This is a genomic window from Pseudomonas sp. Yb2C2, from assembly GCF_052112325.1.
GTDB classification, from domain to species: domain Bacteria; phylum Pseudomonadota; class Gammaproteobacteria; order Pseudomonadales; family Pseudomonadaceae; genus Aquipseudomonas; species Aquipseudomonas marginalis.
The window spans coordinates 56,945-113,026 of the sequence record NZ_JAVAJK010000023.1 but is presented as its reverse complement, the minus strand read 5'-3'; the positions used below and the strand labels follow the sequence as shown (position 1 = coordinate 113,026).

General features: G+C 60.9%; 57 protein-coding genes (2 of these 57 only partly in view). 28 read left to right on the top strand and 29 right to left on the bottom strand.

The window, feature by feature from the left end:
* A protein-coding gene (locus Q8X51_RS26445) for an EndoU domain-containing protein (RefSeq protein ID WP_407694739.1) crosses the window boundary here: on the bottom strand, positions 1–14 show its 5' end (the start). It extends 679 nt beyond the left edge of the window; the window shows 14 of its 693 coding nt (coding positions 1–14); its start codon is at positions 12–14; its stop codon lies off the left edge, out of view.
* A 213-nt stretch (positions 15–227) separates the two neighbouring features.
* Between Q8X51_RS26445 and Q8X51_RS26440 the strand changes: the two genes are divergently transcribed.
* From Q8X51_RS26440 to Q8X51_RS26430, 3 genes are all read left to right on the top strand, one after another.
* On the top strand, positions 228–851 hold the full coding sequence (locus Q8X51_RS26440; RefSeq protein WP_407694738.1) for a hypothetical protein: 624 nt from the start codon (positions 228–230) through the stop codon (positions 849–851).
* Positions 852–1,152: 301 nt separating this feature from the next.
* Complete coding sequence (locus Q8X51_RS26435) at positions 1,153–2,307, top strand: S-type pyocin domain-containing protein (RefSeq protein ID WP_065947191.1); 1,155 nt, start codon at positions 1,153–1,155, stop codon at positions 2,305–2,307.
* A gap of 7 nt (positions 2,308–2,314) precedes the next feature.
* Positions 2,315–2,572 (top strand): colicin E3-like toxin immunity protein, encoded by a 258-nt coding sequence (locus Q8X51_RS26430; protein ID WP_065947192.1) that lies wholly within the window; start codon positions 2,315–2,317, stop codon positions 2,570–2,572.
* Positions 2,573–2,800: 228 nt separating this feature from the next.
* Here Q8X51_RS26430 and Q8X51_RS26425 read toward each other — a convergent pair whose 3' ends face one another.
* From Q8X51_RS26425 to Q8X51_RS26415, 3 genes are all read right to left on the bottom strand, one after another.
* On the bottom strand, positions 2,801–3,367 hold the full coding sequence (locus tag Q8X51_RS26425) for a hypothetical protein (RefSeq protein WP_065926017.1): 567 nt from the start codon (positions 3,365–3,367) through the stop codon (positions 2,801–2,803).
* Positions 3,368–3,491: 124 nt separating this feature from the next.
* Positions 3,492–4,844: a sensor histidine kinase gene (locus Q8X51_RS26420; RefSeq protein ID WP_407694737.1), complete on the bottom strand. Its 1,353-nt coding sequence runs from the start codon at positions 4,842–4,844 to the stop codon at positions 3,492–3,494.
* Complete coding sequence (locus Q8X51_RS26415) at positions 4,841–5,503, bottom strand: response regulator (RefSeq protein ID WP_065926015.1); 663 nt, start codon at positions 5,501–5,503, stop codon at positions 4,841–4,843. Before Q8X51_RS26415 ends, Q8X51_RS26420 begins: the two co-directional genes overlap by 4 nt.
* 147 nt (positions 5,504–5,650) lie before the next feature.
* Between Q8X51_RS26415 and Q8X51_RS26410 the strand changes: the two genes are divergently transcribed.
* Genes Q8X51_RS26410 through Q8X51_RS26390 form a run of 5 tightly spaced genes read left to right on the top strand, consistent with a single transcriptional unit; the run spans position 5,651 to position 10,373 of the window.
* On the top strand, positions 5,651–5,917 hold the full coding sequence (locus Q8X51_RS26410; RefSeq protein ID WP_065926014.1) for a PepSY domain-containing protein: 267 nt from the start codon (positions 5,651–5,653) through the stop codon (positions 5,915–5,917).
* Positions 5,917–6,462, top strand: a complete 546-nt coding sequence (locus tag Q8X51_RS26405) for a cytochrome b/b6 domain-containing protein (protein ID WP_065947195.1) — start codon at positions 5,917–5,919, stop codon at positions 6,460–6,462. The genes Q8X51_RS26410 and Q8X51_RS26405 overlap by 1 nt, the downstream gene beginning before the upstream one ends.
* 22 nt (positions 6,463–6,484) lie before the next feature.
* Positions 6,485–7,753, top strand: coding sequence for a sialidase family protein (locus Q8X51_RS26400; RefSeq protein ID WP_065926012.1), 1,269 nt, complete (start codon positions 6,485–6,487; stop codon positions 7,751–7,753).
* Entirely contained in the window at positions 7,753–8,352 is a 600-nt protein-coding gene (locus Q8X51_RS26395) for a hypothetical protein (protein WP_065926011.1), read from the top strand. Before Q8X51_RS26400 ends, Q8X51_RS26395 begins: the two co-directional genes overlap by 1 nt.
* Positions 8,352–10,373 (top strand): LTA synthase family protein, encoded by a 2,022-nt coding sequence (locus tag Q8X51_RS26390; RefSeq protein WP_407694736.1) that lies wholly within the window; start codon positions 8,352–8,354, stop codon positions 10,371–10,373. Before Q8X51_RS26395 ends, Q8X51_RS26390 begins: the two co-directional genes overlap by 1 nt.
* On the opposite strand, the gene Q8X51_RS26385 is transcribed toward Q8X51_RS26390, so the two are convergent.
* The gene (locus tag Q8X51_RS26385) at positions 10,374–10,748 is read right to left on the bottom strand and encodes a c-type cytochrome (protein ID WP_065926010.1); all 375 of its coding nucleotides are present in this window, start codon (positions 10,746–10,748) and stop codon (positions 10,374–10,376) included.
* 42 nt (positions 10,749–10,790) lie between these two features.
* The gene (locus Q8X51_RS26380) at positions 10,791–11,333 is read right to left on the bottom strand and encodes a demethoxyubiquinone hydroxylase family protein (RefSeq protein WP_323147325.1); all 543 of its coding nucleotides are present in this window, start codon (positions 11,331–11,333) and stop codon (positions 10,791–10,793) included.
* 198 nt (positions 11,334–11,531) lie between these two features.
* On the opposite strand from Q8X51_RS26380, the gene Q8X51_RS26375 reads away from it, so the two are divergent.
* The 3 genes from Q8X51_RS26375 (at position 11,532) to Q8X51_RS26365 (ending at position 14,963) form a co-directional block, all read left to right on the top strand.
* On the top strand, positions 11,532–11,912 hold the full coding sequence (locus Q8X51_RS26375) for a response regulator (protein ID WP_065926009.1): 381 nt from the start codon (positions 11,532–11,534) through the stop codon (positions 11,910–11,912).
* A gap of 196 nt (positions 11,913–12,108) precedes the next feature.
* The gene (locus Q8X51_RS26370) at positions 12,109–12,723 is read left to right on the top strand and encodes a biliverdin-producing heme oxygenase (RefSeq protein ID WP_065926008.1); all 615 of its coding nucleotides are present in this window, start codon (positions 12,109–12,111) and stop codon (positions 12,721–12,723) included.
* A complete protein-coding gene (locus Q8X51_RS26365) occupies positions 12,720–14,963 on the top strand; it encodes an ATP-binding protein (RefSeq protein WP_065947197.1) in 2,244 nt (747 codons plus the stop codon). The genes Q8X51_RS26370 and Q8X51_RS26365 overlap by 4 nt, the downstream gene beginning before the upstream one ends.
* A gap of 22 nt (positions 14,964–14,985) precedes the next feature.
* Here the strand turns inward: Q8X51_RS26365 and Q8X51_RS26360 are convergent, their stop codons facing one another.
* Both Q8X51_RS26360 and Q8X51_RS26355 read right to left on the bottom strand, forming a co-directional pair.
* Positions 14,986–16,305, bottom strand: a complete 1,320-nt coding sequence (locus Q8X51_RS26360) for an ATP-binding protein (protein WP_137212828.1) — start codon at positions 16,303–16,305, stop codon at positions 14,986–14,988.
* Positions 16,302–17,012, bottom strand: a complete 711-nt coding sequence (locus Q8X51_RS26355; RefSeq protein WP_065926005.1) for a response regulator — start codon at positions 17,010–17,012, stop codon at positions 16,302–16,304. Before Q8X51_RS26355 ends, Q8X51_RS26360 begins: the two co-directional genes overlap by 4 nt.
* Before the next feature lie 164 nt (positions 17,013–17,176).
* Here Q8X51_RS26355 and Q8X51_RS26350 point away from each other — a divergent pair, with 164 nt between their 5' ends.
* From Q8X51_RS26350 to Q8X51_RS26330, 5 genes are all read left to right on the top strand, one after another.
* Positions 17,177–17,965: an MlaA family lipoprotein gene (locus tag Q8X51_RS26350; RefSeq protein WP_323147323.1), complete on the top strand. Its 789-nt coding sequence runs from the start codon at positions 17,177–17,179 to the stop codon at positions 17,963–17,965.
* 454 nt (positions 17,966–18,419) lie between these two features.
* Positions 18,420–20,318, top strand: a complete 1,899-nt coding sequence (locus tag Q8X51_RS26345) for an alkaline phosphatase D family protein (RefSeq protein ID WP_407694735.1) — start codon at positions 18,420–18,422, stop codon at positions 20,316–20,318.
* 135 nt (positions 20,319–20,453) lie between these two features.
* On the top strand, positions 20,454–21,455 hold the full coding sequence (locus tag Q8X51_RS26340) for a diguanylate cyclase domain-containing protein (RefSeq protein ID WP_407694734.1): 1,002 nt from the start codon (positions 20,454–20,456) through the stop codon (positions 21,453–21,455).
* Between the two features lie 148 nt (positions 21,456–21,603).
* A complete protein-coding gene (locus Q8X51_RS26335; RefSeq protein ID WP_065947202.1) occupies positions 21,604–22,854 on the top strand; it encodes a 2-aminoadipate transaminase in 1,251 nt (416 codons plus the stop codon).
* Between the two features lie 101 nt (positions 22,855–22,955).
* Positions 22,956–23,672 (top strand): hypothetical protein, encoded by a 717-nt coding sequence (locus Q8X51_RS26330; protein WP_065925999.1) that lies wholly within the window; start codon positions 22,956–22,958, stop codon positions 23,670–23,672.
* Positions 23,673–23,722: 50 nt separating this feature from the next.
* Here the strand turns inward: Q8X51_RS26330 and ptaA are convergent, their stop codons facing one another.
* From ptaA to hmpA, 9 genes are all read right to left on the bottom strand, one after another.
* On the bottom strand, positions 23,723–24,805 hold the full coding sequence (gene ptaA, locus Q8X51_RS26325) for a pyoverdine biosynthesis transaminase PtaA (protein WP_074847593.1): 1,083 nt from the start codon (positions 24,803–24,805) through the stop codon (positions 23,723–23,725).
* A gap of 159 nt (positions 24,806–24,964) precedes the next feature.
* On the bottom strand, positions 24,965–25,663 hold the full coding sequence (gene queC, locus Q8X51_RS26320; protein ID WP_065925997.1) for a 7-cyano-7-deazaguanine synthase QueC: 699 nt from the start codon (positions 25,661–25,663) through the stop codon (positions 24,965–24,967).
* 104 nt (positions 25,664–25,767) lie between these two features.
* Positions 25,768–26,655: a heme o synthase gene (cyoE, locus tag Q8X51_RS26315; protein ID WP_027607620.1), complete on the bottom strand. Its 888-nt coding sequence runs from the start codon at positions 26,653–26,655 to the stop codon at positions 25,768–25,770.
* Between the two features lie 11 nt (positions 26,656–26,666).
* Positions 26,667–27,008: a cytochrome o ubiquinol oxidase subunit IV gene (cyoD, locus tag Q8X51_RS26310; RefSeq protein ID WP_010206434.1), complete on the bottom strand. Its 342-nt coding sequence runs from the start codon at positions 27,006–27,008 to the stop codon at positions 26,667–26,669.
* Positions 27,008–27,634, bottom strand: coding sequence for a cytochrome o ubiquinol oxidase subunit III (locus Q8X51_RS26305; protein WP_010206435.1), 627 nt, complete (start codon positions 27,632–27,634; stop codon positions 27,008–27,010). The genes cyoD and Q8X51_RS26305 overlap by 1 nt, the downstream gene beginning before the upstream one ends.
* Positions 27,635–27,637: 3 nt before the next feature.
* Complete coding sequence (gene cyoB, locus Q8X51_RS26300; RefSeq protein ID WP_407694733.1) at positions 27,638–29,656, bottom strand: cytochrome o ubiquinol oxidase subunit I; 2,019 nt, start codon at positions 29,654–29,656, stop codon at positions 27,638–27,640.
* Positions 29,657–29,659: 3 nt separating this feature from the next.
* Positions 29,660–30,601: a ubiquinol oxidase subunit II gene (gene cyoA, locus Q8X51_RS26295; RefSeq protein WP_027607622.1), complete on the bottom strand. Its 942-nt coding sequence runs from the start codon at positions 30,599–30,601 to the stop codon at positions 29,660–29,662.
* Positions 30,602–31,393: 792 nt separating this feature from the next.
* Positions 31,394–31,900, bottom strand: a complete 507-nt coding sequence (locus Q8X51_RS26290; RefSeq protein WP_027607623.1) for a disulfide bond formation protein B — start codon at positions 31,898–31,900, stop codon at positions 31,394–31,396.
* Between the two features lie 198 nt (positions 31,901–32,098).
* Positions 32,099–33,280, bottom strand: a complete 1,182-nt coding sequence (hmpA, locus tag Q8X51_RS26285; RefSeq protein ID WP_065925993.1) for an NO-inducible flavohemoprotein — start codon at positions 33,278–33,280, stop codon at positions 32,099–32,101.
* A gap of 147 nt (positions 33,281–33,427) precedes the next feature.
* Between hmpA and norR the strand changes: the two genes are divergently transcribed.
* Positions 33,428–34,972 (top strand): nitric oxide reductase transcriptional regulator NorR, encoded by a 1,545-nt coding sequence (norR, locus tag Q8X51_RS26280; RefSeq protein ID WP_065925992.1) that lies wholly within the window; start codon positions 33,428–33,430, stop codon positions 34,970–34,972.
* A gap of 66 nt (positions 34,973–35,038) precedes the next feature.
* Here the strand turns inward: norR and Q8X51_RS26275 are convergent, their stop codons facing one another.
* On the bottom strand, positions 35,039–35,950 hold the full coding sequence (locus Q8X51_RS26275; RefSeq protein ID WP_065925991.1) for a DMT family transporter: 912 nt from the start codon (positions 35,948–35,950) through the stop codon (positions 35,039–35,041).
* A 138-nt stretch (positions 35,951–36,088) separates the two neighbouring features.
* On the opposite strand from Q8X51_RS26275, the gene Q8X51_RS26270 reads away from it, so the two are divergent.
* A complete protein-coding gene (locus Q8X51_RS26270) occupies positions 36,089–36,961 on the top strand; it encodes a helix-turn-helix domain-containing protein (RefSeq protein ID WP_407694732.1) in 873 nt (290 codons plus the stop codon).
* Here the strand turns inward: Q8X51_RS26270 and Q8X51_RS26265 are convergent.
* The 8 genes from Q8X51_RS26265 to Q8X51_RS26230 all read right to left on the bottom strand — a co-directional run bounded on the left by Q8X51_RS26265 (position 36,958) and on the right by Q8X51_RS26230 (position 47,315).
* Positions 36,958–39,459 carry a LuxR C-terminal-related transcriptional regulator gene (locus Q8X51_RS26265; RefSeq protein WP_407694731.1) on the bottom strand — a complete coding sequence of 834 codons (2,502 nt, stop codon included), beginning with the start codon at positions 39,457–39,459 and terminating at the stop codon, positions 36,958–36,960. The genes Q8X51_RS26270 and Q8X51_RS26265 overlap by 4 nt on opposite strands.
* A 160-nt stretch (positions 39,460–39,619) precedes the next feature.
* Positions 39,620–40,978, bottom strand: a complete 1,359-nt coding sequence (locus tag Q8X51_RS26260) for a DUF1329 domain-containing protein (protein ID WP_027607629.1) — start codon at positions 40,976–40,978, stop codon at positions 39,620–39,622.
* 26 nt (positions 40,979–41,004) lie between these two features.
* A complete protein-coding gene (locus tag Q8X51_RS26255) occupies positions 41,005–42,783 on the bottom strand; it encodes a DUF1302 domain-containing protein (protein ID WP_407694730.1) in 1,779 nt (592 codons plus the stop codon).
* A 482-nt stretch (positions 42,784–43,265) separates the two neighbouring features.
* Positions 43,266–44,177 (bottom strand): SDR family oxidoreductase, encoded by a 912-nt coding sequence (locus Q8X51_RS26250; RefSeq protein WP_407694729.1) that lies wholly within the window; start codon positions 44,175–44,177, stop codon positions 43,266–43,268.
* 237 nt (positions 44,178–44,414) lie between these two features.
* Positions 44,415–45,317, bottom strand: coding sequence for an alpha/beta fold hydrolase (locus Q8X51_RS26245; protein ID WP_407694728.1), 903 nt, complete (start codon positions 45,315–45,317; stop codon positions 44,415–44,417).
* Positions 45,317–46,099 (bottom strand): class II aldolase/adducin family protein, encoded by a 783-nt coding sequence (locus Q8X51_RS26240; RefSeq protein WP_407694727.1) that lies wholly within the window; start codon positions 46,097–46,099, stop codon positions 45,317–45,319. The genes Q8X51_RS26245 and Q8X51_RS26240 overlap by 1 nt, the downstream gene beginning before the upstream one ends.
* A 153-nt stretch (positions 46,100–46,252) precedes the next feature.
* The gene (locus Q8X51_RS26235; protein WP_065947207.1) at positions 46,253–46,939 is read right to left on the bottom strand and encodes an LrgB family protein; all 687 of its coding nucleotides are present in this window, start codon (positions 46,937–46,939) and stop codon (positions 46,253–46,255) included.
* Positions 46,929–47,315, bottom strand: a complete 387-nt coding sequence (locus Q8X51_RS26230) for a CidA/LrgA family protein (protein WP_407694726.1) — start codon at positions 47,313–47,315, stop codon at positions 46,929–46,931. Before Q8X51_RS26230 ends, Q8X51_RS26235 begins: the two co-directional genes overlap by 11 nt.
* 98 nt (positions 47,316–47,413) lie before the next feature.
* On the opposite strand from Q8X51_RS26230, the gene Q8X51_RS26225 reads away from it, so the two are divergent.
* On the top strand, positions 47,414–48,310 hold the full coding sequence (locus Q8X51_RS26225; RefSeq protein WP_065925983.1) for a LysR family transcriptional regulator: 897 nt from the start codon (positions 47,414–47,416) through the stop codon (positions 48,308–48,310).
* Here the strand turns inward: Q8X51_RS26225 and Q8X51_RS26220 are convergent.
* Positions 48,291–48,746: a flavodoxin gene (locus tag Q8X51_RS26220; RefSeq protein ID WP_407694725.1), complete on the bottom strand. Its 456-nt coding sequence runs from the start codon at positions 48,744–48,746 to the stop codon at positions 48,291–48,293. The genes Q8X51_RS26225 and Q8X51_RS26220 overlap by 20 nt on opposite strands.
* 129 nt (positions 48,747–48,875) lie before the next feature.
* Between Q8X51_RS26220 and Q8X51_RS26215 the strand changes: the two genes are divergently transcribed.
* Together Q8X51_RS26215 and Q8X51_RS26210 are read left to right on the top strand one after the other, a co-directional pair.
* Positions 48,876–49,343: a PAS domain-containing protein gene (locus Q8X51_RS26215; protein ID WP_065925981.1), complete on the top strand. Its 468-nt coding sequence runs from the start codon at positions 48,876–48,878 to the stop codon at positions 49,341–49,343.
* A gap of 59 nt (positions 49,344–49,402) precedes the next feature.
* Positions 49,403–50,008: a hypothetical protein gene (locus Q8X51_RS26210; RefSeq protein ID WP_065925980.1), complete on the top strand. Its 606-nt coding sequence runs from the start codon at positions 49,403–49,405 to the stop codon at positions 50,006–50,008.
* Positions 50,009–50,010: 2 nt separating this feature from the next.
* On the opposite strand, the gene Q8X51_RS26205 is transcribed toward Q8X51_RS26210, so the two are convergent.
* Positions 50,011–50,970, bottom strand: coding sequence for a MerR family transcriptional regulator (locus tag Q8X51_RS26205; RefSeq protein ID WP_407694724.1), 960 nt, complete (start codon positions 50,968–50,970; stop codon positions 50,011–50,013).
* Between the two features lie 214 nt (positions 50,971–51,184).
* Here Q8X51_RS26205 and Q8X51_RS26200 point away from each other — a divergent pair, with 214 nt between their 5' ends.
* From Q8X51_RS26200 to Q8X51_RS26175, 6 genes are read left to right on the top strand one after another with little or no spacing between them, the layout of a single operon-like run.
* A complete protein-coding gene (locus tag Q8X51_RS26200) occupies positions 51,185–51,745 on the top strand; it encodes an antibiotic biosynthesis monooxygenase (protein ID WP_407694723.1) in 561 nt (186 codons plus the stop codon).
* 57 nt (positions 51,746–51,802) lie between these two features.
* A complete protein-coding gene (gene folM / locus Q8X51_RS26195) occupies positions 51,803–52,513 on the top strand; it encodes a dihydromonapterin reductase (protein WP_065925977.1) in 711 nt (236 codons plus the stop codon).
* Positions 52,514–52,533: 20 nt separating this feature from the next.
* Positions 52,534–53,094 carry a GTP cyclohydrolase I FolE gene (gene folE / locus Q8X51_RS26190; RefSeq protein ID WP_025858052.1) on the top strand — a complete coding sequence of 187 codons (561 nt, stop codon included), beginning with the start codon at positions 52,534–52,536 and terminating at the stop codon, positions 53,092–53,094.
* Between the two features lie 2 nt (positions 53,095–53,096).
* Positions 53,097–53,468: a dihydroneopterin triphosphate 2'-epimerase gene (gene folX / locus Q8X51_RS26185; protein WP_003194073.1), complete on the top strand. Its 372-nt coding sequence runs from the start codon at positions 53,097–53,099 to the stop codon at positions 53,466–53,468.
* 23 nt (positions 53,469–53,491) lie between these two features.
* Positions 53,492–53,788 carry a DUF1244 domain-containing protein gene (locus Q8X51_RS26180; protein WP_027607644.1) on the top strand — a complete coding sequence of 99 codons (297 nt, stop codon included), beginning with the start codon at positions 53,492–53,494 and terminating at the stop codon, positions 53,786–53,788.
* Entirely contained in the window at positions 53,781–54,122 is a 342-nt protein-coding gene (locus tag Q8X51_RS26175) for a HopJ type III effector protein (protein WP_065925976.1), read from the top strand. The genes Q8X51_RS26180 and Q8X51_RS26175 overlap by 8 nt, the downstream gene beginning before the upstream one ends.
* Positions 54,123–54,218: 96 nt before the next feature.
* On the opposite strand, the gene trxB is transcribed toward Q8X51_RS26175, so the two are convergent.
* A complete protein-coding gene (trxB, locus tag Q8X51_RS26170) occupies positions 54,219–55,181 on the bottom strand; it encodes a thioredoxin-disulfide reductase (protein ID WP_025858049.1) in 963 nt (320 codons plus the stop codon).
* A 294-nt stretch (positions 55,182–55,475) separates the two neighbouring features.
* On the opposite strand from trxB, the gene cysZ reads away from it, so the two are divergent.
* On the top strand, positions 55,476–56,082 hold the 5' portion of the coding sequence (cysZ, locus tag Q8X51_RS26165; protein ID WP_027607646.1) for a sulfate transporter CysZ. 158 nt of this gene lie beyond the right edge of the window; the window shows 607 of its 765 coding nt (coding positions 1–607); its start codon is at positions 55,476–55,478; its stop codon lies beyond the right edge, outside the window.

Here is a 56,082-nt window from a genome sequence, read left to right as displayed (position 1 = left end):
GTAAGTGCGTGCATGACAATACTCCTTTCTGACAATCGGGACGGAATGTCCCTTCGTCAGGACGCAACGCGACTACAGTTGTGAAGCGTACATGACCGCGTCTGCACGGCTTTCTTGCACCGCGAGGAAGAAGTTGAAACAGATCTTCACAAGCGGTGACTCGGTACGTCAGGAGGGATAAGCCAGGCATGTTGCTCCGGCTTGAACAGGGAACAAGGAGAAGGACAATGACCACATTCAATGTGAACTTTGCTGTCGATGATATGGAAGGCAAGACCGTTCTGGTATTTCTCAAACCCCAACAGCCTCAGCGCGATTATCGGATTCACGCCTGGCAGATCCTGACCGGCTCTGCCGGTGCCACGGAGTCGTTCGACTACGAGGCCATTATTGAAACCGATGTCACCACCCTTGGTGAAAAAGACAGCAATACCATCATCTCGGGCCGTCGCACGCTTAACCCTGGTACCTTGCTTCAGGCGGTCAGCCCTAACGGATTGTCGCCGTACCTTGAGCCGGCGGCGCTTTCACTGGCCAAGGAGAAACTCACACCGCAGCAGTGCGGCATCATCAACAAAACCAACCCGTACCTGCAGTTCGACAGCAACTGGTACGTCAACGGTCGGCCTGTAGTGACCATGCCAAAAGTGGACTCGAGCATGACCGTAAGCTTTGAATACGAGCCCAACTTTTACTTCATGGTGGCAACGCCTCCGATGGTCGGGCAAACCTATATCGTGCAGAACTTCTCGGACATGACCCAGTTCATCGCCCCCATCACCGCCACTGAGGTGAACGTGACGGTAAGCCGTGCCAGCGGCCTGTGGTCGTTCGATTTCGCAACGATGTAACGTTGAACCACGCGGCGAGCAAATCGCCGCGTGCCTTACCTGACCACACCCGTCCCCTCGCTGCGTGGCGTCTCGCCGGGTTGGATACGGAGAGTGTCATGCCAGTTGAAAACCCGGCCTTCACCGACAATTCCCACATTTGAGTCACTGAACGAAACAAACGAAAATCGAAATAATCGAAGCAGCGCGACTGACTCAAACATCAGTCTACTTTTCCGACACTAGCCAACGAATTAAGCCGATATCAGCTTCTGATCCCCCCTCGTAGCCTCACTCCCTAGCACAAGGAAGTGAGCCATCCATGTCAGAACGCTTTTACCCCCCCACCGAAGAAGAGTTACTCAAACAGCGAATCCTGACCCCACAGCCGTCGCGGGCGCCGTATTCGCCATCTGTTGATTTTTACGAGCCATCCCCTGCTCCGGCACCCACGCCAGCCAAACCTCCCGGCTGCGTCTTCATCAAGCCCTGCCAACTGCCTGACGGCATCACCCATTACTTCAACCCCGCCGATTATGTCCCGTTGGAGCTGATCAAAGAGTACGGCAATTTAAGCCTGCTGGGTGGGCGTGAGGTAGACGGTCGGCGCGCAGTTGCCTTGCGCAAGATCGGTGGCAGTGCACTACCGGCGGGTCTAGGACAGTTGGCGTTGCGTTCGGCGTTTTTTGAGTCGGCAGCCACTGCAGTCGGATCCGTCGCCGGTGGCCTGTTGACGGGTTTGGTGGCGTTGGCCTGGCCATCAGAGTTGGGAGATAGCGCGCTCTACAGCGAGGCGCAATTGCGTTCGATGCAAAGGGCGCGTTCGCAGATGCGTTTGCATATCGAGCAACGCGAGGACGGCACGCTCAAGGGGTATGGGTTTTACACCGGCAATAATCCTGATTGGCAAATGATTGATGTGGTGCAGTTCCAAAGCCGTGGCGATCAATTTGTGGCGGATTTGGGTGAGGGTGTCGAGCTGATCTGGACGCCCGCCGTTGATCCAAGTGACACGCTGGGTATTCCGACCCTGGAGGCTGCGCCGCAAGCACCGGTGATCTGGATTTACCCACCGACGGAGAAAGCGGCGCAGATTCTGGTAAACCCGATTTATCCGCCGGAGTATCGGGATTTTATCCTGGTGTTCCCGGTGGAGTCGGGGGTTCGACCACTGTATGTGGTGGTTAGTGTTAAGGCTGGGGATCACAAGTACCACAGGGCTCCAAATACTGAACAAATAACTGGCTTTGGAAACCTGATAAAAGCAAAACCCATGACTCCCAGACAGGGCGGTGCCGGGCTGAGAGAGCGTTGGATTGAGGAAAAAGGCAGGAGAGTTTATGAATGGGATTCCCAACATGGAGAGTTGGAAGTTTATCTTGCAAGTGATGGGAGCCATTTAGGTGCGTTCAGTCACATAACCGGCGAGCAGCTAAAAGAGCCGAAGAAAAAACGAAACATCAAAAAATATCTATGAGGGACACATGGGACTAAAAATGAGATTGGAATGGTTCGACAGAACCACAGAGCGGCTACGCGGAACGGAGGACTCAGCGGACCTAGGAAACGACTACTCCGTGATTTCTAAACTTGGACTGTCGATAGACGAGGACGTCAATAACGGTATGTTTGAACTGCGGCGAGAATGGCTATCACAGATACAGACACACTTCTCTCATGAAATTGCTCTTTCAGAAAGCGACTACTTCATCGCGTTTGATTACGAAGGTGCAAACGAATAACACAGACTTAGAGAATTCATCTTCATGCGCAGACTGTCGTTCAGGCAGGCCTCCACGAAGTTGGCTTTCACTTCATCCACGAGGACGAAAAAGGAAACGTTTTCGAATCAGAGCATTGGTACTTCGGCGAAGTCAGCACGACCGATGAAGACCCTGGCGGAGAGCGCTGGAAGTATCAAACCTTCAGGTCCTTCCAAGCGCAGCATCCGCATTTGTTCGGCCGTCCAACTAACCCTCTTTCGCCTCACTCCCCTCCCCCCCAATCAGAACCCGTTTCCCCGGATCCGTAATATCAAACACCTGCTGCGCACACGCCGAAGGTTTGAACTGGAACTCCACCAGATACACCTTGCCCTTTTCAGGCTGGAAGCTACTTAGCAGAGGCCCGCAAATGGCGTAGATGCCAGGGCGTGAGTCGGTGGACGAACTGGCAACGGTCAACTTCTTGCCAGGATCTGCCTGGATCTCCAACTGCGGGAAGCGCTTAAACCCAGCGCTGGCCACCGTCTGGTTGAGCTTTGCAATCCAGTTGAAGACGCGGCCTTCACCTGTATCCATCACCGTGCCCAGGGTTTCCATGCGTTGATCGGGGTCGCCTTCGCGACGTATCGAGAACTCGACGGGAGCGGTGCCGCCGTAGGCTTTCATGATGACTTTGGCGTGCTCAGCATCGACAGCCACGGTTTTCTGGCGCAGCTGGATGCCGTCCTTGAGCAGGCTGGGCGATGAGTCACGTGGGTTGGATTGGCAGGCACACAGCGCCAGGGCCAGGGAGAGCAGTGCGATTCGCTTCACGGGAGGATGTCCTTATCAGGGTGACAGATGATGATGACTGGACCAGTGATTAAACAGAATGTTCCGCAGTGGAGCGACCGCGATGCAGGGGCTCGACAGCGCCCACATTTGAGCCGTGATCGCTTCAGGCCTCGCTGAACACCAACCGCGCGCACAACCCGCCCTGCTCACGGTTATGCAACGCCAACCGGCTGCCGATCTTGCCCACGATCATCTTCACAATCGCCAGCCCCAGCCCTGCGCCATTGGCATTGCCACGACTGTAGAACCGCTCGAACAAACGCCCCATTTCCGCCTCATCAATGCCCGGCCCCTGGTCCTCCACGCTAATGCAATGGGCACCAATCACCACTTTCACTTCGCTGCCCGGCGGGGAGAAGTTGAGGGCGTTGGTCACCAGGTTTTGCAGGGCGATGGCCAGCGCCACCGGTTCGGTTTCGATCCAGCAGTCTTCATCCCCTTCCAGCACCAACTCCACGCCTTTCTCCATGGCCAGCGGTGTCAGTTCGGCGAGTTCTTCGCGCACCAGCTCGGTGAGTTGTACGCGGCTGCGCTTGGGATTGTTCAACTGCGGTTCGATACGCGCCATGGTCAGCAGTTGGCTGCCAATGCGGGTGGCGCGGTCGACGCCGTTGACCAGGAAGTCCAACGCTTCGCGCCGTTGCTCGACCGTTGCGGCACTTTGGGCGTTTTGGGCGTGGATGCGCAGGATCGCCAGGGGGGTGCGCAGTTCGTGGGCGGCGTCGGCGATAAAACGGCGTTCGCGTTCCAATAGATCATCCACCTGGACCAGTAGCCGGTTGAGCGCGGTTTGCATCGGTTCCAGGTCGCTGGGCAGCGGCTTGAGGTGCAGCGGTTGCAGGGTATCGGCGGTTCGCCCGCGAATCTTGCGGGCCATGGCGCGCAGGGGTTTGAGGCCCCAGCCGATCACCAGCCAGATCAACACCGTGAGCAACGGCACGCCGATCAAGGTGGGCCAGAGGGTGTGGCGCATGATGCGCTGGATCACGTCCTGACGAATATCGTCGCGCTCGCCCACCCATATCAGCAGGCCTTGCTGCGGGTCGGCAAGGAGAAAGGCGCACCAGTCGTTGCCGTTGTCCATGATGTCGTGGGAGCCCAGGGTAGCCGGCGGTGCGGCCAACACTGGCGCTTCGGCGGAGCGTACGAGTAATTGGCCGTCGCTGCGCCACACCTGGAAGGTCAACCGGGTTTCATAAGGGTGGGCAACGCCGTCTTCGCCGACACGGCTCATGGCCTGATCGAAGGCCTGGTACAGGCGGTCCCAGTCGGCTTCGCCAGGGTCGCGCTGGCGCAATACGCCTTGCAACAGGCGTGCGCTTTGGGCGAGTTGAGCGTCGTAGACTTCTTCGATTTCATGGTGGCTGTCGCGCAGCACCAGCCAACTGATCAGGGCGTCGCCCAACAGGATCAGCACCAGGACAGGGATGAGGATGCGCGCGCGAACCGAGGTCATGGTTTAAGCGCCAGTACATAGCCAACGCCGCGCACGGTGCGGATCAGCTCGGTGGATAACTTTTTACGCAGGTTGTGGATCAACACTTCCAAGGTGTTGCTCTCGACCCGGTCCTGCCAGCCATACAACGCGCGGGACAGGCGCTCGCGGGTCACCACTTTGCCGGGGCGTACCATCAGTTGGTGCAGCAATTGGTATTCCATCGGGGTGACGATGATGTCCGCGTCCAGGTACCGCACTTGCTGGGTAGCTGGATCGAGGCTGACGCCGGCATGTTCCAGCATCGGTTGCGCGCGGCCCTGACTGCGGCGCAACAAGGCGCGCACGCGGGCCTTGAGTTCTTCCACATCGAAGGGTTTGACCAGGTAGTCGTCGGCACCGGCGTCCAGGCCGGCGATGCGCTCGGCGGTGCCGTCGCGGGCAGTGAGGATCAGCACCGGCAGGTCGTGCTGCTCGGCGCGCAGTTGCTGCAACAGGTCCAGGCCATCGAGGCGCGGCAGGCCGAGGTCGAGCAGCAACAGGTCGAAGCTTTCCATGCGCAGGGCATGCAGGGCCGCAACGCCATCCTGCAACCAATCCAGGGTGTAGCCTTCAACGCCCAATGCCACGCGAATCCCTTGGCCAAGGGCACGATCATCTTCGACAAGGAGTAGGCGCATAGCAAAACCTCTGTAGGAATCGGCGGCATCATGCCGGGTTCTGGCCGAGGCTATTTCGGCAAAGATGTTACCGCGCGTTGCCAACTAAGGTTGCGCTAAGGTTGATTTTGCACTGTGAAATCTCCCACATCTGCTGAGAGCTTTTCCATGCGCAAAATTCTCCTGCTGTCCCTGATTATCGCCAGCCCCCTGGCCCTTGCCGGTCCGCAATGCACCACCGCCGAACGCTCGCAATGGCAAGACGAAAAAGCCTTCCAGGACAAGCTCAAGGCCGAAGGCTACGAGATCAGCAAGTTCAAGGTCACCGACGGCAACTGCTACGAAATCTACGGTTTCGACAAGGACAAGCGCAAGGTAGAGATCTACCACGATCCGGTCACCGGCAAGGCCGTGAAGACTGAGATCAAAGGCTGATGCCAGGCGAATCCCTGCGCCTGTGGGACCCGCTGGTGAGGCTGTTTCATCTGTCGATCGCCGGGGTCTTTGTCGCCAATTACTTCTTTAACGAAGCAGGCGACGACTGGCATGTCTGGCTGGGCTATTACGCCATGGCCTGGCTGCTGGTGCGCGTGGTGTGGGGATTCATCGGGCCGCGCAGTGCACGTTGGGCGGATTTCTGGCCGACCCCGAAACGCTTGAAAAACCATCTGCGCTCGCTGCTCAACCGCCGCCCGCAGCATCGCCTGGGCCACTCGCCCCTCGGCGCGCTGGTGATGCTGTTGATGTTGCTGGCGTTGCTGGTCGTCGGCATCAGCGGCTTTTTGATGCAGGAAGTGGATGCCCTGTGGGGCGCCGATTGGCCCCTGCAAATCCATGAGACCGCCGCCAATGTGCTGTTGGGCCTGGTGTGCATCCATGTGCTGGCCGCGGTGTTTGAAAGTATCCAGGTGCGGGACAACCTGCCGTTATCCATGCTCACCGGTCGCAGGAAGCGCCTGCCGGATGAGCCTGCGCAGTAATCCTTTTCTCGACAGGTTCTCTATGCGCTCCGCCTTACTGATCTGCAGCCTGCTCGGCGTGTTCCTGGCCGCATGGCTAAGCCATCCGCCCCATGTACTGGCACACTTTGCCCAAGTGGCGCCGAACACCTCGAAGGTGGCGGCGGCCCCGCAATACACCAGCCGTTTTGTGTCCTCGCAGCTCACTGACTTTGTCCACGCTTCCTCGGTCACCGCCCTGCCCGGCGGCGACTTGATGGCCGTGTGGTTTGCCGGTTCGCGTGAAGGCGCCGCCGATGTGCAGGTGCGCACCGCACGCTTCGATGCCCGCAGTGGCGAATGGGGTGCCGAGCAGGTGCTGGCCACGCGGGAAAGCACCCGCGACGGCACCCAGCGTTATATCCGCAAGCTCGGCAATCCGGTGATTGCCCTGGGGCCGGATAAACGCCTGTGGATGTTTTATGTGTCGGTGTCGGTCGGTGGCTGGGCCACCAGTGCAATCAACCTGATGGTGTCCGACGACCTCGGCGCCAACTGGTCCGCGCCCCGACAGTTGGTGACCTCACCGTTTTTCAACATCAGTACCCTGGTACGCGCCGCGCCGGTGTTCCACGCCGACGGCTCCATCGGCCTGCCGGTGTACCACGAGTTCATGGGCAAGTTTGCCGAGTACCTGTACTTGAGTGCCGACGGCGCGGTAATCGACAAATTCCGCATCAGCCGCGGCAAGAATTCCCTGCAACCCACTATCGTGCCGCTGGATGGCAAGCGCGCGGTGGCGATGTTGCGCTACGCCGGCGACACCCACCACCGCGTCCTGGCCAGCCGCACCGAAGATGCGGGGCAAACTTGGAGCGAGCCGTACCCGCTGGAACCGGCAAATCCCAATTCATCGTTGGCGGCGGTGGGTACCGAGGACGACGGGCTGCTCGTGGCCCTCAACGACCTGCAGGACGGCCGCTTCAAGCTCAGCCTCTACGGCACCGACGCCCAGCTCAGCCAATGGCGCACCGTGGTGCAACTGGATGAGTCACCCGACCCGCTCGGCCAACCGTTCTCCCCCGAGGCCTATAAAGCAATCATCGGCGAAGGCTTCCGCGCCTCCAGCGGCGCCAAACGCCTGCCGCTGGAACAGCGCTTTCTCAGCAACCTCGATTACCGCGTATGCAAACCCCAAGGCTGCGATTTCGAATACGAGTACCCGTACTTCAGCCGCAGTCCGGACGGCATGTACCACGTGGTGTACTCGTGGAATAACACCTTCATCAAACATGTCAGCTTCAACGAAGCCTGGCTGGCGGAGCGTCTGTGATGGTTTCTGTGTGGCAGGCCCATTTGAGTTTTGTGCTGCTGGGGTTTGTGCTGTTGAGCGCGCTCAGGTTTACCGCTCCCTGGCGGCCATGGCTGCTGCCGGTGCTGGTAGCGGTCAGTTTTATCCCGGTCAACGAGCTGCCGCTGGCGGCGTATGTGCGCAGTTTTACCGATGACCTGGCCATCTGCACATTGGTGCTGTTGGCGTGGGTCATGCTCAGCCGCCTGGGCTTAGTGCAACCGCTCGCTCGTCGGCATCAAGTGCAGACGTTGCTGCTGTTTGGCCTGCTGAGCCTGGTGCTGTACCCGGCCACGTTGGGCCTGACCTACTTCGACCCGTACCGTTGGGGCTTCAACCCGCGACCGATGATCGCCCTGATGGCGGCGGCCGCACTGTTGATGCTGTGGCTGCGTAATACGCTGGCGGTGTGGATGCTGGCGATGGGCACGTTGGCTTTTGCGTTACGGCTCAAGGCGTCGGAAAACTATTGGGATTATCTGGTCGACCCGTTGCTGACCGGTTACTGCCTGATCGCCGGCGCGGGGCTGCTGATCAGCGCCGCCTGGCGCCCTCTTTTGAAATGGCACCGGGGTCAATGATGAGTGCGTTGCAATCACGCCGCCTGCGCTACGGCCTGGGCGCGATCGGGTTGGTATTTGTGTTGCTGGCTGCGTTGCGGCTGGTGTTTGTGCTGGTTTTTTCCGGCCTGGACTTGAACACCCCGGCGCTGCTGGAAACCCTGGGAATCGGCCTGCGTTTCGACCTGCGCCTGGCGGTGTTGATCCTGCTGCCGCTGGCCGTGCTGGCGTGGTTGCCGCGCTGGAACCTCACCACCCTGCCGGCCCTGCGCTGGCTGGCGCGCGGTTATCTGGTCATCGCGCTGGCGGGGGTGGGGCTGGTGTACATCATCGACTTCGGCCACTACGCCTACCTCGGCGTGCGTATCAATGCGACGGTGCTGCGTTACCTGCAGGATGCGCAGATTTCCCAGCAGATGGTGTGGGAAACCTACCCGGTACTGTGGATAACCGCCTGCTGGCTCGCGGCGGTGGCGCTTTGGGTCTGGGCGTTGGTCTGCCTGGAGCGGTTGACCCTGAATCGAGCGCCCACCGCCATCAGCAAACCGGCACTGGCGCTGGTGAGTGTGATGGGCGTCGTCGCGGTGCTGCTGGCCCTGCTGGGCCGTGTTGCCCATCTCAACCTGGAAAACCCGGTGCCCCTGCGCTGGAGCGATGCCTTCTTTGCCGGCAACAGCCAACTGGCCGCCGTGGGCCTGAACCCGGTGCTGTTTTTGTATGACACGCTCAAGGTCGGCCAATCGCAGTTCGATGAGGCCCAGGTCCGCCAGTATTACCCGCAAGTCGCCGAATACCTGGGCGTGCCCCAACCCGATGCCCAGTCCCTGGACTTCATCCGCGAACAAGGCGTGCAGCCCTATCGACTGGCCGGCGAGCGCCCGCCCAACGTGATTTTCGTGATGCTCGAATCCCTCGGCACCAGTGCCGTGGGTGCCTATGGCAACCCGCTCAACCCCACGCCGAACCTGGACAAACTGGCGACGCAAAGCTGGTTCTTCAAACACTTCTACGTCCCCGTCACCGGCACCGCGAAAACCGTGTGGGCCAGCATCACCGGCGTTCCCGACGTCACCCGCCAGGAGACCGCCACGCGCAACCCGTTGATCACGCGGCAACACACGTTGATCAATGCATTCGAGGGCTACCAGAAGTTCTACATGATCGGCGGCAACGCCGGCTGGGCGAATATCAATGCACTGATCCGCCAGAGCATCGACGATGTGCAACTGTTCGAGGAGAGCGACTGGCAATCGCCACGGGTAGACGTGTGGGGGATTTCCGACCTGGACCTGTTCAAGGAAGCTGACGATCTGTTGAGCACGCTTCCCAAGGACCAACCGTTCTTTGCCTACCTGCAAACCTCCGGCAACCATCGCCCCTTCACCATCCCCAAACACAACGATGGCTTCCAGCTCAGCCACGTGACGCTGGAACAGGCCCAGGCCGCGGGCTCCCGCAGTGTCGAGCAGTACAACGCCGTACGCCTGCTGGACTACAACATCGGCCGGCTGATGGAAATCGCCAAGTCCGGTGGCTACTACGACAACAGCATCTTTGTGTTCTTCGGCGACCACAACACCCGCATCAGCCAGATCCCGCACATGGCGCCGGCCTTCGAACAGCTGGGCCTGGAAAGTAACAACGTGCCGCTGCTGATCCACGCTCCCGGCCTTGCGCCTCGGGTGATCGAGGAAGCTGTAGGGCTGGCCGACCTGCTGCCCACCGTGGCCGGCATGGCAGGCGTACCGTTTCGCAACGGTGCGATGGGCCGGGACATCCAGCAACCGGCGCCCGAGGGCGAACGCGTGGTGCCGCTGGTATTGCGCGAAGGCACCTTCCCGATCATCGGCGGCGTGACCCGGCACTTTTTGCTGCAGATGCAGCACGACGGCAGCTCACCCACCTTGCATGACCTGGCATCACTCACCCCGCGTGACGATGTGGCCGCGCAGCACCCCGAGGAATTCCAGCGCCTGCAGGCACTGACCCGTGGGCTGCACGAGAGTGCGCGATTGATGCTGTTCAGGAATGTGCGTGAGTGATTACTTGGATTGGAATGTCTCGAGGTACGCCAGGATATTGTCGATTTTTTCCGGGTCGCTGATGCCCCAGAAAATCATGCGCGTACCACTCACCACCTTTTTGGGCGCTTCGATGTAGGCCGCGAGCTTGTCGCGGGTCCAGACCACACCGGAGTTTTTCATCGCGTCCGAATATTGATAGTCGGCGGTGGTGCCGGCAGGTCGGCCGATGATGCCGTTGAGCTCCGGGCCAAAGCCACCGCGTGCGCCTTCGCCGACGCTGTGGCAGCCGCCGCAGGTCTTGGTGAAGAGTTTGCCGCCGGCCTCGGCATCGCCGGCGGCATTGGCGGCGCTGGTGTTGAGAATCAGCGCAAGGGTCAGCAGGACGTACTTCATGGGTGACTCCACATCGGTGTTGGCGGCGATTATGCCTGTTTGTCAGGAGCGCATGCCCATCCAGATCACCGCTTCGGTCCACGCCGTAACCACCGGCGTCAGCGCACGAAACCAGGGATCCTGCACATCGATCTGCGCAGCCGAGTGGTCATGGTGGTGTTGCTCTTCTTCAACGATGGAAGCAATGGCCGTCACGGCCAGTGGGTCGATTTCGCGTAACGCATGAAGCTGATGAGCCAGGTGCTTGAGCACCACGCTTTCCACCGCGACGGTGGTGACAACAATAGCCTTGCGCCCGCACACCCCGGTGAGCAGGCCCAGCACCAGCCCGCCAAGGCCGCAAAGCCAGTAGCTGCGGCAGCGTCGGTAACCCCGTCGTTGCAACTCGGCCTGGAACACCGCGCGATGGCGACGTTCGTGGGACAGGAATTCCTCGAGCTCACCCACCATGCCGGGTACAAACAATCGCGCCATAAACAGCTGGCCGCTGTAGATACAGATCGCGCCATGCTCGCCGGCGTGGTCGACTTTGATCATGCGATTGCCCAGGTCAGGGTCGATCAAGGGGGCTGCGGAAGCGTTCACGGTTGACGACCTTGTGCGAGGGCCCACGGGATTCGGGCCGATCCTGATTGCAGAGCGCCGGTATCCTGCCGTACCTCCGCGCAAATGCGCAACCTAGACCCTCGAAACTGACCACCCATCGCCCCATACGCATCCAATCGAACCTAACCGGCCCCGTTCCACTCCACCTTACTGAACCCTGATGGTGGAGTAAGGATCATGGCTCAGCCATCGATTTTGGTATTGGAAGACGACGAGATCATTCGGTCGTTGATGGTGGATGTACTGGAGGATTTCGGCGCGGTTGTGACGTCTTTTCCTTCAGCCGATGAAGGAATGATTTACCTGGAACGCGGCGATGATCCGGTGGACTTGATTGTCAGCGATGTGCAGATGCCGGGGTTGCTCAACGGCTATGACTTGAGCCGGGTGGTGGCGCACCGTTGGCCATCAGTGCCGGTGCTGCTCACCTCGGGCAACGCCAGACTCGCGGAGCAATTGGGTGGCTCCGTGCGGTTCCTGCCCAAACCGTGGAGCACCGAGCATTTACTTGAGTGCGTGCAAACGGCATTGACCCAGCAGGGGGCGTCCATGCATTGATAGCGTCGCGATATCATTGATGCCGAACTTCGCAGCAGCCCTTATGGTCACTTACTTAAGCAGGGAGCGACTTTTCTGATCCGCTGGTCAGCCTTTTCGCCTTGTGCGTTCAGCTGATGCTTATGTGTTGTGTAGAATCGTCGCCTTTTTCAACGCGTCATTCATGGCCGAAAGGCCCACAGTTCGAGCTCATTGAATGCATTCACAGGCCCATGAAGGTGGTGCGCCCTCATTGCTGGACGCGTTGCGCGCAGGCACCGGCCTATTGCACGTGGCGTTGGAAAAACGACTGCCGTTTTTTTCCGAACATTTGGATGCCGGCTGGTATCAGCGCCTGATCCAGGCGTATTACGGGTTTTACCGGCCGATTGAAGCAGCGCTGTACGGCTGTGAGTTTATCCCTGAAGGCTTCGACCCGACGCTGCGTATGAAAACGCCGACGCTGATCAACGATCTTCACGCCCTTGGTCTGGACGCCTCCGCGATCAACGCCTTGCCGCACTGTGTGCAATTGCCCGCTTTCGATACCCCCGCCGCCTGCCTCGGCGCCTTGTATGTGCTTGAAGGCGCAACCCTGGGCGGCCAGGTACTGCGTCGGGAAATGGCTCGACGCCTGGCGCTGGACGCCGACAACGGAGGGGCGTTCCTCGATGTGTACGGTGCCGAAACCGGTCGGCGCTGGAAAGATTTTCTCGACTACCTGGGCCGCCTGCCGCTGGACACGCCAGCCAAACAGCGCGCGGTGCACGCGGCCCGCTCGACATTCAGCTGCTTTGAGCAATGGCTCGACAGCCAGGAGGTACTGCTATGAAACCCGACGATTTTGAAGAGCTGCTTGCCAACTGTGCCGACGAGCCCATCCGCTTTCCGGGGGCGATCCAACCCCACGGTGTGCTGCTGACGCTGTCGGAGCCCGACCTGAACATCATTCAAGTCAGCACTAACGTCGCCAGCCTGTTCAACCGCGCCCCCGAGTCGTTGCTGGGCCAGCCACTGCACGCGCTGATCGGTGCCGAGCACGCCCAGGCCGTGCAGGCCATGGCCGAACACAACAGCTTCCTTGATGCGCCGCCTTTGCACGTCACCCTCAACGGCGCCGAGTTCGAAGGCCTGTTGCACCGCCATCAGGACGTGCTGGTGCTGGAATTCGAACCGCGGCTCAAGGACTTCCGGCCACGGGCCCTGAAAGGCCGCAGCAGTGACTTGGGCAAGATGCTGCAACGTTTGCAATCAGCGAAAACCCTGCAAGCGCTGTACGAAATCAGCGTGACTGAAATCCAGGCCATGACCGGTTACGACCGGGTGTTGATCTACCGTTTCGAAGAAGAAGGCCATGGCCAGGTGATCGCGGAAGCGTCGGCACCGTCCATGGAGCTGTTCAACGGACTGTTCTTCCCCGCGTCCGATATCCCGGAGCAGGCCCGCGAGCTGTATCGCACCAACTGGCTGCGCATCATCCCGAATGCTGCCTACGAGCCGGTGCCCCTGCTGCCCAAGCTGCGCCCGGATACCGGTGAGCCGCTGGATTTGAGCTTTGCCACCCTGCGCAGCGTGTCGCCGATTCACTGCCAGTACATGCAAAACATGGGCGTGCTGTCGTCCATGAGCATTTCGCTGATGAAGGGCGACAAGCTCTGGGGCCTGATCAGTTGCGGCAACCGCGAGCCGCTGCTGGTGCCCAATGACCTGCGTATCACCTGCCAGACCATCGGTCAGGTGCTGTCATTGCAGATCAGCGCCATGGAAGCCCTGGACCTGAGCCGTCAGCGAGAAGAAAAAGTCGAGGCCCTGGCGTTGCTGGATAAAGCCATGAAGGCCTCCGAAGAAAACGTGTTCGACGGCCTGGCCCAGCGCGGCCAGGTGCTGATGGACCTGACCTTGTCCGGCGGCGTGGCGATCATCGAAGACAAGCAACTGCACCGCTACGGCAACTGCCCGGAACCGGCGCAGATCCGGGCCTTGCACAAGTGGCTGCAGGACAGCGGCGAGCCGGTGTTCTCCAGCCATAACCTGGTGTCGATCTACCCGCCAGGCGCCGAGTTCCAACAGGTGGCCAGCGGTGTCCTGGCCATGAGCCTGCCAAAGCCTGTGGATAACGGCGTACTGTGGTTCCGCCCGGAAGTGAAAGAAAACATTAACTGGAGTGGTGACCCGAAAAAGCCGCTCGACCTGGAAAGCTCCGACGCCGGCCTGCGCCTTCGCCCGCGTACCTCGTTTGAAATCTGGAAGGTGGAGATGGCCGGTATTTCCACCAAGTGGAGCCATGGCGACCTGTTCGCCGCCAACGACCTGCGTCGTTCTGCCCTGGAAAACGACCTGGCTCGCCAGGTGCTGCGCGAGCAACAGGCCGTGCGCGCCCGTGATGACCTGGTGGCGGTGGTGTCCCACGACCTGCGCAACCCGATGACGGTGATCTCCATGCTCTGCGGCATGATGCAAAAGGCCTTCAGCTCCGACGGCCCGCACACCTCGCGACGCATTTCCTCCGCCATCGACACCATGCAACAGGCCGCCGGACGCATGAACGTCTTGCTGGAAGACTTGCTCGACACCTCGAAAATAGAGGCCGGGCGCTACGTGGTCAAACCCGTTGCCCTGGACGTCAGCCAAATGTTCGAAGAGGCCTATTCCCTGCTCGCGCCGTTGGCGATGGAAAAAGGCATCGACCTGTCGTTCAACGCCGAGCCTGGCCTGCAGATCAACGGCGACCCGGAGCGGCTGTTCCAGGTGCTGTCGAACCTGATCGGCAATGCCATCAAGTTCACTCCGCGCCAGGGCAATATCGGCATCAGTGCGATGACCAATGGTGAAGAGATCGTGTTTTCGGTGCGTGACTCAGGCGAAGGTATTGCGCCTGATCAACTGCCCCACGTGTTTGATCGCTACTGGACCCAGTCGGAAAACAATCCCACCGGCACCGGTCTGGGGCTGTATATCACCCAAGGGATTGTCCACGCCCATGGCGGCAAGATCATGGCTGAAAGTGAAGTGGGGCGTGGCAGTGAGTTCCGGTTTACGGTGCCGAAGGTGATTGAGGACTCCCATACCTGACCGCCTCTGTGGCGAGCACCGGTTACACCGGCAATACCACCACCGCCTCTAACCCGCCACCCTGGCGCTCCGACAGGGTGAGTGTGCCGCCGTGTTCCAGCACAATCGCACGGGCGGTAGACAGCCCAAGTCCGACGCCGCCGGTGCTCTTGTTGCGTGAATTTTCGAGGCGGTAGAACGGCAGGAACACCTGTTCGCGATACTGCGCCGCAATCCCCGGGCCGCGATCCAGCACGCGGATCACCACTTCGGCCGGCCCTTGTTGCAGTTCGATTTCCGGCGCCCGACCGTAGTGGATGGCATTGTCCATCAGGTTGGTCATCACCCGCTTGAGGCCCAAGGGCCGGCCAAAGTACACCAGGCGCGGCGGTCCGCTGAAAGCCAGTTCAATCGCCTGGTCGCGGTAGTCGTCGATCAGGGTTTGCAGCAGTTCCGCCAGGTCCAGCTGGGTGGCCTGCTCCAGGCGTGCGTCGTCGCGGAAGAACGCCAGGGCCGTGTTGATCATGGCCTGCATTTCATCGACATCATTGAACAGCCGGCGTTGCTGGTCGGCATCTTCGATGAATTCACCGCGCAGGCGCAGGCGGGTCAGGGGCGCACGCAGGTCGTGGGAGATGGCCGCGAGCATTTGCGTGCGGTCCTGGATAAAGTGCCGCAACTGCGCCTGCATGCCGTTGAACGCGAGGATCGCCTGGCGGATTTCGTGGGGCCCGACCGGCTCGATGGGCGGCGCGCGGAAGTCGGCGCCAAAGCGCCGCGCGCCCTGGGCGAAGTGTTGCAGGGGGCGAGCCAGGCGACGGGTCGCGACCAGGGTAACCAGCGCAGTCGAGATCAGCACCAGCAGCACCACAATCACGCTGCGCGCGCCCTCGTCCAGCCCCCAACTGCGGGCACGGGCGCTGAACATCAGCCAGGACTGATCGGCCAGTTGCATCAGCAGCACATAGTGGCCATCGCCGCCCGGCCAATCGGAGGGTTCGTAGGCTTCCATGGGACGCACCGGCCCCTGGAGCAGGTTCTTGAAGGCCTGTTCGCCCGAATGAAAATCCGGGTCGGCGAGCACAGGCAGCTCAAAGGCTTCCCGCTGCGCCGCCCAAGTCACACTGAAGGATTCGTCGCCTACAACCTGCGCAAGGTGCGCGCGTTGCGCCGGTTGCGAACCTTCAACCACGCGCACCACCACGGCGATTTTTTCCAGCAGCCCGGTTTCGGTCAACGGCGGCCGTGCCCACACGCCCGCCAATTGCACAAACAGGGCGTTGAACGCCAACGCAGTCAGCATCGCCACCAGGATGGTCAGGGCGATCCAGCGGGCCACCGTGTCACGCGGGCGGCGGCTCATGAACGGCTCACGCTGGCGGTGAATTGATAACCGCCATTGCGCACGGTGCGGATCATGGCCGGGCGCTTGGTATCGAACTCCAGCTTGCGGCGCAGGCGGCTGACCTGCACGTCGATGCTGCGGTCGAACGCGTCATGGCTATGGCCCCGCGCCAGGTTCAGCAGTTGTTCGCGGGTCAGCACGCGCTGGGGGTGTTCGACGAAGACCAGCAGCAGGTCGAACTCACCGGATGACAGCGGGATCATCACCTCGTCGGGGGAGCGCAGTTCACGGCGCGTAACGTCCAGTTGCCAGCCCGCAAAGCGAATCAAGGGACGGGCAGACTCGCCCAACACCGGCCGCCCCTCGCCTGCCCGACGCAATACCGCACGCACCCGCGCCAGCAGTTCACGGGCGTCGAAGGGCTTGCTCAAGTAGTCATCGGCGCCCATTTCCAGGCCTACCACGCGGTCACTGAGTTCGCCCATGGCGGTGAGCATGATCACCGGTGTTGCGTACTGCTGGCGCAGGCGCTGGCACAGCAACAAGCCGTTCTCCCCCGGCAGCATCAGGTCAAGAATGATCAGGTCGGCGGGATGACGCTCCATGGCGGCCCACAGCTCGGTGCCACCGGCGACGGTCTCGACCGCATAGCCATGTTGCATAAAGAATTTCTTCAGCAGCGCGAGGACTTCAAGGTCATCGTCCACGATCAAAAGGTTGCTCACAGGCGGGCATCACTGGGTGTTGTCGATGCGCCATCTAAAACCATTCGACGCAGCCCGTCATATATTTCAATCGTGCAATAAAGCGTCAGCGCCGCAATAAACCAGACATCTTTGCGCAAGGGACGGCTGCCAGCATCGGCCTCCCTTTTGCGGAGACCGTGCTTATGCGCTCGCTGACCTATCCCCGGCACCTGGCTCGCCAGGTCGTGCTGTTGTTGACCGTGTCTTACCTCACGGGCTGCGCCAGCCCGGCCCCCTCGAGCACCACCACCCGCTGCGCACAGGTGAATTACCCGGTGTATGACCCGGCCGAACCGCTCAATCGCGGGGTGTTTGCCTTCAACCGGACGGTGGATAACTACGTCCTGGCGCCGGTAGCACGTGGCTACCGCTACCTGCCGGATTTTTTCCAGCAGGGTGTGCATAACTTTGCGAGCAACTTCAGCGAGCCGAAGGTGTTTATCAATGACCTGTTGCAAGGCAACCCAAGGCGCTCGGTCAATACCCTTGGCCGTTTTGCGCTGAATACCACAGTGGGCGTGGTGGGGCTGATCGATGTATCAGACCGCGTGGGCATCCCGCGCCATAGCGCCGACTTCGGCCAGACATTCGGCGTGTGGGGCATCGGCAACGGGCCGATTGTCGAACTGCCACTGCTGGGCACCAGCAACAGCCGCGATGCGGCAGGCAAAGTCTTGAGTTTCCTGGTCTCGCCGTTGGGAGACAGTGACACCGTGCAGACCCTGGGCACCCTCAGCCTGGTAGGTGGCACCGTGGATACCCGGGCATCACTGTTGCCGCTCACCGACAGCCTGCAAAAATTGCCGGACTATTACAGCGCAATACGTAATGTCGTGGCACAAAACCGTGCGGCGTTTGTGCTGGATGGCAAGGACGGCGCGACCACTCCCGCGACCGGGGGTTGCGCGAACGGCGCCGCTGATGACTTCTGAGCCGAGTAGCCAAAGGTCGTCATATCTTGCAGCAGGACGTTTATAGCTCGCCAGCGCCCTGCTCTATAAGTTTGGCGGCACTTCGCTCCAAGGGGTGAAGTAACACTCGACTAATAGATAAAAGGACACTGCCATGCTCAGCTCCATCAACGCGACACCGCTCCCCCCTCCTCCCCCCACTACGCCGCAGGACGACACAGCCCTGCAACGCAAGAAACGCAGCATTGAAGACCCTCAGTTGCAACTGGAGCCTCAGGAAGCTGACGGTTCATCGCGCAACCGCCCCAGAAGTGGCGGCCTGGATAGCCTGGGCAAGGGGAACTTGCTCTGAACCGCAGGAAGAAGGGCAGCGTATTGCCCTTCTTCTTTTTTACAGACCGCCCCGCCTTAACAAAACACTGACATCCGTTGCGCTAACCTTGCCGGTTAAACCCTGGCCGGAGCCTGTTACCGCATGCCACATCCCGACACCTTGCCCGCCGTACTCGCCGGCCCTCTGCTGCGGCGCCTGGAACCCCGGCGCCTGGTGCTGTGGCTGGTGGGGAGCCGGGCATTGCCCCTGAGCCTGAAACTGCACTGTGCCGACCAGTGCCTGGACATACCGCTGGGCCAGGACCGGTGCCAGGTCGTGCCAGTGGGGCGCCAGGCGTACATCCATCTGATTGATGTACGCCTGGACGAGGCGCTGCCCCAGGACGTAGTCATCCACTATGATCTGCTGGTCGACGATGCCGGCATTGCCGAATGGGCACCGCACCTGCTGTACACCGACACACACTGCCCAAGTTTCGTACTGCACAGCCACATCCATCAGCTGGTACACGGCTCCTGCCGCAAACCTCACCACAGCGCCGACGAAGGCCTGCTCTGCGTCGATCGGCTGCTGGCCGATGCACAGACCCCGGCCGACCGCCCAGCCTTGCTGATGATGAGCGGCGACCAGGTGTACGCCGACGATGTGGCCGGGCCGATGTTGCGGGCGATCCATGGGCTGATTGCGCGCCTGGGCCTGTTCGATGAGTACCTGGAAGGCGCGGTGGTAGACGACAGCGCCAGCCTCTACGGGCATCACGCCAGCTACTACCACCGCGCAGACCTGCTACCCGCGCTGGACAGCAATGAGACCCTGCGCGAACGTTTCTTTGGCGGCGTGAAAAAGCCGATTTTCACCAGCAGCACCGCCGACAATCACCTGGTGACGTTCGCCGAAGTCATGGCGATGTACCTGCTGGTGTGGTCGCCCGTCCCCTGGTCCCTGCTCACCGTACAGCCACCGCAACTGAGCGCCGATGAAGCTGCGCGCTATGCCCGCGAACAGGTGCAGGTGGATAAATTTCGCGACGGCCTGCCGGGCGTGGCGCGGGTATTCGCCCATCTACCCACCTTGATGATCTTTGACGATCACGACATCACCGACGACTGGAACCTCAGCGCGCAATGGGAAGAAACCGCCTACGGCCATCCGTTCTCCAGACGCATCATCGGTAACGCCCTGCTGGCGTACCTGCTGTGCCAGGGCTGGGGCAATAACCCGGACGCCTTTGATAAGCTGGTGGGCCACACCCAGGCACTGGCCAGCCAGGCGCAGAGCAATCACTTGGACGCCCAGGCACAGGATGCTTTGCTCGCGGCGCTGCTGAAGTTCCAGCAGTGGCACTACGTGCTGCCCACCACGCCGGCCCTGGTAGTGCTCGACACCCGCACCCGGCGCTGGCGCAGCGAATTCACCCTCAAGCAACCGTCCGGCCTGCTGGACTGGGAAGCCTTGAGCGAACTGCAACAGGAACTGCTCGACCATCCCTCGGCCATCATCGTCTCCCCCGCACCGATCTTTGGCGTCAAGCTGATCGAGACCGTGCAGAAAATCTTCAGTTGGTGCGGCCACCCGTTGCTGGTGGACGCAGAAAACTGGATGGCCCATCGCGGTGCAGCCCAAGTGATCCTCAACATCTTTCGCCACTCGCGCACACCGGGTAACTACGTGATCCTCTCGGGCGATGTGCACTACTCGTTCGTCTATGAAGTGCTGATCCGCCATCGCAACGCCGGCCCCAGGATCTGGCAGATCACCAGCAGCGGCATCAAGAACGAATTCCCGCCGCGCTTGCTGGAATGGTTCGACCGCCTCAACCGCTGGCTGTACTCGCCGCGCTCGCCTCTCAACTGGTTCACTCGCCGCCGCACCATGCAGGTGGTGCCGCATATCCCGGAGCATGCCGAGGCCGGTGAACGGTTATGGAATTCGGCAGGCATCGGCCAAGTGTTCTTCAACGAGCGGGGGCAGCCTGACAAGATCTACCAGCACAACGCCGACGGGAAGGCGCGTACGAGGATGATCGCGCCGAAGCAATAGCCCATGGCCCGCTCCTGTAACCGTCCATCCGCCCTATTCAAAGCGCACAAGCTCCGTTGTACAGTAGCTCCAGCCACGGAGTATCGGCATCAATATGACTGGCCTTGGACGCCAGCCCATGCAAGGAGCGCGCAGATGGACGATATCTCCGACAACGGCAATTTCTCCCACCTCAATGCCGACATGCTGCATACCGTGCTGGAGCTGGTCAGCGACGGGATCTGGGACTGGAACGCCAATACCGGGTTCGTCTACCGCAACCCAGGCTGGTACGAAATGCTGGGCTACCCCCGCCACTCCCTGGAAAACAGCGTGTTCACCTGGGAGACCGTCATCCACCCGGAAGACTACCCCCACGTGATGACGCTGTTCGATGACTACATCCACCGTCGCGCCCCCCATTATCAAATCGAATACCGTTGCCGCAAAAAAGATGGCAGCTACCTGTGGATCGAAGACCGGGGCTACGTGATTGCCCGTAACCCCGATGGCTCGGTGGCGCGGATGGTCGGCGCCCATCGCGATATTCATATACGCAAGTGCTCCGTCGAACAGCTGGAGCGGCGCAACCAATCCCTTGAGGCGCTGGTGGCCGAGCGCACGCGCGAACTGTCGCGAGTCAATCAACAGTTGCAATTGCAGCTGGACGAAAATCGCTCCCTGGCCGAACGGGATGCCCTGACCCTCGTTGCCAACCGCTACCGCCTGGAAAAAGTCCTGCTGGAAGAGTGCGACCGCGCCCAGCGTTTTCGCCTGCCGCTGGCATTGATTGCGATGGATATCGATGACTTCAAGCCGATCAATGACCAGCATGGTCACGGCATGGGCGACCAAACCCTTTTGCAGGTAGTGGAATGCCTGGAAAGCTGCCTGCGCCCAGGCGATCTGCTCGCCCGCTGGGGTGGCGATGAGTTCATCGCGGTCCTGCCCAAAAGCGCACTGGAAACCGCCAGGGAGCTGGCCGAGAAAATCTGCCAAAAGATGCGCAAGATCCCGATGCGCGGCGGCCTCCACGTCACCCTGAGCGTGGGCGTGGCCGAGCGCCGTATGGATGAATCCCCCAGCGCGCTTATGACGCGTGCCGACCAGGCGTTGTATCGCGCCAAGGCGGCGGGCAAGGATGGGGTGTCGGCGTAGCATCGACGGGGCTACGGCGTTGCCAAAAACGAGCTTTTGGCAACAGCTCTTCCGATTTGGAATGACCCGGCGACTTTATTTCGTTTGCGGCAGGGCCTGGCCCACGGCTTAGATAAAAGCACGCCCGCCACTGCCGAGTCCGAGAGTCATGAGCCGCGAAACCATCAGCCAGTCGATTTCCATCGTTCATCCCATCAGCCTCAGCCATGGCAGCAACGCCGAGGTCTGGGACACCACGGGCAAACGCTATATCGATTTTGTCGGCGGGATCGGCGTGCTCAACCTTGGCCATTGCCACCCGGGCGTGGTGGCGGCGATTCGTGAACAGGCGACGAAGTTGACCCACTATGCGTTCAACGCTGCACCGCACACACCCTACATCGAACTGATGGATCGCCTGGCCGGGTTTATCCCGGTGGACTACCCCGTCAGCGGCATGCTCACCAACAGCGGTGCGGAAGCGGCAGAAAACGCCTTGAAGATCGTGCGCGGCGCCACCGGCCGCACGGCGGTGATCGCCTTTGACGGAGCCTTCCACGGCCGCACCCTGGCCACCCTCAACCTCAATGGCAAGGTGGCGCCCTACAAACAGAAGGTCGGCGTCCTGCCCGGCCCGGTGTATCACCTGCCCTACCCCAGCGCTGATAACGGCGTGGGCTGCGCTGAAGCGCTGAAAGCCATGGACCGCTTGTTCAGCGTGGAAATCGACGTCGGTGACGTCGCCTGTTTCATCATCGAGCCGGTGCAGGGCGAAGGCGGTTTCCTGGCGCTGGATATCGAGTTTGCCCACGCCCTGCGGCGCTTTTGCGATGAACACAACATCCTGTTGATTGCCGATGAAATCCAGTCGGGCTTCGGTCGCACCGGACAGCGTTTCGCCTTCTCACGCCTGGGCATCGAACCGGATCTGATCCTGCTGGGCAAAAGCATCGCCGGCGGCGTGCCGCTGGGCGCGGTGGTCGGGCGCAAGGCCTTGATGGACAACCTGCCCAAAGGCGGCCTCGGTGGTACTTACTCGGGTAACCCCATCGCTTGCGCGGCAGCATTGGCCACCCTCGATGCGATGACGGATGAACACTTGCAGGTCTGGGGCTCGCAACAGGAAGAAGCGATCGTTGGCCGCTATGCCGCCTGGCGTTCGCAGCACCTGTCGCCGTACCTGGGCCGCCTGACCGGCGTCGGTGCCATGCGCGGCATCGAACTGGCCAACGCCGACGGCACGCCCGCGCCCCGGCAACTGAGCCAATTGCTGAGCCTGGCGCGAGACGCCGGGCTGTTGTTGATGCCCAGCGGCAAGTCGCGGCACATCGTGCGCTTGCTGGCACCGCTGACCATCGAGCCTGCGGTGCTGGAAGAAGGACTGGATATTCTCCAGGCGTGCCTGAAGCAGTTGGTTTGACGCCCTGCATTCGCCGGTCGGCAGCCTTGACCTGATCCCCCTCCCCGCTGAAAATGCGCGACGCTTTTTTGTCTTCCGTTTACTGAAGTAGTGAAATTTCAATGTCCGATTCTTACACCGAACACTCCGCCGAAGAATCCGTAGTCGCCTTGCACGCCAAGGCTGAATACGAAAACGCCATCAATCTTTCACAGCATGTGCCAGCCGCCAAGATCATCAGCGAGATGGTGCTGGACGCCTTTCACACCTCCAAGGAAAGCGACCAGATCCGCGAACTGCGCGTGGCCATTCGTCAGGCCCACGACGCCTTCGACGACGACAAGGCCTACGACCTGATGGGCCAGCTCAAGCAGCTCAAGGACGCCGAAGCCGCTGACAACCTCGCCCTTGAAGACCTGAGCGGCAAGTTCTCCATCAGCCGCATCCTGTCGAGCTTCAAGGATGATCCAGAGTTTCAGGAGCTGGTCTACGGGCTGGCCCTCAAAGTGCTGAACCAGTCTCACCAGGCCATCAGCAACCCAAGCGCCGGCAAAGGTAAGGCCGCTCGCCCCAAGAAAGAAGCCGAAGTGTTTGTGATCAGCAAGGACGGCATCAGCGTCACCCTGCCGCTGCGCACGCCACGCTCGCGGTTGAACGTCGACCGTGAGGCGTTTGAGTTCCTGGGCTTCAGCTTTGTAGGCGAAGGCGACGAAGCCGAGTTGGAGGTTGAAAGCTTTGTGGATAACGCCGGCGTCGAACAGCCGCTGAGCCGCAAGAGCGTGATTACTGCGCTGCAACAGCAGACGGCGTTTGAGGGCTACAGCATCGCGCAGCAGTGACACCCCTGAACTGAATGTGGGAGGGAGAAAGCCCCCCTCCCACATCGGCGTTAGACCGTCGCCGCAAACACCTCGCGAAACCGCTCCATCTCCCGCTTGTTCCCCACCGTCACGCGCACCCACTGCGGCCAGTTTTTCCACACCCGCCCGATGAACACGCCCTGTGCGGCAAGCTTGTCGATGACCTGCTCGGCCGGTTGCTTCACATCGATCATGAAGCAGTTGGCCTGGGACGCCGTGCAGGTGAAGCCACGGCCCTTGAGCCAGGTGATTGTTTCATCGCGCAGCTGGGCATTGAGCGCCTTGCGTTGTGGCAGCAGCTTCACGTCTTCCAGGCTGGCGATGCCGCCGAGCAGGGAGGAACCCGCCGGGACATTGTCACCGCCGAACACCGCCAGCCGTTCCAGCAGCGCCGGGTGGCCGATCGCCAGGCCCAGACGGGCGCCGGCCATACCGTAGATTTTCGAGAAGGTGCGCAACACCAACAGGTCGTCATGGTCCTTGACCCAGCTCACCACGCTTGGGGTGTCGGCGAAGTCGATGTAGGCCTCGTCCACCACCAATACGCTGCCTTTGGGCTTGTTCGCCAGCGCCTGGCGAATAGCCTCGGTGGAGGTGATGGTGCCCGTCGGATTGTTGGGATTGCAGACATAGAGCATCCCCGCCTGGGGATCGGCGGCGAGCATGGCGGGAACGTCGTGGGCGTGGTCGGCGTCAAGGTCCACTTCGCGCACCGGCGCCTTACGGGACTCGGCGGCCTGGCGCGGTACTTCGTAGGACGGCGTGGCCATCACCAGGCCGCGGGTTTCGCTGGTGAACGCCAGCACCGCGTAGCGCAGCGCGGCCATGGAGCCGGCGAACACCGCCACCTGCTCTTCGGCAATCCCGTGCTGCTGGGCAAACAAGCCGGCCAAGGCGTACATATGTTTGTACGGATACCGCCCGGCTGTCGCGATGCCGCGCTGCATCGCTTCGCGGGCCGCCGTCGAAGGCCCGTAGGGGCTTTCGTTGTAGTTGAGCAGTACCTTGTCAGCCTTGGTCGGCGCGGGTGCGGCGAGCGCCCAATCCAGGCGCCCGAGCAAAGGCAGGGCGGCGCCAAGAGCGAGAAGGGATCGACGACTAACGCTGACCATGGTGACTACTCCTTGTAGACGGGTGAGGAATTCGCACAGCTCGTATAGAAGGGTATGACGAGACAAGGAACAAATGATTTAACCGACCCGCCATAAAAAAACCCGTACGACTTGCGAAGACGGGGCTTTTTTCTGGCCAGGGTCTGCTACGTATTGGGGTCAGTTCAGCTGCAATTTCTGCTTCAGGCTCTGCATGACCACTGCCTTGTTCTGCAGGTAGTCATTCAAGCCACGTGCACGCAGGTTGCACGCATCGCATTCGCCACAGCCGGTGCCGATAATGCCGTTGTAGCAGGTCAGTGTCTGCTCGCGGACCAGGTCCAGTTGCCGGTGGTAATCCGCCAGTGCCCAGGTCTCAGCCTTGTTCAGCCACATCAACGGGGTTTCCAGGCGTACGTCGTACTCCATGCCCAGCTTGAGCGCCTGGTTCAAGGCTTTGACGAACTCATCGCGGCAATCGGGGTAGCCGGAGAAGTCGGTTTCACACACGCCGGTGATGACCGTCCCGGCCTTGACCTGATACGCGTAGATAGCCGCCAGGGTTAAAAACAGAATATTGCGGCCCGGCACGAAGGTGCTCGGCAGGCTTTCGCCGGAGCTGTTCACGGTCGGCACTGGAATGTTGTCGCGGGTCAGGCTGCTGATCGCCAGTTCGTTGAGCAGCGACACGTCCATCACTTTGTGAACGGTGGCCCCCAGTTGCTTGGCCAGCTTCCGGGCGACTTCGATTTCCGCGACATGGCGCTGACCGTAATCGAAGGTGATGCAGTGCACTTCGTCATACAGCGGCAGCGCCTGGATCAGGCAGGTCGTCGAATCCTGACCGCCACTGAACACCATAACGGCTTTTTTACTCATCACTTTGCTTCCTGCAGGGGTAGGGTTTGGTCGTAGTTTAAAGGTCACTCAATAAAAAACCCCGCGCTTCTTTCGAAGGCGGGGCCTTTTTATTACTCAGACACTCAGTGGGCGTAGGTCAGCAACAGCTCTTTCGGTACTTGGAAATCCAGGGACATCATCACGCTCAGCGCGGTGATGGTGAAGATCGAGAACACGAACAGCTTGCGCGCCCAGACGGTGTCGTCCACCGCCTTGTAGCCGGTCCAGGCCATGTACAACCAGTACATGCCCATGGCGGCGGCGACGGCAAGGTAGCTCATGCCGGCGTAGCCACTGAAGGTCAACATCAAGGTCGCCACGAGGAAGGCCAGGATGTAGAGCAGGATGTGTTTCTTGGCGACCTGGATGCCACGCTTGACCGGCAACACCGGAATCGAAGCAGCCAGGTAGTCGTTGAAGCGGAAGATCGCGATGGCGTAGGAATGCGGCATCTGCCACAGGCTGAACATCACCAGCAGCACCAGCGCAGCCATGTCGAAGCTATTGGTCACAGCCACATAACCAATCACCGGCGGCATCGCCCCCGACAGACTGCCCACCAGCGTGCCGTGCACCGACTTGCGCTTGAGGTACAGGCTGTAGAGGCCGACGTAGATGACAAAACCGATCACGGCAAACAACGCCGCCAACGGGTTGGCCACCTGGTACAACAGGGCCACACCGGCAACACCCAGGACGGTCGCGAAGATCAGCGCCAGTTTCAGGGAGATCAGGCCCTGGACCAGCACGCGATTCTTGGTGCGCTCCATCTTGATATCGATGTCACGGTCGATGCAGTTGTTGAACACACAACCGGAAGCTACCACCAGGGACGTACCGATCATCGCAGCCAGGAAGATGGCCAGATCGACATGTCCCTTGGAGGCCAGGAAGAAACCGCCCGCCACAGAAAGCACGTTACCGAAAATGATCCCCGGTTTGGTGATTTGGATAAAGTGCTTAAGCGACATCGGGTCTTACCTCACTTCGCCATCATGAACGTATGGATGCTGAACATGATCCATATCGACAGGCCAACCAGCAGCAGGATCACAAGACCTGCGAACACAAACGCAATCACGTTATCGCGCTGCTCTTTCGAGCGATCCAGGTGCAGGAAGTACACCAGGTGAACCAGCACCTGAATCACTGCGAACGCCAACACGATCATCAAGGTGATCGACTTCGGCAGGGTCGGGTACATCACCAGACCGAACGGGATAAGCGTCAGGATTACCGACAGGATGAAGCCGATGGCGTACGACTTAACGCTGCCGTGGCTCGCATCATGGCTGTCATGGTCATGGGAGTGTGCATTAGCCATTACAGAGTCCCCATCAGGTAAACAACGGTGAAGACGCAGATCCAGACCACGTCCAGGAAGTGCCAGAACAGGCTCAGGCAGCTCAGGCGAGTCTTGTTGGTGTTGGTCAGGCCGTGTTTATTGACCTGATACATCATCACCGCCATCCACAGCAGGCCGGCCGTTACGTGCAGACCGTGGGTACCTACCAGCGTGAAGAACGCCGACAGGAAGCCGGAACGGTGCGGGCCGTAGCCTTCGGAGATCAGCAGGTGGAACTCGTTGATCTCCATGCCGATGAAGCCCAGGCCGAACAGGAAGGTCAGTGCCAACCAGCTCAGGACGCCTTTCTTGTTGCCCTTGTAGAAGGCCAACATGGCGAAGCCGTAGGTGATCGAACTGAACAACAGCAAGGCGGTTTCGCCGAGCACGTAAGGCAGTTCGAAGATGTCGTGGCCCGACGGGCCACCCGCTACGTTGTTTACCAGTACCGCGTACACCGCGAAGATCGACGCAAACAAGATGCAGTCGGTCATCAGGTAGAGCCAGAAACCGAAAACGGTCATCGGCCCCGAGTCGTGGTGATGGTCATCGTGCCCATGGTCATCGACATGGGCGTGTCCAGCATTGGTCACTAAGTTCGACATGGTTTAAGCCTGTTCCAACGAGTTTTCTACACGGTTGGCCGGGATTTTCTTCTCGGCGACCAGGCGAGCGTGCTGCTCGGCTTCGATGCGCTCGATCGTTTCGACCGGCACCATGTAGCCTTGATCATCACGTGCTGCGTGGACAATGAAGTAGCCGATGGTGCCCACCAGGCTCACGATTGCCAGCCACCAGATGTGCCAGATCATCGCGAAACCGAACACGGTCAACAGCGCACCCATCACCACGCCAGTGGCGGTGTTGCTTGGCATGTGGATCGGTTCGTAGTGCTTAGGTTGCTGGTACGCAGTACCGTCTTCCTTGGCTTCGGTGAACGCATCGATGGTGTTCGCAGTCGGGATCACCGCGAAGTTGTAGAACGGTGGTGGCGACGAGGTCGACCATTCCAGGGTGTGGCCATTCCATGGGTCGCCGGATTCGCAAGCGTTCTGCTTACGGTCACGGATGCTCACGTACAGTTGGATCAACTGGCAGGCGATACCCACAGCGATCATGATTGCACCGAACATGGCGACGTACAGGTACGGCACCCACTCAGGGTTGGTAGTGGCGTTCAGACGACGGGTCATGCCCATGAAGCCCAGTGCATAGAGCGGCATGAACGCAACGAAGAAGCCCGAGATCCAGAACCAGAATGCAGCCTTGCCCCAACCTTCGTGCAGCTTGAAGCCGAACGCTTTCGGGAAGTAGAAGCTGAAACCAGCGATGTAGCCGAATACAGCACCACCGATGATCACGTTGTGGAAGTGAGCGATCACGAACAGGCTGTTGTGCAGTACGAAGTCAGCACCCGGGATGGCCAGCAGTACGCCGGTCATGCCGCCGATGGCGAAGGTCACCATGAAGCCCAGGGTCCACAGGACCTGGCTGGTGATACGCAGACGGCCGTGGTAGATGGTGAACAGCCAGTTGAATAGCTTCACCCCCGTCGGGATGGAAATCAGCATCGTCGCCAGGCCGAAGAAGGCGTTGACGCTGGCCCCCGAACCCATGGTGAAGAAGTGGTGCAGCCACACCATGAAGCCCAGTACGGAGATTGCGCCCGATGCGTAGACCATCGAGTGGTGACCGAACAGGCGCTTGCCGGTAAAGGTCGAGATCACTTCGGAGAAGATACCGAACGCTGGCAGGATCAGGATGTACACCTCAGGGTGACCCCATGCCCAGAACAGGTTCACGTACATCATTGGATTGCCACCAAGTTCATTGGTGAAAATGTGGAAATCCAGGTAACGGTCAAGCGACAGCAGCGCCATGGTAGCGGCCAGGATCGGGAACGAAGCCACGATCAGGACGTTGGCCCAGGTGCAGGTCCAGGTGAAGATCGGCATGTCCATCAGTTTCATGCCAGGGGCGCGCATTTTCAGGACGGTGGCCAGGAAGTTGACCCCCGTCAGCGTCGTCCCGAGTCCTGATAACTGTAGCGCCCAGATGTAGTAGTCCACACCCACGCCAGGGCTGTACTGGATGCCCGACAATGGCGGATACGCAACCCAACCGGTCTTGGCGAATTCGCCGACACCCAGGGACACGTTGATCAGCACCACGCCGGAAACCAGCAGCCAGAAGCTCAGGGAGTTCAGGAACGGGTAGGCAACGTCACGCGCACCGATCTGCAGCGGCACTGCAAGGTTCATCAGGCCGGTGAAGAAAGGCATCGCCATGAAGATGATCATGATCACACCGTGGGCGGTGAAGATCTGGTCATAGTGTTCAGGCGGCAGGTAGCCAGGCGAACCTTCAGTGGCCATGGCCAACTGGGTACGCATCATGATGGCGTCGGCAAAACCACGCAGCAGCATGACCATGGCAACGATGATGTACATCACGCCGATTTTCTTGTGGTCGACCGACGTCAGCCACTCGGTCCACAGGTAGGTCCACTTCTTGAAATAAGTGATTGCTGCAAACAGTGCCAGACCACCCAGCGCGATCATGGCGATGGTAATCATCACAATCGGCTCGTGGAACGGGACCGCATCCCAACTTAATTTACCAAACATCGTTTACTCCTCTGCCCCAGCAGTTGAATGCGAGCCCGTGTCAGAACCTTCAACCGCGGCCACTTCTTTCTTCTCGTGCTTGACCGGCTTGCCTGGCTTCATACCTTCGTACTTGTCGACGATTTTCTGAAACAGGTTCGGCTCATACGCGGAGTACAGGGCGACAGGGTTGTTCTGGCTTGGTTTGGTCAGGGCGTCGTATTCAGCTTGATCAAGCTGTTTAGGTGCGGCCTTGACTTCGGCTACCCAGGCGTTGAAATCTTCCTGGCTCGTCGAGATCGCTTTGAATTTCATGCCGGTGAAGCCAGCGCCGCTGTAGTTCGCGGAGATGCCTTCCATTTCAGCTTTTTCGTTGGCGATCAGGTGCAGTCGGGTCTGCATGCCTGCCATCGCGTAGATCTGACCGCCCAGGGCAGGGATGAAGAACGAGTTCATCACGGCGTCGGAGGTGATCCGGAAGTTAAGCGGGGTGTTCTCAGGGAAGCGAATCTGGTTAACCGTGGCGATACCCAGGTCCGGGTAGATGAACAGCCACTTCCAGTCCAGCGCGACCACTTCGATGTTGATCGGCTTGACGTCGGACTCCAGCGGACGGTATGGGTCCAGCTCGTGGGTCGACTTATAGGTGATGTAACCCAGGGCGATGATGATGAGGATCGGGACCAGCCACACCGCGATTTCGATCTTGGTGGAGTGCGACCACTTAGGCGCGTAGGTCGCGCTGGTGTTCGACGCGCGGTATTTCCAGGCGAAGGCAAAGGTCATGATGATCACAGGCACCACGACCAACAGCATCAGCAGGGTGGCAGTGATGATCAGGTTTCGTTGATCCAGACCGATCTGTCCTTTTGGGTCCATCAAGGTCCACTTGCAGCCTCCCAGCATTAACATCATGCCAAGCAGCGGCAAAAAGCCTAGTAATCGGGGGTACCTGTTTTTACTCATCTCACGACCTCTAAAGCAGCTTGCGCAATGCAGTTGGGTTTTGATCGCCAACACTTCACCCTGCCAAGGGTTGGCATTTCTCTTCGATTGAATAAGAGCCTGCCCGTCACGTCATATAGGTACGCTTCACGAGCCTGCGGTGAGTTCTTATTCGATTTCGTGGTTAAAGGCCTTGTTACAGACCAATTCCCTTTGGTGCGGATAGTTGAAAGGCTGCCGGAACCTTGGGGTCGCACAGAGCCGTCCATCTGCCCCTCGACCGCTCCAGTGCTCAAAGATTGAGCAGCACCGGACATTCAGTGCGGGCGATTGTAGTTAGCTAGCGATGTATAAACCATGTCTTATAAAGAAATAATTTTTATCGATTACAGCAATAATCCTTCACCAATATTGCAATGGTTCGCGATCTTATCGCGTTCGATTCTCAACAAAAACCACAAAAATTGCCGTGTTATAGGGCAAACCGTCACAGCCCTTACACCCCGTAAGGGCCTGCAAAACCTATGCAACCCCCCATAAAACAAGGCATTCGGACATCACTCAAAGCCTTGTACGACGTGAGGTACGTGGCGGCGTCCAAACCACGAACTGACAGCACATCCTGGAGGTTTTTTGCAAATTTAAGCGCGGGTTTGGCAGGTCAGAAACGTCCTGCGGCGGCTTCCGTGTGACAACATGTCGCACATTGCGCGCACCCAAAATTGTCCGGCGTCACGCTCTGTTCACAAAAGCCTACATGCAAAAACGCCCCGGCCTTCCTTGAAGAAAGACCGGGGCGTTTCACTGATGGGTTCAGCCTTTGTGGCGGCGATTGCGATAGATGCCCAGGGGCACCAGGATGACCGTCAGCACGAACGCCACCAGTGCCCATTGCGCCAGGGACAGGCCGAGCACCGGCGGGTAAGGGGTGCTGCAGAAGCCGTCGACCTGGAAGCCCAGTGGGAAGACCTTGGCCAGGGGCAGGTCGTCGACGATAGGTTGCAGTACATCGACGCCGCAGCTCACCTGCGGGAAGAACTGGGTGTACACATGGTGACCGGCCGCGGCCACCCCACCGAGAGCGCTGAGTACCACCAGGCCTTCGAACAGCGTGAGGGCGCCCTTGGTGCGCATGGCGGCACCGATGAACGCGAAGATCGCAATCAACAGCAAGGCATAGCGTTGCAGGATGCACAACGGGCACGGCGCCTCGCCCAACACCACCTGCATGTACAACGCCCCACCGATCAGCGCCAGGCAGATGATGCCCAGCAACACCAGAAAGCGCCGCTCCCTGCCTAAACGCAATTCGTCACTCATCCCCGTATCCCTTTGTTTGGTTGTGCCAATGGCCGCAAGTTTACACACAGAGAGTGGTTTAAACAGAGAGGGGTTAACAGGGGATTAATTGGGGGATAGCGACAGGCTGCAAGCTGCAAGCCTCAAGTAAAAAGCGGGCTTCGATGCGGCCTTTACTTGAAGCTTGCGGCTTGAAGCTTCCTACTCCCCCAAAGGCGGTTACTCCAACGCGGCAGCCGGGCCGAAGAATTCGTAGCGGCTTTGTTTCTCGGGTACGCCCAGGGCCTTGAGGTGGCGCTTGATCGCCGCCATGAAACCTTTGGGGCCGAGGAAGTACGCGTCCAGGTCACGCTGCTTCGGCAACCATGCGGCCAGTTGCTCCTGGCTCAGCAGGCCGACCTTATCCGCCGCAGGGCTCACGCCGTCGTCCTCGGCATAGCAATAAAAGCGCTTGAGCTGCGGGTGCTTGGCCGCCAGTGCATCCACCCAATCGCGGAACGCATGCACCCCGCCATTACGCGCGCAGTGGATAAAGTGCACCGGACGCTCGGTGGCCAGCGCAGCCTCCAGCATCGGCAAGGTCGGGGTGATCCCTACCCCGCCGCTGATCAGCACCAACGGCTTATCGCTGGCCGCCAGGGTGAACTCGCCCGATGGTGGAAACAGGTCAATCGTCGCACCGACCTGCAACTGGTCATGCAGGTAGTTGGAAACCCGCCCACCGGCCTCGCGCTTGACGCTGATGCGGTACTGACCTGCATCACTCAGCGCCGACAGTGAATAATTGCGGCGCACTTCCTCACCGTCCAGCACCAGCTTCATGCCGATGTATTGGCCCGGCGCGGCAGCGAGGATCGCCCCGTTGTCCGCCGGCGCGAAATAGAAGGAAGTGATCTCGGCGCTCTCCTCCACACGCTTGACCAGGGTAAACGCCCGCGCACCGCGCCAGCCGCCGGGGGCCTGGGCTTTCTCTGTATAGATAGCGGCCTCGGCACCGATCAGGATATCCGCCAGTTGGCCGTACGCGGCGCCCCAGGCATTCATCACCTCAGGGGTGGCGATCTCACTGCCCAGCACCTCGGAAATCGCCCGCAGCAGGCAAGCGCCCACGATCGGGTAATGCTCCGGCAGGATCTGCAAGGCGACGTGCTTGTTGATGATCTTCGCCACGAGGTCGCCCAGTTGGTCGAGCTGGTCGATATGCCGCGCGTACATCAATACGCCATTGGCCAGGGCCCGGGGCTGGTCACCGCTGGCCTGGTGGGCCTGGTTGAACAGCGGGCGAACCTCAGGGTACTCGGAGAGCATCATGCGGTAGAAATGGGTGATCAGCGCTTCGCCGCCGCTTTCCAGCAGGGGCACGGTGGATTTGACGATGGCACGGTCTTGGGCACTAAGCATGGGAGCCTCCTGGGCTTCTTTACTGATTGCTCTTAGCTACTCAGTATTCATGCCAACTAATAAATCATTTAATTTCAATAGCTTGAGCGATATGTAGTCAGTATGACCTCCTACACCTTATAGTCATACGGACCACAAGGAGTCATTATGACTGCACACTCACTGCTCACCACCCTGCTGCCGCTGGTCGCCGACCTGTCGCGGGAACTGCCCGAAGGCGAACGCTATCGACGCCTGCTGCAAGCCATGCGCGCCCTGTTGCCGTGTGATGCGGCCGCCCTGCTGCGCCTGGACGGCGAATCGCTGGTGCCGCTGGCGGTGGATGGCTTGAGCGCAGACACCCTGGGCCGCCGCTTCAAGGTCAGCGAACATCCGCGCTTCGCCGTGCTGCTCAGCAGCCCTGGGCCCACACGCTTTGACAGTGACAGCGAATTGCCCGATCCCTACGACGGCCTGGTCGATGGCGTGCACGGCCACCTGGAAGTCCACGACTGCATGGGCTGCCCGCTGTTTGTCGACGATCTGCCCTGGGGCCTGTTGACCCTGGACGCGCTGGACACCGAACGCTTCGAACGCGTGGAACTGGACGCCCTGCAAGCCTTCGCCAGCCTCGCTGCCGCAACGGTGAATGTTGCCGAACGCATCGAACGCCTGGCCCTGCGGGCCGAAGACGAACACCAGCGGGCCGAAATCTACCGCCAGGCCAGCGGCCAGCAGCACAAGGAAATGATCGGCCAGAGTAAAACCCACAAGCGCCTGGTGGAGGAAATCAAGCTGGTGGGTGGCAGCGACCTCACGGTACTGATCACCGGCGAAACCGGGGTTGGCAAGGAACTGGTGGCCCAGGCCATTCACGCGGCGTCGTCCCGCGCGGACAAACCACTGATCAGCCTCAACTGCGCGGCCCTGCCGGAAACCCTGGTGGAAAGCGAGTTGTTCGGCCATGTGCGTGGCGCCTTCACCGGCGCGCTGAATGAACGGCGCGGCAAGTTCGAGCTGGCCAATGGCGGCACGCTGTTTCTGGACGAAGTGGGCGAGTTGTCCCTGAGCGTGCAGGCCAAGCTGCTGCGGGTGCTGCAAAGCGGCCAGTTGCAGCGCCTGGGCTCGGACAAGGAACACCAGGTGGATGTGCGCCTGATCGCCGCCACCAACCGCGACCTCGCCGATGAAGTGCGCAACGGCCGCTACCGCGCCGACTTCTACCACCGCCTGAGCGTGTACCCGCTGCAAGTGCCGGCCCTGCGCGAGCGCGGGCGTGATGTGTTGCTGCTGGCCGGCTTCTTCCTCGAGCAGAACCGCTCACGCATGGGCCTGGGCAGCCTGCGCCTGACCAGCGATGCCCAGGCGGCGCTGCTGGCCTATAACTGGCCGGGCAATGTGCGGGAGCTGGAGCATTTGATCGGGCGCAGTGCGTTGAAGGCACTGGGTAACTGTCGCGAACGCCCGAAGATTCTGAGCCTGAGTGCCCAGGACCTGGATTTGCCCGACGTCAGCACGCCGGTGATCGAAGCACCGGCAGAAGCAGCCCTGGCCGTCACCGGTGACCTGCGCCAGGCCACCGAGCACTACCAGCGCCAAGTCATCAACGCCTGCCTGGAACGCCACCAGCACAACTGGGCCAGCGCCGCCCGCGAACTGGGCCTGGACCGCGCCAACCTCGGCCGGATGGCCAAGCGTTTAGGGCTCAAATAAACCAGACAACTCGGTCAAATGTGAGAAATGCAGGAAATGTGGGAGGGGGGCTTGCCTCCTCCCACACTAGACCTGCTTTGCCTGGAGGATCGGATTCACCGGCTGAGCCACCTTGGGCTTACGAAACACCAACACATTCCCCAGCATCACCAGTACCAACCCCGCCAACGCCGGCGCGGTCCACTGGTAGCCTTCGGCAAACGCCGACACATTCAGCGCCACCACCGGGAACAGCACCGTGCAATACGCCGCACGCTCCGGCCCCATGCGCCCGACCAAGGTCAGGTACGCGGTAAACCCGATCACCGAACCCGGAATCACCAGGTACCACAACGCACCGATGTACCGTGCGCTCCAGTCCATCTCAAACGGAATACCGCGCACCACGCAGTAGGTCGCCAGCATCAACGAACCATACAACATGCCCCAGGCATTCGTGGTCAGCGGCCTCAGACCGGCCTTCTGCTGCAGGCTCGAGAGCATATTGCCCGCCGAGAAACACATCGTCCCCAGCAACGCCAACCCCAACCCCAGCAAGGTCTGCGGGCTGGCGGTATGCCCCACCAGTTCCGGCCAGAACAGCAGGCCCAAGCCCGCCAGCCCGAGGCCGCCTCCCATCAACACAGTGCGTGCCACCCGCTGGCCGAAAAACACCCGGGCGTTCAGCGCATTCCACAGCGTGGCCGTGGAAAACACCACCGCCACCAGGCCGCTGGGGATCCATTGGCTGGCGGTGAGAAAACACATGAAGTTGACACAGAACAGGCACAACCCCTGGGCCAGGCAGATAAGGTGCCCACGCCGATTCATCACCTGCAACTTGCGACTGACCAGCAGCAACGCAAACAACACCAGGGCCGCCAGGCCGAAGCGGTAGACGATGGACACGGGAATCGCCACCACGCCCAATTGCCATTTGAGGGCGATCCAGGTGGTGCCCCAGATCAGCACGGTGAGTAAATACAGGGAAAGGTTCATAGCGGGCTCCATCGATTGAGCCACAGTGTCGCCTTCAACCCGGGCAAGGCTCTTGCACAATCTTGCGCTTTTGTCGGGCGATGGGATCACAGCGCCAGCCTCGCGGAGTAGGATGCAAGGCGTCGGAGAACACACACCATGCCAGACCTGGAATCCCTGCAAGTCTTCCAAGCCCTTAACCGCTCGCCCAACGCACGCCTGGAAGCCTGCGCCGAGCTCGGTGACGGCTTGTGCGCGGCCTTGTGGAGCAACCATCATGATTCCCAGGACTACCAGGCGCCCAGCCATCACACCTTGTCCTGCTATGTCGGTGGCGGCACCGGCACGTTTCGGCGTGACCGGCCGGGCACCAAGGGCGGCCCCGACAAGCTGTGCATCCTGCCTGCCGAGCACCAATCGGCCTGGGTGATCAACGGTGAGATCCGCCTGGCCCACGTGTATTTCAGCCCGGAGCAATTTGCCCTGGGCTGCGTCACCCTGCTTGACCGCGAACCGCGCACGCTGGAGCTGCGGGAAAGTACCTTTCTGGAAGACCAGCGCCTGGCCCAACGCTTCCACCAACTGATCGCCCTCAACTGGCACGAGCCCGCCGAACGCCTGCTTACCAGCAGCCTCGCCCATGAAATGCTCAGCCACACCCTGCTCAGCCAGGTGGGCGCCCGCGAAGGCCTGCGGTTGAAAGGCGGGCTGGCCGCCTACCAACGACGGTTGCTGGTGGACTACATCGACCAGCACTTGGAGGAGCCCATCAGCCTTGGGCAACTGGCTGGGTTGTGTGCGTTGTCGGAGTACCATTTCGCACGGATGTTTCGCCAAAGCTTCGGACTGCCGCCCCATCAGTACCTGCTGGCGCGCCGGCTGACACGCGCGCAAAACCTGCTGCGTGGCGGCGCCCTGCCGTTGGGCGAGATTGCCCTGCTGTGCGGTTTTTCCAGCGCCAGCCACTTTACCCATCGCTTCCGCCAGGCCATGGGCGCCACGCCCGGCGAATACCGTCAGGCGTTCATCTAAACCATCAGGCCCAAGGTCTTGGCCTTGGCCACCGCCTGGGTACGCCGCTCTACGCCGAGCTTGCTGTGAATGCGCCGCGCGTGGGTCTTGACGGTGTGCAGGGAGATAAACAGCCGGTCGGCGATCTCCAGGTTGGAACTGCCGAGGGCGATCAGTTGCAGCACTTCCAGTTCGCGCTGGCTCAAGGGGTTTTCCACCGTGCCGGGGGTTGATGCCTGAGGTTCCAGGCCCAGCTCACTCAGCAGTCCCGGCGCGCGCAGACGCAGTTCGCGAATCGCTTGCTGCACCTGGCAACGCCCGGCCAACTCCAGGCCGGCTTGCAGCGAGCGGCGCGCCAAGGCCTGATCACCCAGCTGCCAGGCGACTTCGCCCAGCACCAGGTGCAGTTCGATTTCCAGGCACAGCATGCCGCGCTGATGGATGGCTTGCAGCAAGGCGTTGAGCCGTTCCAGCGGTTGCTCGGCGCAGCCCAGCTTCACCTCCGCCAGCACCAACAGGTATTCAAGACGCGGGATCAGTTCCAGGGTGGCCGGCGGCGCCTGCTTGCCCTGGGGCCCACGGAAGTGACGCAGCACGCGACGCACCGCTTCCACGGTCAATTCGGCGCGCCCCTGCTGCAACCAGAAGTGCCCGCTGACCAACAGCAGCACCGCGCGGTACACCGTGTCCGGCACCTGGCGTTGCTGCATCAGCCGCTCGGCCTCACGCAACTGGACAAAGGCCTGGGCGTAATCGCCACGGTTGGCAGCCAACAGCGCCAGGCCGAGAAAGCCGTAGAGCACGCGCTTGTCCTGGCTGTGCAGGCACATCTTCAAGCCCGTGTCGAAACACTCGGCGGCCAGGCTGTCCTGGCCCTGGCGCAAAGCCAGGTGCCCGCGTCGCAAGGCGATACGCCCCACCAAGGGGCCGGCCTTGAGCCGCTGTTCAAGTAACATGGCCTGTACATTTTCCAGCAGGCTCTGGGCCCGGTACGGTGCCCCGCGCTGTTCCAGCAGTTGAGCGTGATCCAGCTCTAGCAGCGCCTCCAGCAGCAACGAACCATGGGCGCGCGCCAGGCACAGCGCTTCGCGGTTCAGGCTTTGGGCCACGTCCAATTCGCCGCGCAACAAGGCTTGCTGGGTCAGGCCAGACAGGCACATCAGCCGCGAGGTCCACGCGCTGTCGGGCAAGGCTTGCAGCGCCTCCAGAAAATGCAGGCGCGAGCCCTCGGCATCGCCGCCCAGGTGCAGCAGCCAGCCCCATTGCGCCTGCCAGCGCGCCAACAAATACCGCTGTTGCGCCGCCGTCGGTTGCGGGGCAAACCGGGCCAGTTGATCGATGCACACCGCTGCCTGCTCGAAACGCCCGGCAAACAGCAACGCCGCCGTCACCAGCCCCACCAGTTGTGCCGAGCCGAGCATCAACTCATCGCCATGTTGCTCATGCAGGTGCAACAGCAAGACGGCGTTCTGCTGGCGGAACAGGTCCTCGAAACTGAAATGCTGCAACAGGCTCACCGCCATTTCATATTCTTCGGCCAGCAGCGCCTGTTCGAAGGCGGCCTGCCAGTCCTGTTCGGCGCAGAACCATTGGCAGGCGCGGCGATGCCAGGAGCGTTTGGCCGGCCAGGGCTCGTTTTGCATCAGCTGCGCCAGGGGCGGAAAAACCTGCAGCCAGTCGGTGTCTTCCCACGGCTGGATAAAGGCGCCGAGCACCTGCAGATCCCTCAGGTACTGGTCACCGTCCCCCGCGCCGAACAAGTGCTCGCACAAGCCGGCGTTGAAGCGCGGCAGATGAGCCAGTACGCGCCAGGCCTCCGCCAGCTCCGGCGGCAGTGTGCTGAACAGTTCGTGTCGCAGGTAGTCGAGCAAGGTCTTGTCGGGGTGCCCATCCCCCAGCAGGGCGATGCGCACGCCCGCGCACCAACCGGCGCTGAATTGCTGCACGCTGTCGACCGAATGCCCGGGTGCATGGCTGAGCAGTTGCTGGATTTCCCCAGGGCTGAAGGCCAGTTCGGCGCCACATTCGAGCAACTCATCGTCGAGCAGCAGGCGCGGCCAGTTGCACGTCGGTCGCCGCCGCGCGCCCAGCCACCAGGTCAGGGCCGGGCTGCTGGCGGTGAGCAGGCGGTCGAGCAAGGCGTCGGTGTCGGGCGTGGGCAAGCGGCAAAAATCATCGAGGAACAGCCACGCCGAGGCCTGCCAGCGGCTGAGGTCGAGCAGCAAGGTGGTTTCATCGGTAAACGTCAGGCCCAGGTTTTGCGCCAGCCGCAGGCACAGGTCGAGGGGGCTGAGCACCGCGCCATTGAGCGGCAACCAGTACACCTGGCAACCCGCAGGCGCCTGCAACGCACATTCGGCGAGCAGCGCGCTCTTGCCACTGCCGCCGGGGGCGCAGAGTAATTTGACCCTGGCCTGGTCCGTCAGCAACGGCTCGGCCAGGCGTGGGCGCAGCAGATGGTGAGCGGACAGCCGGGGCATGAATCCAGGACGGTCCAGGCAGCGTGTCATGGCAGTCATTGCTGCATCCTGCTTTTTTATTGTTATGCAACCTGATGCGTACCCTAGTCCTATGACGGGGTGTTGTTGAAGAAGTATTCAGCGGGGTGATTGAAGGCCATGCACAGAAGTGGGAGGGGGCAAGCCCCCTCCCACATTTTGACCCCGCTTCGATCCGGGATCAGCGTACGCCTTCAGCCCTCAACGCCGCCGGGGTGTAGTCCGCTGCCTTGGCCGCAAAGCCGAACACGAAGCTGCTCTTCTCCTCGTTCTTCATGCCGAGTGCGATGTAGCGCCCGGCAATGATGTCGTACAGGGTCTCGACGGTGTAGGCCGGCACCTGATGGTCGTAGTAGAACTGCGCATGGCCTTCGGCGACGCGCCACAGTTGGCCACGACCGTCGTAGTGATCCACCAGCGCGACTTGCCAGCTGTCTTCGTCGATGTACATGTGGCGCTTGGCGTAGATGTGCCGCTCGCTCGGTTTGACCGTGCCGACCACTTCCCACACGCGGTGCAGTTCGTAACGGGTCAGGTCCTGGTTGATGTGACCGGCCTTGATGATGTCGTCGTATTTGAGCGACGGCGAATCGAGCTTGTAGCTGTTGTAGGGGATGTACATCTCTTTCTTGCCCACCAGCTTCCAGTCATAGCGGTCGGGGGCGCCGGAGAACATGTCGAAATTGTCGGTGGTGCGCAGGCCGTCGGACGCGGTGCCCGGGCCGTCATAGGACACTTGCGGCGCGCGGCGCACGCGGCGCTGGCCGGCGTTGTAGATCCAGGCCAGGCGCGGCTCCTTCACCTGGTCGAGGGTCTCGTGCACCAGCAGCACGTTACCCGCCAGGCGTGCCGGGGCGGTCACCGATTGCTTGAAATAGCTCAGCACGTTGGCCGCCTTGGCCTGGTCGATATCGGGAATCGCCTGGGGCACCGCCACTTCCTCCTCGAAGCGGATCGGCGTGTAGCTGCCATTGGTCTGCGGGGTGGCCTGGGTGATGATGCGGCGCAGGTTGCCACCGTGGTAGCGGGTGATGTGGTTCCACAGCACTTCCACGCCATTCTTGGGAATCGGGAACGCGTAGTAACGGTTACCGGTGAAGTTTTCCAGGCCGTTGCCGTCGTTGATCGTCTTGACGTTCAGCGCGCTGCGCTTGATCGACTCGTAGATGTCCGGTGGCAGGTTGACCGTACGGTGGCTCGGGTACACCGGGATCTTGTAGGTCTCGGGGTAGCGCTTGAACATCGCCACCTGGCCGTCGGAGAGTTTGTCCTTGTACTTGTCCACCGTGGCGGCGGTGATCACGAACAGCGGTTTTTCATTGGCGAACGGGTCTGCGAGGAAGCCCTTGCTGTCCACCGCGCCGGCGTTTTTCGGGATACCGCCGGTCCACGCCGGGATCGAGCCATCGGCGTTGCCGGCTTTTTCGGCGCCGACCGGTGTCAGGGTGGTGCCCAGCTTGGCCGCCTCTTCCGGCGACACCGCCGCCATCACGTGGGAAGCCAACAGGCTGAGGGCCAATACTGCAATTGTCTTACGCATGGATTCTTGTCCTTCTTTAAGCCAAATCAGAAGTTCACGCCGAAGCTGAGGGCGAGGAAGTCGCGGTCGGTCAGGGTGTTGTAGTCGCCGCCAAAGAAGTCGGTGTAGCTGAGGCTGGCGGTGTAGGTGCTGCGATAGTCCGCATCCACGCCGACGCTGAGGGCCTTGGCGCCTTTATTGAAGATCCCGTTGGGCCCGTAGCCGGCCACGTCATGGGACCAGGACAAGTTGGGCTTGAGGTTCACCCCGGCAATCGCATTGTTGTAGTCGAGGATCGCCCGTGCGCGGTAGCCCCAGGAAGTGGAGGTGACGAAACCGTCGGTGTCCCCCTGGAAACCGTAGGCGCCATACACCGAATCACGGCCGTAACGCAGTTTCGATTTGTCCTCCAGGCCCGCCACGTGCACGACGGCCGCCTCGCCTACCAGGGTCAGGCGTTCGGCGCCGAGGACCTGGTCGAAGAACTGGGTCATGGTGCTTTGGATCTGAGTGATTTCCTTGCGGCGGTAGCCCTTGTTGTCGTCACCGAAGTTGCTGCGGATGGGTGAAGCGAGTTGGCCGGCGATCGGATTGATCAAAGCCAATGTCAAGTCGGTGGTGTTCAACTGCACCGGGGCATTGGGCCGGTAGCTGATTTCCCCGGTCCACGCGGTGCCGGTGGGCAAGGTGGTGGAGAAGCTCGCGCCGAACAGGCGGATGTCTTCCGGGTAGTCGAGATAGTACTGGCCACGGCCGAGCATGGTGCTCTGGGCCAGGGCCTGCCCGAAACCTCCCGCGGCGGCGGCGATGCCACCGATGGTTTGCGCCGTGGTGTTGTTGGTGATGGTGCCCACGGTGGGTGTGCGGCTGTGGTAATTCATGAAGTACAAACCGTACTCGGTGTCGTCACCCAGCCAACGCAAAGCCGCCCCAAACTGACCGGAATCCCGAGCATCACGGTCGCCGGCACGCTGTACCACCACACCCTCGCGAGTCACCACAAAACCCTGGCCGCGGTTCGCTGCAATCGACTGCAGCGGCGCGATACCAGGGCTGCCTACGGTGTAGTTACCGGTGCAACCATCCGCCGCCACATCCCCACCAAAGAACGTGCCGCAGTTGTCCAGCACGGTTTGGTCCCATTCCAACTGATAGAACCCTTCCACAGTCAGTTGGTTGGTCAGGCTCTGGGACGCGAACAGCATGTTGACCGGGATCAGCCCTTCCTTGATCTCGGCACCGGGCCGACGGAACGCCGACACGTCAATCGGGTTGATGCTGTTGATGGAGTTGCCGATGAAGGTACTTTCGCCCCAACTGACCACCTGCTTGCCGGCACGCACGGTGCCCGGCAGGTCGCCCAGGGAGTAGTTGTGGTAGACGAACGCATCGAGGATCTGCGCACCGCTGGACTTGGCGCCTTCCTTGCGGTTGTGGTCGCTGATCTGCTTGAACTCGCGGTCTTCGTCCTTGAGTTCGAAGTCGTACCAGTATTTGCCGCGCACGAACACACCGGTATCGCCGTATTTCAGCTCCAGGTCATGCAGGCCTTTGAAGATCTTGGAGAAGGTCTCGCCCTTCTTGAAGTTGAGACGCCCGTCATCCCCCGTGGAAGCCTGGCCCGTGCCGCCATTGACGGTGCCCACGAGCTTTTTATCGGCATCGCGCATGCCCCAGCTCGAGCCGACCGACAGCGAGGAGTCGAATTGCCCTTCGATCTCGCCAATGTTGAAGGAAACAGCCTGTGCCTGGGCACAGCAACCCAACGCAACCGCAGCGGCCAGCGCCTGTGGCGTGAAGATGGCGCGCATTGTTGTTTTTGTCATGCGTCTTCCCCGGTGAGTGACAGAAGGCCTCACCCTACTGCCGCGCATCAGGAGCGATAAGCGCACCAAGGAGGGATTCGCTCTATCGCTCGAAAGGATGACAAGCCGCTCTGGCCGGGGTGTGGGCGGGCCCATGGATTGGGTGGATGGCGGGTTATCAGGGGAATGGATGGCTCGCCCTCAAACTGTTGCGCTTTCAGTAACAGTCCTTGTCATGAATCGGGATTACTCATTTTGTAACAACCGACTATTCTTGCCTCGCTTTCAGGGCAAACAGCCCGTTTCCCCATCGGGAAGAACAGCCAGACTCGAATGGATTGATGCCTTTTTTCAATCTGTTACCCGTGTTCACTGACGTTGATTTGTCGCTCCTTGATCCAACGTCTGACTTCAGCCGCTGCGTTTGCAGCGGCTTTTTTTTGCCTGAAATAAAACGGGGCGCCATCAGCGCCCCGTGGGATTCAAGCTTTTTCAAGCAACGATCACAGGCTGTACTTCTGCAAGTTCGCCATCATCTCCTTCAACGCTTCGATGTTGTCGTTGGGGTGGGCTGCGCCTTCAAAGTCGCAGATCTGCGCCCAATGCGCCGCCACATCATCGGTGGAGAACCCGGCTTCAGGGTCGAAGCCCACGCCCAGGCTGCGCTCCCAGCGGGTCTTGCCGATCCAGCCGCCACCGACCTCGAACAGCCCGGACGTTTCCTGGCACGCTTCGCTGCCCAGGTACACCACCAGCGGGCTGACCAGTTCCGGCTTGAGGCGCTCAAATACTTGCGGCGGGATCAGGCCTTCGGTCATGCGCGTACCGCCGGTAGGGGCAATCGCATTGACCAGGATGTTGTTCTTGCGCCCTTCCAGGGCCAGGGTGCGGGTCAGGCCGTACAGTCCGAGCTTGGCCATGCCGTAGTTGGACTGGCCGAAGTTGCCGTAGATGCCCGAGGTGGACGCGGTGAAGATCACCCGGCCGTAGCCTTGCTCACGCAGGTGGGGCCAGGCGGCGCGGGTGACTTTGTAGGCACCTTCGACATGCACCCGGTAAACCAGGTCCCAGTCGGCGTCGTCCATTTTGTGGAAGGTTTTGTCGCGTAGGATGCCGGCGTTGTTGACCACCACGTCGATGCGGCCGAAGACGTCGAGGGCGTTCTGGACGATCTTGTCACCGTCGATGACAGAGTCATGGTTGGCCTCGGCGACACCGCCCGCAGCACGAATCTCGGCCACCACTCGGTCGGCGGCGGACGCATTGGCGCCCTCGCCCTGGGTAGAGCCGCCGAGGTCGTTGACCAGGACCTTGGCCCCGTGCCTGGCGAACAGCAGCGCATGGGCCCGGCCCAATCCGCCGCCGGCACCGGTGACGATCACGACCTTATCCTGGAACTGCACTGACTCACTCATACCGAACTCCGCTGGCGACAATGGGAATGGTTCGAGTGTCCGGCAACGCGCCTGCGGTCACAATAAATACGGCGGAGGCTGAATGGTGCTCGATAAGGCTGGGGGATGATGACTCGTCTCTCTGTAGGAGCGAGCTTGCTCGCGAAAAATCCCAGAGCGCCGCGTGGTGCCAGGATTCCCACGTTATCGTTGACGATTTTCGCGAGCAAGCTCGCTCCTACAGAAAAGGATTCGGGATCAGGAATAGGCCACTTGCGAGGCCGGCTGCCGGAGCCGATCACGAAAGGCCTGGTAGTGCCTGAGCACCTGCACCGGCGCCTCGATCTGCGGGTAGTGGCCGATATTGGCCAGCAACACCGTGTCGGCGTCGGGCACCAGTTGCTGGTAACGCTCGACCATATGCGCGCCGGAGATCGGGTCCACTTCGCCGTCGATCACCCGCAACGGCACTTCGCCGCGCTGCATGGCGGCGACCCAGCGATCACGCAGGCGACGGCGCTGGGGGACGTAGGCGATCAGTTTGTGCAGGATCCGCGTGCCGTCGTTGCCGTTGATCAGGCTCCAGAAATCATCCAGGGCACTTTCACTGGGGTGGGTGTCGGGGCCGAATATCTGGCTGAAGCTGTCCGCCAGGGCATTGCGCCCGAAGGCGCGGCCGATCATCCAGCCCAGGGGGCTGAGCAAGAGTTTTTGCACCAGCGCCAGGCGATGGGTTTCGGGGAACAACCCGCCATTGAGGAACACACAGCTGGCCATCTCAAACCGGCCTTCGTAGTGCCGGGCCAGGAGTTCCTGGGCGACGCTGTCACCGTAGTCGTGGGCCAACACATGCACCGGCTGTTCCACTCGCAAGTGTTCGAGCAGGGCCTGTTGCAAGTCCGCCTGTTCCAGCAGGCAGTAATCGTGGTCCAGCGGCTTGGCCGAGTCACCGAAGCCGAGCATGTCGCAGGCGATCACCAAGTGCCGCTGGGCCAGGGGTTGCCATAGGTAATGCCAGTCCCAACTGGCCGTGGGGAAGCCATGGATCAGCAGCAGCGGTTCGCCCTGCCCGGCCACCCAATAGCGAAGAGTACGGCCGCGAAAGACGAAATCCTGGCCACGCTTGCGCCAGACTCTGAGCGGGATTTCGGCGAGTGGCATCAGCGGTTATACCCCGGGTCTTGCAGCTCCAATTTGCGCAGCAAGGCCGGCCAGGCCAGCGCGCCGCCCATGCCTTGGGCGCTCTTTGTGACAGCCGCCACCATCGCCTTGGCACCGGCAAGAATCTGCGGCCCGATGGCGATCAATTCGGCGCCGCCGCTCTGCGCCAGCACCTGAATATCGCAGGCACGCTGGAAGGTGAACATCATCAGAAAGGTGTCGGCAATGGTACTGCCGCAGGTCAGCAGGCCATGGTTGTGCAGCATCAGGAAACTGTTATCACCGAGGTCGGCCTGCAAGCGGGCTTTTTCTTCGTGGTTCAAGGCCACGCCTTCGTAGGCGTGATAGGCCAGGCTCGACAGCACGAATATCGATTGCTGGCTGATGGGCAACACGCCCTGCTTCTGTGCAGCGACGGCCACACCCGCGGCGGTATGGGTGTGCAACACGCACGTCACATCGTGGCGCACTTCATGGATGGCACTGTGAATGGTGTAGCCCGCCGGATTGATGTCGTAGGGGCTGTCCATCAGTTTGTGGCCGGCCTGATCGACCTTGACCAGGCTGGACGCGGTGATCTCGTGGAACATCAGCCCATACGGGTTGATCAGGAAATCATCGGTGCCCGGCACCTTGGCCGAGATATGGGTGAAGATCAGGTCATCCCAGCCATGCAGCGCCACCAGGCGATAGCAGGCCGCCAGGTCGACGCGGGTCTGCCATTCGGCAGCGCTGACCTGGTCTTTGACATTCTGCGGCGATAGAACGGGGGCTAGGCTCACGGCGATGACCTCCTTGGCGCACTGTCTTATTGTTGTTTTTTTGTGTGATGGGCCAGTCTAGTCAGACCTCATGGCCGCCGGAGTTGCCTTGGCAGCCAGCTTGATGACCGAGCGGGTCAGTTCAGAGAATAGTTGAAATTTGTTTAAAGCGCGTCAGAGAAGCGCCGCCAGAAAAGGCACGGCAAACAGGTTGAGCAACCCCGTCAACACCATCACCAGGCCGGCGACCGAGCCCTCTTCGCCGCCCACTTCATGGGCGCGGCTGACACCCGCACCGTGGGCGCCCACGCCAAACAACGCGCCACGTGCCAGGGGTGTCCGCAGCGGCAGCCATTTGAGCAATACACCACCGAGCATGGCGCCGAACACACCGGTGAACATCACAAACACCGCCGTCAGCTCCGGCACGCCGCCCAGGTCGGAAGACACCGGCATGGCGAACGGTGTGGTGATCGAGCGCGGCACCAGCGACAGCGTCACCGCACCGTCCAGCGCCAGTGCCTTCGCCAGGCCGAACGAAGTCGCGATCGACGCCACACTGCCCGCCACCATACCCAGCAGCAACGCCGGCCAGTGCCGCGCCAGCAAGCGGCGCTGCTGCCAGATCGGCACGGCAAACGCCACGGTCACCGGGCCCAGCACCAGCATCAGCCAGTGGGTGTCGGTGGCGTATTCGGCATAGGCGGTGTGCATCGGCACGGCCACCGCCAACAACAGTGCCGGCACCAGGATCAGCGGCGACAGCAGGTAGCGCCCGGTACGCCGGTAGAGCCAGCGGCTGAATACGTAGGCGCCCAGGGTCAAGGCGAGCCAGAACACCGGCATCAGTTCAAGCTTCATGGTGCAACCTCCAGCGGCACACGGCTTCCACCGTAAATGCCGTGACCAGCATCACCGCCAGCGTGCTCAAGCCGATCACCAACAGGATGCGCCAGCCATCGTTGCGCAGCAGGCCGCCGTAATCGAGCAGGCTCATCAGGGCCGGGATGAAGAACAGCAGCATCTCGGCCATCAACACCCCGGCGCCCAATTGCAGTGCCGCCGGCTTGACCAGGCCGCTGGCGAACGTTGCCAGCAACAGGCCCAGGCCCACCACGCCACCGGGAATGGGCCAGGCCAGCCAGGTCGCCAACTGGGTGCCCAGCAGATAAATCGCGAGCAGCACAACCAATTCAGTCAGCAAACGGCCAAGGTGTTTGAAGGAAAAACGTTTCATGGGCTTTGGGTCCTCGCAGGCCCCCATTTTAGAGCGCGGCCTTCCATCCCCACAGCGAATTGTTAGACTGCCAACCATTCCAAACTGGAATCAGGCCGATGGAATTCAAACAGCTGCGCAGCTTTGTCGAAGTGATCCACCGAGGGGGCTTTACCCAGGCAGGGAAAACCCTGCATATCAGCCAGTCCGCCGTCAGCAAGCAAGTCGCGCAATTGGAGCAAAGCCTGGGCACGCCGCTGCTCGATCGTATCGGCTCGCAGATCCGCCTGACCGCCGCCGGCCAGGTCGTGCTGCAACGCGCCGAAGCCATGTTGCGCCTGCAAGCCGAACTGCTGAGCGAGCTGGACGATATGCAGCAGCTCACCCGCGGCGAGTTGCGCCTGGGCCTGCCGCTGCTGGCGGGTGACACGCTGTTCGCCGGGTTGTTTGCCGAGTACCGCCGGCGCTACCCGAACGTCATCATCCAGTTGCTGGAGGGTGGCAGCCGCAATATCGAACAGGCCATCCTGAGCGGTGAGCTGGAAGTGGGCGGCAGCTTGAAACCCAATGACCCGGCGTTTGCCTGGCAAGCCTTTTGCGATGAACCCCTGGACGCACTGCTGCCGATTGACCATCCCCTGGCGGACAACGCCCAGGTGCGCCTTGAGGAATTGGCGGACACGCCGTTCCTGATGTACCAGCGCAGCTTTGTGCTTAACGACCGCCTGATGCAGGCGTGTCAGCAGTTGGGTTTTACCCCGAAGGAAATCGGCCGCAGCGGCCAGGCGGACTTCCTCGCAGCCTTGGTGGCCGCCGGCCAAGGCGTGGTGCTGCTGCCCAGCGTGGTCGCCCGTGGGCTGGTGCGACCTGGGGTGGTGCGCCTGACGTTGAAGGCGCCCGACTACCTGCGCTGGGACATTGCCTTTATCTGGCGTGAGGGCGCCTACCTGTCGAAAGCCGCCCAGGCCTGGCTGGCGTTGTTACGCGAGTTTCCGGTCAAGCGCGCAGTGCAGTGACCAGCTCGGCCAGCCATGGCTCGGCGTCGGCTTCCGGGGTGACGCTTTCGCTGGCGTCCAGGCGCAGCATCGGCAGCACTTCACGCACACCCAACTCGCCGAACAGCTCGCGCATTTGCTCGCCACCGCCACAGAAGGTGTCGCCGTAGCTGGCATCGCCCAGGCCGATCACTGCGCCGGGCAGGCCGCGCCAAGCGGCGGGCAGTTGGTCGCGAATGGTTGAATACAGGGGTTGCAGGTTGTCGGGCAATTCGCCCATGCCGGTGGTGGAGGTCACCGCCAGAAAGGCTTGCGGACTGAAGGCTATTACATCCGCCAAGGACGCACGGGGATTGTGCCAGGCCTCAAAGCCGGCCTTGTTGAGGAGGTCGGCGGCGTGGCGCGCGACTTCTTCAGCCGTGCCGTACACCGAGCCGGAAAGGATGGCGACTTTCATCAATCTGATCCTGTAGTTGAGCGAAAGCCTGGGATATTAGCAGCTGGCGCAAATATTTCGGCGCCCGCCGTGCAAGATTCAAGGCATGTCTTAAACTGCCCACTCCAATCACAAGCCATGGACCGCTCAATGATTAACGCCAAGCTGATGCAAATGGTGATCAACGCTTCCAACGACGGCATCGTCGTCGCTGAAAGAGAAGGCAAGGACAAGCCGCTGATCTACGTGAACCCTGCATTCGAACGGCTGACCGGCTACACCCTCGACGAAATCCTCTACCAGGATTGCCGCTTCCTGCAATCCGGCGACCGCGACCAGCCGGCCCTGATGGCCATCCGTGACGCGTTGGAGAACGGCGGTGCCTGCCGGGAAACCCTGCGTAATTACCGCAAGGACGGCAGCCACTTCTGGAACGAACTGTCCCTTTCAACGGTTTACAACGCCGCGGACAAGCAGACGTATTTCGTCGGTGTACAAAAGGACGTCACGCTCCAGGTCAAGGCCCAGCAGCGTGTCGCGCAGCTGGAAAGTGAACTGGCCGAGGTCAAGGCCGAGCTGGCAGCGCTCAAAGCGACAAGCGGATTAAACAAAATTTAGAAACTGCGGCCATAACAGCGGATAATGGCACTTTAACACCCCTCCATTGAGCAAGCACGATGCAACGCAATGCGCTTCTGACCCAGGATGAGCTGGATTTCATTCAGAGCATGCAGCACAACCCGCAACTCAACCTGCGGGATGCTTCGTCGAGCCTGACCGTCAACGGCGGTGCACAGATTCGCGACTTGCTCACCCGCCTGGCCGCCCACGACCACCTCACCATCCAGGCGCAGTTCGACAACCAGCAACTGACCTTCCCCCTGCATCTGGTAGAGGATGAGTTCAATGCGGTGCATCTGCGTTTGGGCGTGCCGAGTATTTTCGAAGACGGGCCAATGATACGCCCGTGGCGCCTGGCGCTTGAAACGCCGGTGGCGCTGGAGAACATCCGTGGCGCTGCTGGCGCCCTGCGGGTGCATGAAGTGTCATTCAAGGGTGTGCTGGTGGAGATTCGCGGCCGGATCAAGCCGCCAAAAACCTTTTCCCTGTGGTTCAGCCCGTCGGGCTACGAACGCATCGCGCTGCGCGGCGCATTCGAGCGGGAAACGGCGCGGGGTTTGTTTGCCTACCGCTTGAGCCAAAGCGACGTGGATGAAACCGAGCGTCTGCGTCAGTTCATCCTGCACCAGCACCGCCTGGTCCACCCGCACATGCATGCCTGAAATCAGGTATCCAGCCCGCCGCTGAGAAACTGTTGCAAGCGCCGCCGCATCAAGCGACCTTCATTGCCCAGGCAGCCGATGGACGTGCCGGCCAGGCCGTCCTCGGCAAGATCCGACGCCGCACCTGCAAGCAGCAGCGGGCAATCCAGGGTCAACGCCAAGCGGTTCAAGCGCCCCGCAAGATCATGGTTATGCGAGTAATTGGAGAAGAGGATCAGCGCCTGTGGGTGAGTCTTCTCGCAGACCAGCGTCAACTCGTCAAACGGCTGTCCCATGCCCAGCACTTTCACGGCCAGGTCATCCCGGCTCATCAAGAGCGCCGCCACCAGCAACTCCAACTTGCGGCACTCACCCGCCATGGCCGCCAGCAATACCCGCGGCACGGGTGAAGCACACGCCAGTTGCAGGCGCTCCAAAGCACGTACTCGCAGGAAGTTGTCGAAGAACAACCACTCGCTGGCCTGGCCAAAACGCCCCTGATGACGCAACAGCTCATTCCACAGGGGCATCAGAATGTCCTGGAACACCACGTCGAGTGGGTAGGTCGCCAGGACCTGCCCATACACACGCTCCAGTTGACGGTCGTCGAAGTCGCTGACGGCCTGCATCAACCGCGTCTGCCACTGCGGCCATTCACTTTCCTCGACCGCATCGCGCTGCGCACGAACGGCTTCGGCCTGCTGATCGTCGCGAGCGAGGATCTTGCCCACTTTGCTCACGGCGACGCCGCGCTCGATCCAATCGAGAATACGATGGACTGCCTGTATATCGGCCTTGGAATAGAGGCGATGCCCACTTTCGGTGCGCGTGGGCTGTATCAGCCCATAACGGCGCTCCCAGGCACGCAGGGTGACCGGGTTGACGCCTGTCAATCTCGAGACTTCACGGATCGGAAACAGCTCATCGGAACCAGTGGAATCCAGATGCGAAACACTATCAAGCGAAGCAGTAATCACGGGCATTTTTAACCAAAAAACCAACGTCAACTGGGCGCTCATTTAACCCCTTTACACCTGTCTTTTTCAAGTTTCCCGCTTTTCGGACCAATGTCGCTGGTGTATTCGGGTAAAACAGGAATAATCCTTGCCTGCTTTTTACACGTCGCTGCAACACCCCGCAGCTTCGTCTGTGCGCCACCTACACGGTCCAGTGCACCCGTACATTTGGAGATACACAATGTCTACCTCTCCCGTCACCTTGATGGTTGCGCGCCGCGTGGCCAAAGGGCGCTATAAAGAACTGATGGCCTGGCTGCGCGAAGGCGAGCAATTGGCCACCGACTTCCCCGGTTACCTGGGCTCCGGCGTGCTGGCCCCACCGCCCAATGACGATGAATTCCAGATCATTTTCCGCTTCGCCGATGAGAAGACCCTGCACGCCTGGGAGTTTTCCGCCTCACGCAGTGCGTGGTTGAGCCGTGGCAGCGATTTGTTCGCCGACCCGTCCGAGCACCGTGTACGGGGCATCGATGGCTGGTTTGGCGCAGCGGGTGCGCGTCCGCCACGCTGGAAGCAGGCGGTGGCGATCTGGCTGGCGTTTTTCCCGGTGTCGCTGCTGTTCAACTTCGTCATGGGGCCGCTGCTCAGTGAACTCGAGCTGGGGCCACGTGTGCTGGTCAGCACAATGGCACTCACGCCCTTGATGGTGTACTGGTTCATTCCGCTGTCGACCTACCTACTGGCGAACTGGCTGCACCCAGCGCCAGCACCTCGCAAGGCCTCCGAAGCGGCGGCGTAAGTACAGGGGCGGCCCGTCGCTGGTATGATTTGCGCCTGCCAGCGACGCGAGCCTCCCATGACTGCAACGAACGCCCCGATCCTGATCACCGGCGCCGGCCAGCGTGTCGGCCTGCATTGCGCCGAGCGCCTGCTGGACGAAGGCCAGCCGGTGATTTTCAGCTACCGCAGCGAACGCCCCGGCGTGCAGGCCCTGCGTGAGCGTGGCGCAGTCGGCGTGTTTGCCGACTTCTCCACCGAAGCCGGAATTCTCGCGTTTATCGCTGAACTGAACAGCCAAACCCAAAGCCTGCGTGCGATCATCCACAACGCTTCGGCCTGGGTCGCAGAGGCGCCGGGCGACGAAAGCCGTGCCTTTACCGACATGTTCAGCGTGCACATGCTTGCGCCGTACCTGATCAACCTGCATTGTTCACCCTTGCTGCAACGCTCGACACCTGCCGACATCGTGCATATCAGCGATGACGTGGTGCGCAAGGGCAGCCGCCAGCACATCGCCTACTGCGCCACCAAGGCCGGGCTCGAGAGCCTCACGCTGTCGTTCGCCACGCAGTTTGCGCCGCTGATCAAGGTCAACGGCATCGCCCCGGCGATGGTGATGTTCAACGAAGGCGACGACGCGGCCTATCGCACCAAGGTGCTGGCCAAGTCGGCCCTGGGCATCGAGCCTGGTCCCGAGGTGATCTACCAGAGTGTGCGTTACCTGCTGGACAACCCCTATGTCACCGGTACCACCCTGACCGTCAACGGCGGGCGGCATATCAAGTAAGCCGTTTGTGAGGATGTTGTATGACCTTATCTCTGCCCCACCATTACCGCGAGATCCTCAAGGGCCTGGGCGAAGACCCGGAACGCGAAGGCTTGCTCGACACCCCCAAGCGTGCCGCCAAGGCCATGCAGTACCTGTGTCATGGCTATGAACAGAACCTCGAGGAAATCGTCAATGGCGCACTGTTCGCCTCCGACAACGACGAGATGGTGATCCTCAAGGACATCGAGCTGTATTCGCTGTGCGAGCATCACCTGCTGCCCTTTATCGGCAAGGCCCACGTGGCCTATATTCCGACCGGCAAGGTGCTGGGCCTGTCGAAGCTGGCGCGTATCGTCGACATGTTCGCCCGGCGCCTGCAGATCCAGGAAAACCTCACCCGGCAAATCGCCGACGCCATCCAGGACGTGACCCAGGCCGCCGGTGTGGCCGTGGTGATCGAAGCCAAGCACATGTGCATGATGATGCGCGGCGTGGAAAAACAGAATTCAACCATGAACACCTCGGTGATGCTCGGCGCGTTCCGCGAGTCGAACACCACGCGCATGGAGTTCCTGCAACTGATTGGACGGAGCAAGTAGCAATGCCACAACTTCAACCAGGCATGGCGCGCATCCGGGTCAAGGACCTGTGCCTGCGCACCTTCATCGGTATCAATGAGGACGAAATCCTCAACAAGCAGGATGTGCTGATCAACCTGACCATCCTGTATGCCGCCCAGGAAGCCGTGCGCGACAACGACATCGACCACGCGCTGAACTACCGCACCATCACCAAGGCCATCATCGCCCACGTGGAAGGCAACCGCTTTGCCTTGCTGGAGCGCCTGACCCAGGAACTGCTGGACCTGGTGATGAGCAACGAATCGGTGCTGTACGCCGAAGTCGAAGTGGACAAGCCCCATGCGCTGCGCTTTGCCGAGTCGGTGTCGATTACCCTGGCGGCCAGCCGCTAACCCCTGAATTGTCAGTGAGCCCTATGAACGATCAACAACGCCTCGAACTCGAAGCCGCCGCCTTCCGCCGCCTGGTGGCGCACCTGGACAGCCGCAAGGATGTGCAGAATATCGACCTGATGAACCTCGCCGGTTTCTGCCGTAACTGCCTGTCCAAGTGGTACAAGGCCGAGGCCGACGAGCGCCAGATCGAGCTGAGCCTCGATGACGCCCGTGAAGTGGTGTACGGCATGCCGTACGCCGAGTGGAAAGCCCAATACCAGCAAGAAGCCAGCGCCGAACAACAGGCGGCGTTCGCCAAAGGAAAGACCCATGACTGATTTGAACACCCTGCGCGCCAGCCTCGACAGCGGCGCACACGTTTTTGCCGACACCCTGGCGTTTGTCGCTGCCGGTTACGATTACCAGCCGCAGGCCTTCACCAACGGCGATGTGGAAAACGCTGCCGGGCAGAACGAAGGTTCGTGCAAGACCTTGGGCCTGGCGCTGCTGGAAGGCTTGAGCGACCAGGAAGCGCTGCTGGCGTTTGGCGAGCATTACCGCTCGGTGGTGGCCACGCCTGAGGGCAGTGACCATGGCAATATCCGCGCGTTGATTGCCCATGGGTTGGCAGGTGTGAAATTCGCCGCCCAGCCACTGACCCGCAAATCCTGAGTCAGATGCAAATGTGAGAGAGGGCTTGTCCCTCCCAGATTTAAATTGCACCCATAAAAAAACCGGCCTCGCAGCCGGTTTTTTTATTTCAACAATTTAGAACGCAGCGTCCTTCAAACCGTCGAGGTAACGCTCGGCGTCCAGGGCCGCCATGCAACCGGCGCCGGCCGAGGTGATGGCCTGGCGGTAGACGTGGTCGGCCACGTCGCCGGCAGCGAAGATGCCTTCGATGTTGGTCGCGGTGGCGTTGCCTTCACGACCGCCTTGCACCACCAGGTAACCGTCTTTGGCTTCCAGCACGCCTTCGAACAACGATGTGTTCGGGGTGTGGCCGATGGCGATGAACACGCCGTCGACTTTCAGCTCGTCGAAGCTGCCGTCGTTGTTTTTCAGGCGAGCACCGGTCACACCCATGTTGTCGCCCAGGACTTCATCCAGGGTGGCGTTGAGCTTGAGGATGATCTTGCCTTCGGCGACACGGGCGTGCAGCTTGTCGATCAGGATCTTCTCGGCGCGGAACGTCTCGCGACGGTGAACCAGGGTCACGGTGCTGGCGATGTTGGCCAGGTACAGCGCCTCTTCCACGGCCGTGTTGCCGCCACCGACCACGGCGACCGGCTTGTTGCGGTAGAAGAACCCGTCACAGGTGGCGCAAGCGGAAACGCCCTTGCCCATGAACGCTTCTTCCGATGGCAAGCCCAGGTAACGAGCGCTGGCGCCAGTGGCGATGATCAGTGCGTCGCAGGTGTAGACGCCGCTGTCGCCGGTCAGGCTGTAAGGTTTTTTCGAGAAGTCGACCTTGTTGATGTGATCAAACACGATCTCGGTTTCAAAGCGCTCGGCGTGTTCTTTCATACGTTCCATCAGCACCGGACCGGTCAGGCCGTGGACATCGCCCGGCCAGTTGTCGACTTCAGTGGTGGTGGTCAACTGACCGCCCGCCTGCATGCCGGTTATCAGCAGCGGCTTGAGGTTGGCCCGGGCAGCGTAGACGGCAGCGCTGTAACCGGCAGGGCCGGAACCGAGAATAATCACTCGCGAATGACGGGTATCAGACATGACTCACTCCTATCGACCGCCCGGACTACAAGACGGCTGGAATAAAAAAGGGACCACGAAGCACTTGGGGAAGGCTTTAACTCGCAGGCCCTGAAAAATAATGGGTGCAGCGTATCGAGGGGGGCAAGATTAAGGAAATACGGAATAACAATCCAGCTCATAGGCGGTCTCTATGCAGTCAGGCCGATTAATCGACGCCTTTGTTACCGTTGATGTCGTCACACCGACCACGCTTTCGCCTTGAAGGCAAAGCCGGTAAGGTCGGCGCGTTCGTCATCCTGCTCGGAGTTCTCCATGCCCGCCCCTGTTCTTTCCGGCCCGCAATACCTGCGTGAAGGCCTCAAACTGGTGCTGAGCCCGGGCCTGCGCCTGTTTGTGTTGCTGCCGCTGGCGATCAACCTGGTGCTGTTCGTCGGCTTGATCTACTTTGCCGGCCATCAGTTCAGCCTGTGGGTCGACCACTTGATGCCGACCCTGCCCGGCTGGCTGAGCTTTCTGAATTACCTGCTATGGCCGCTGTTTGTGGTGCTGGTGGTGCTGATGGTGTTTTTCACCTTCACCATGCTCGCCAATATCATCGCGGCACCGTTCAACGGCTTTCTTTCCGAGAAAGTCGAAGTGGTGGTACGGGGTACCGATGACTTCCCGGCCTTCAGCTGGGGCGAACTGATTGAAATGGTTCCGCGTACCCTGGCCCGGGAAATGCGCAAGCTGGGCTACTTCCTGCCACGGGCCATCGGCCTGTTTATCCTGTCGTTCATTCCGGTGGTCAACCTGATCGCCGCGCCACTGTGGTTGCTGTTCGGCGTGTGGATGATGGCGATCCAATACATCGACTACCCGGCCGATAACCACAAGCTGGGCTGGAACGAAATGCTCGCCTGGCTGCGCCAGAAGCGCT

Coding starts and splice junctions, on each gene's coding strand:
- Q8X51_RS26410 (WP_065926014.1), top strand. CDS start 5,651: ATGCGCAAAATTCTCCTGCTGTCCCTGATTATCGCCAGCCCCCTGGCC.
- Q8X51_RS26290 (WP_027607623.1), bottom strand. CDS start 31,900: ATGAGTGACGAATTGCGTTTAGGCAGGGAGCGGCGCTTTCTGGTGTTG.
- Q8X51_RS26345 (WP_407694735.1), top strand. CDS start 18,420: ATGCCACATCCCGACACCTTGCCCGCCGTACTCGCCGGCCCTCTGCTG.
- folM (WP_065925977.1), top strand. CDS start 51,803: ATGACTGCAACGAACGCCCCGATCCTGATCACCGGCGCCGGCCAGCGT.
- norR (WP_065925992.1), top strand. CDS start 33,428: ATGACTGCACACTCACTGCTCACCACCCTGCTGCCGCTGGTCGCCGAC.
- Q8X51_RS26370 (WP_065926008.1), top strand. CDS start 12,109: ATGCATTCACAGGCCCATGAAGGTGGTGCGCCCTCATTGCTGGACGCG.
- Q8X51_RS26400 (WP_065926012.1), top strand. CDS start 6,485: ATGCGCTCCGCCTTACTGATCTGCAGCCTGCTCGGCGTGTTCCTGGCC.
- Q8X51_RS26205 (WP_407694724.1), bottom strand. CDS start 50,970: ATGCCCGTGATTACTGCTTCGCTTGATAGTGTTTCGCATCTGGATTCC.
- Q8X51_RS26225 (WP_065925983.1), top strand. CDS start 47,414: ATGGAATTCAAACAGCTGCGCAGCTTTGTCGAAGTGATCCACCGAGGG.
- Q8X51_RS26390 (WP_407694736.1), top strand. CDS start 8,352: ATGAGTGCGTTGCAATCACGCCGCCTGCGCTACGGCCTGGGCGCGATC.
- Q8X51_RS26340 (WP_407694734.1), top strand. CDS start 20,454: ATGGACGATATCTCCGACAACGGCAATTTCTCCCACCTCAATGCCGAC.
- Q8X51_RS26275 (WP_065925991.1), bottom strand. CDS start 35,950: ATGAACCTTTCCCTGTATTTACTCACCGTGCTGATCTGGGGCACCACC.
- Q8X51_RS26365 (WP_065947197.1), top strand. CDS start 12,720: ATGAAACCCGACGATTTTGAAGAGCTGCTTGCCAACTGTGCCGACGAG.
- Q8X51_RS26210 (WP_065925980.1), top strand. CDS start 49,403: ATGCAACGCAATGCGCTTCTGACCCAGGATGAGCTGGATTTCATTCAG.
- Q8X51_RS26270 (WP_407694732.1), top strand. CDS start 36,089: ATGCCAGACCTGGAATCCCTGCAAGTCTTCCAAGCCCTTAACCGCTCG.
- Q8X51_RS26350 (WP_323147323.1), top strand. CDS start 17,177: ATGCGCTCGCTGACCTATCCCCGGCACCTGGCTCGCCAGGTCGTGCTG.
- Q8X51_RS26360 (WP_137212828.1), bottom strand. CDS start 16,305: ATGAGCCGCCGCCCGCGTGACACGGTGGCCCGCTGGATCGCCCTGACC.
- Q8X51_RS26235 (WP_065947207.1), bottom strand. CDS start 46,939: ATGAAGCTTGAACTGATGCCGGTGTTCTGGCTCGCCTTGACCCTGGGC.
- Q8X51_RS26335 (WP_065947202.1), top strand. CDS start 21,604: ATGAGCCGCGAAACCATCAGCCAGTCGATTTCCATCGTTCATCCCATC.
- Q8X51_RS26250 (WP_407694729.1), bottom strand. CDS start 44,177: ATGAGTGAGTCAGTGCAGTTCCAGGATAAGGTCGTGATCGTCACCGGT.
- Q8X51_RS26395 (WP_065926011.1), top strand. CDS start 7,753: ATGGTTTCTGTGTGGCAGGCCCATTTGAGTTTTGTGCTGCTGGGGTTT.
- hmpA (WP_065925993.1), bottom strand. CDS start 33,280: ATGCTTAGTGCCCAAGACCGTGCCATCGTCAAATCCACCGTGCCCCTG.
- Q8X51_RS26330 (WP_065925999.1), top strand. CDS start 22,956: ATGTCCGATTCTTACACCGAACACTCCGCCGAAGAATCCGTAGTCGCC.
- trxB (WP_025858049.1), bottom strand. CDS start 55,181: ATGTCTGATACCCGTCATTCGCGAGTGATTATTCTCGGTTCCGGCCCT.
- Q8X51_RS26175 (WP_065925976.1), top strand. CDS start 53,781: ATGACTGATTTGAACACCCTGCGCGCCAGCCTCGACAGCGGCGCACAC.
- Q8X51_RS26265 (WP_407694731.1), bottom strand. CDS start 39,459: ATGACTGCCATGACACGCTGCCTGGACCGTCCTGGATTCATGCCCCGG.
- Q8X51_RS26305 (WP_010206435.1), bottom strand. CDS start 27,634: ATGTCGAACTTAGTGACCAATGCTGGACACGCCCATGTCGATGACCAT.
- cyoB (WP_407694733.1), bottom strand. CDS start 29,656: ATGTTTGGTAAATTAAGTTGGGATGCGGTCCCGTTCCACGAGCCGATT.
- ptaA (WP_074847593.1), bottom strand. CDS start 24,805: ATGGTCAGCGTTAGTCGTCGATCCCTTCTCGCTCTTGGCGCCGCCCTG.
- Q8X51_RS26430 (WP_065947192.1), top strand. CDS start 2,315: ATGGGACTAAAAATGAGATTGGAATGGTTCGACAGAACCACAGAGCGG.
- Q8X51_RS26435 (WP_065947191.1), top strand. CDS start 1,153: ATGTCAGAACGCTTTTACCCCCCCACCGAAGAAGAGTTACTCAAACAG.
- folX (WP_003194073.1), top strand. CDS start 53,097: ATGCCACAACTTCAACCAGGCATGGCGCGCATCCGGGTCAAGGACCTG.
- Q8X51_RS26385 (WP_065926010.1), bottom strand. CDS start 10,748: ATGAAGTACGTCCTGCTGACCCTTGCGCTGATTCTCAACACCAGCGCC.
- cyoE (WP_027607620.1), bottom strand. CDS start 26,655: ATGTCGCTTAAGCACTTTATCCAAATCACCAAACCGGGGATCATTTTC.
- Q8X51_RS26375 (WP_065926009.1), top strand. CDS start 11,532: ATGGCTCAGCCATCGATTTTGGTATTGGAAGACGACGAGATCATTCGG.
- cyoD (WP_010206434.1), bottom strand. CDS start 27,008: ATGGCTAATGCACACTCCCATGACCATGACAGCCATGATGCGAGCCAC.
- Q8X51_RS26255 (WP_407694730.1), bottom strand. CDS start 42,783: ATGACAAAAACAACAATGCGCGCCATCTTCACGCCACAGGCGCTGGCC.
- Q8X51_RS26230 (WP_407694726.1), bottom strand. CDS start 47,315: ATGAAACGTTTTTCCTTCAAACACCTTGGCCGTTTGCTGACTGAATTG.
- Q8X51_RS26415 (WP_065926015.1), bottom strand. CDS start 5,503: ATGCGCCTACTCCTTGTCGAAGATGATCGTGCCCTTGGCCAAGGGATT.
- Q8X51_RS26220 (WP_407694725.1), bottom strand. CDS start 48,746: ATGAAAGTCGCCATCCTTTCCGGCTCGGTGTACGGCACGGCTGAAGAA.
- Q8X51_RS26215 (WP_065925981.1), top strand. CDS start 48,876: ATGATTAACGCCAAGCTGATGCAAATGGTGATCAACGCTTCCAACGAC.
- Q8X51_RS26420 (WP_407694737.1), bottom strand. CDS start 4,844: ATGACCTCGGTTCGCGCGCGCATCCTCATCCCTGTCCTGGTGCTGATC.
- cyoA (WP_027607622.1), bottom strand. CDS start 30,601: ATGAGTAAAAACAGGTACCCCCGATTACTAGGCTTTTTGCCGCTGCTT.
- Q8X51_RS26200 (WP_407694723.1), top strand. CDS start 51,185: ATGTCTACCTCTCCCGTCACCTTGATGGTTGCGCGCCGCGTGGCCAAA.
- queC (WP_065925997.1), bottom strand. CDS start 25,663: ATGAGTAAAAAAGCCGTTATGGTGTTCAGTGGCGGTCAGGATTCGACG.
- Q8X51_RS26405 (WP_065947195.1), top strand. CDS start 5,917: ATGCCAGGCGAATCCCTGCGCCTGTGGGACCCGCTGGTGAGGCTGTTT.
- Q8X51_RS26180 (WP_027607644.1), top strand. CDS start 53,492: ATGAACGATCAACAACGCCTCGAACTCGAAGCCGCCGCCTTCCGCCGC.
- Q8X51_RS26440 (WP_407694738.1), top strand. CDS start 228: ATGACCACATTCAATGTGAACTTTGCTGTCGATGATATGGAAGGCAAG.
- Q8X51_RS26245 (WP_407694728.1), bottom strand. CDS start 45,317: ATGCCACTCGCCGAAATCCCGCTCAGAGTCTGGCGCAAGCGTGGCCAG.
- folE (WP_025858052.1), top strand. CDS start 52,534: ATGACCTTATCTCTGCCCCACCATTACCGCGAGATCCTCAAGGGCCTG.
- Q8X51_RS26260 (WP_027607629.1), bottom strand. CDS start 40,978: ATGCGTAAGACAATTGCAGTATTGGCCCTCAGCCTGTTGGCTTCCCAC.